This window comes from Pseudomonas sp. NFR09, assembly GCF_900111535.1.
Classification (GTDB): domain Bacteria; phylum Pseudomonadota; class Gammaproteobacteria; order Pseudomonadales; family Pseudomonadaceae; genus Aquipseudomonas; species Aquipseudomonas extremorientalis.
Genome location: NZ_FOIH01000017.1, coordinates 56,673 through 112,329, shown reverse-complemented (window position 1 = coordinate 112,329; position 55,657 = coordinate 56,673). Strand labels below are relative to the sequence as shown.

Annotated in this window: 55 protein-coding genes and 1 pseudogene (2 of these 56 only partly in view); 26 read left to right on the top strand and 30 right to left on the bottom strand. The window is 60.1% G+C overall.

All coding sequences use genetic code 11. The features are described 5' to 3' along the window. On the bottom strand, positions 1 to 572 hold the 5' portion of the coding sequence (locus tag BMX59_RS29070; protein ID WP_093128346.1) for a LysE family translocator. The gene continues 64 nt to the left of window position 1, outside the view; 572 of the gene's 636 nt are visible here — the first part of the coding sequence; the start codon lies at positions 570 to 572; its stop codon lies off the left edge, out of view. Positions 573 to 711: 139 nt separating this feature from the next. Here BMX59_RS29070 and BMX59_RS29065 point away from each other — a divergent pair, with 139 nt between their 5' ends. Continuing rightward, positions 712 to 1,080: a PH domain-containing protein gene (locus BMX59_RS29065; protein ID WP_071489223.1), complete on the top strand. Its 369-nt coding sequence runs from the start codon at positions 712 to 714 to the stop codon at positions 1,078 to 1,080. Between the two features lie 88 nt (positions 1,081 to 1,168). On the opposite strand, the gene BMX59_RS29060 is transcribed toward BMX59_RS29065, so the two are convergent. Both BMX59_RS29060 and BMX59_RS29055 read right to left on the bottom strand, forming a co-directional pair. Next, complete coding sequence (locus BMX59_RS29060) at positions 1,169 to 1,876, bottom strand: hypothetical protein (RefSeq protein ID WP_139212942.1); 708 nt, start codon at positions 1,874 to 1,876, stop codon at positions 1,169 to 1,171. Positions 1,877 to 1,907: 31 nt separating this feature from the next. Next, on the bottom strand, positions 1,908 to 2,924 hold the full coding sequence (locus tag BMX59_RS29055) for a hypothetical protein (RefSeq protein ID WP_093128342.1): 1,017 nt from the start codon (positions 2,922 to 2,924) through the stop codon (positions 1,908 to 1,910). Between the two features lie 432 nt (positions 2,925 to 3,356). Between BMX59_RS29055 and BMX59_RS29050 the strand changes: the two genes are divergently transcribed. The 3 genes from BMX59_RS29050 to BMX59_RS29040 all read left to right on the top strand — a co-directional run bounded on the left by BMX59_RS29050 (position 3,357) and on the right by BMX59_RS29040 (position 5,310). Next, positions 3,357 to 4,520, top strand: coding sequence for an S-type pyocin domain-containing protein (locus tag BMX59_RS29050; RefSeq protein WP_093128339.1), 1,164 nt, complete (start codon positions 3,357 to 3,359; stop codon positions 4,518 to 4,520). A 15-nt stretch (positions 4,521 to 4,535) separates the two neighbouring features. Further along, positions 4,536 to 4,823, top strand: a complete 288-nt coding sequence (locus tag BMX59_RS29045) for a colicin E3-like toxin immunity protein (protein ID WP_071496423.1) — start codon at positions 4,536 to 4,538, stop codon at positions 4,821 to 4,823. A gap of 145 nt (positions 4,824 to 4,968) precedes the next feature. After that, positions 4,969 to 5,310 carry a hypothetical protein gene (locus BMX59_RS29040; RefSeq protein WP_306459258.1) on the top strand — a complete coding sequence of 114 codons (342 nt, stop codon included), beginning with the start codon at positions 4,969 to 4,971 and terminating at the stop codon, positions 5,308 to 5,310. A gap of 3 nt (positions 5,311 to 5,313) precedes the next feature. Here BMX59_RS29040 and BMX59_RS29035 read toward each other — a convergent pair whose 3' ends face one another. From BMX59_RS29035 to BMX59_RS29025, 3 genes are all read right to left on the bottom strand, one after another. Then, complete coding sequence (locus BMX59_RS29035) at positions 5,314 to 5,880, bottom strand: hypothetical protein (protein WP_092249296.1); 567 nt, start codon at positions 5,878 to 5,880, stop codon at positions 5,314 to 5,316. Between the two features lie 67 nt (positions 5,881 to 5,947). Further along, complete coding sequence (locus BMX59_RS29030) at positions 5,948 to 8,047, bottom strand: hypothetical protein (protein ID WP_256573011.1); 2,100 nt, start codon at positions 8,045 to 8,047, stop codon at positions 5,948 to 5,950. A gap of 3 nt (positions 8,048 to 8,050) precedes the next feature. Beyond that, a complete protein-coding gene (locus tag BMX59_RS29025; protein ID WP_092249302.1) occupies positions 8,051 to 8,425 on the bottom strand; it encodes a c-type cytochrome in 375 nt (124 codons plus the stop codon). Between the two features lie 183 nt (positions 8,426 to 8,608). On the opposite strand from BMX59_RS29025, the gene BMX59_RS29020 reads away from it, so the two are divergent. From BMX59_RS29020 to BMX59_RS29010, 3 genes are all read left to right on the top strand, one after another. Next, a complete protein-coding gene (locus tag BMX59_RS29020; protein WP_092249305.1) occupies positions 8,609 to 8,989 on the top strand; it encodes a response regulator in 381 nt (126 codons plus the stop codon). 194 nt (positions 8,990 to 9,183) lie between these two features. After that, positions 9,184 to 9,798, top strand: a complete 615-nt coding sequence (locus BMX59_RS29015; RefSeq protein WP_092249308.1) for a biliverdin-producing heme oxygenase — start codon at positions 9,184 to 9,186, stop codon at positions 9,796 to 9,798. Continuing rightward, a complete protein-coding gene (locus tag BMX59_RS29010; protein ID WP_093128329.1) occupies positions 9,795 to 12,038 on the top strand; it encodes an ATP-binding protein in 2,244 nt (747 codons plus the stop codon). Before BMX59_RS29015 ends, BMX59_RS29010 begins: the two co-directional genes overlap by 4 nt. A gap of 62 nt (positions 12,039 to 12,100) precedes the next feature. Here BMX59_RS29010 and BMX59_RS29005 read toward each other — a convergent pair whose 3' ends face one another. Both BMX59_RS29005 and BMX59_RS29000 read right to left on the bottom strand, forming a co-directional pair. Beyond that, entirely contained in the window at positions 12,101 to 13,420 is a 1,320-nt protein-coding gene (locus BMX59_RS29005) for an ATP-binding protein (RefSeq protein ID WP_093128326.1), read from the bottom strand. Further along, complete coding sequence (locus BMX59_RS29000) at positions 13,417 to 14,127, bottom strand: response regulator (protein WP_093128324.1); 711 nt, start codon at positions 14,125 to 14,127, stop codon at positions 13,417 to 13,419. The genes BMX59_RS29005 and BMX59_RS29000 overlap by 4 nt, the downstream gene beginning before the upstream one ends. A 166-nt stretch (positions 14,128 to 14,293) precedes the next feature. Here BMX59_RS29000 and BMX59_RS28995 point away from each other — a divergent pair, with 166 nt between their 5' ends. The 3 genes from BMX59_RS28995 to BMX59_RS28980 all read left to right on the top strand — a co-directional run bounded on the left by BMX59_RS28995 (position 14,294) and on the right by BMX59_RS28980 (position 18,567). Then, the gene (locus tag BMX59_RS28995) at positions 14,294 to 15,091 is read left to right on the top strand and encodes an MlaA family lipoprotein (RefSeq protein WP_093128321.1); all 798 of its coding nucleotides are present in this window, start codon (positions 14,294 to 14,296) and stop codon (positions 15,089 to 15,091) included. A gap of 433 nt (positions 15,092 to 15,524) precedes the next feature. Further along, positions 15,525 to 17,417, top strand: a complete 1,893-nt coding sequence (locus BMX59_RS28985) for an alkaline phosphatase D family protein (protein WP_093128317.1) — start codon at positions 15,525 to 15,527, stop codon at positions 17,415 to 17,417. 136 nt (positions 17,418 to 17,553) lie between these two features. Then, positions 17,554 to 18,567, top strand: a complete 1,014-nt coding sequence (locus BMX59_RS28980; protein ID WP_092249328.1) for a diguanylate cyclase domain-containing protein — start codon at positions 17,554 to 17,556, stop codon at positions 18,565 to 18,567. An 11-nt stretch (positions 18,568 to 18,578) separates the two neighbouring features. Here the strand turns inward: BMX59_RS28980 and BMX59_RS28975 are convergent, their stop codons facing one another. Further along, positions 18,579 to 19,607: an amino acid ABC transporter substrate-binding protein gene (locus tag BMX59_RS28975; protein WP_093128313.1), complete on the bottom strand. Its 1,029-nt coding sequence runs from the start codon at positions 19,605 to 19,607 to the stop codon at positions 18,579 to 18,581. Between the two features lie 144 nt (positions 19,608 to 19,751). Between BMX59_RS28975 and BMX59_RS28970 the strand changes: the two genes are divergently transcribed. Continuing rightward, positions 19,752 to 20,651: a LysR substrate-binding domain-containing protein gene (locus BMX59_RS28970; RefSeq protein WP_093128311.1), complete on the top strand. Its 900-nt coding sequence runs from the start codon at positions 19,752 to 19,754 to the stop codon at positions 20,649 to 20,651. 83 nt (positions 20,652 to 20,734) lie between these two features. Continuing rightward, the gene (locus tag BMX59_RS28965) at positions 20,735 to 21,982 is read left to right on the top strand and encodes a 2-aminoadipate transaminase (protein ID WP_093128308.1); all 1,248 of its coding nucleotides are present in this window, start codon (positions 20,735 to 20,737) and stop codon (positions 21,980 to 21,982) included. On the opposite strand, the pseudogene BMX59_RS31265 reads toward BMX59_RS28965, so the two are convergent. Then, positions 21,979 to 22,062 (bottom strand): annotated as a pseudogene (locus BMX59_RS31265) (hypothetical protein); the annotation flags it as partial. The gene BMX59_RS28965 and the pseudogene BMX59_RS31265 sit on opposite strands and share 4 nt — an antisense overlap. 253 nt (positions 22,063 to 22,315) lie before the next feature. Between BMX59_RS31265 and BMX59_RS28960 the strand changes: the two are divergent. Further along, positions 22,316 to 23,035: a hypothetical protein gene (locus BMX59_RS28960; RefSeq protein WP_093128306.1), complete on the top strand. Its 720-nt coding sequence runs from the start codon at positions 22,316 to 22,318 to the stop codon at positions 23,033 to 23,035. Positions 23,036 to 23,345: 310 nt separating this feature from the next. Here the strand turns inward: BMX59_RS28960 and BMX59_RS28955 are convergent, their stop codons facing one another. From BMX59_RS28955 to hmpA, 8 genes are all read right to left on the bottom strand, one after another. Next, positions 23,346 to 24,431, bottom strand: a complete 1,086-nt coding sequence (locus BMX59_RS28955) for a pyoverdine biosynthesis transaminase PtaA (protein ID WP_093128303.1) — start codon at positions 24,429 to 24,431, stop codon at positions 23,346 to 23,348. A 144-nt stretch (positions 24,432 to 24,575) separates the two neighbouring features. Then, complete coding sequence (gene cyoE / locus BMX59_RS28950; RefSeq protein ID WP_003194050.1) at positions 24,576 to 25,463, bottom strand: heme o synthase; 888 nt, start codon at positions 25,461 to 25,463, stop codon at positions 24,576 to 24,578. Between the two features lie 11 nt (positions 25,464 to 25,474). Beyond that, positions 25,475 to 25,816, bottom strand: a complete 342-nt coding sequence (gene cyoD / locus BMX59_RS28945; protein ID WP_016979640.1) for a cytochrome o ubiquinol oxidase subunit IV — start codon at positions 25,814 to 25,816, stop codon at positions 25,475 to 25,477. Next, positions 25,816 to 26,442: a cytochrome o ubiquinol oxidase subunit III gene (locus BMX59_RS28940; protein ID WP_058426759.1), complete on the bottom strand. Its 627-nt coding sequence runs from the start codon at positions 26,440 to 26,442 to the stop codon at positions 25,816 to 25,818. The genes cyoD and BMX59_RS28940 overlap by 1 nt, the downstream gene beginning before the upstream one ends. A 3-nt stretch (positions 26,443 to 26,445) precedes the next feature. Beyond that, positions 26,446 to 28,464 (bottom strand): cytochrome o ubiquinol oxidase subunit I, encoded by a 2,019-nt coding sequence (gene cyoB / locus BMX59_RS28935; protein ID WP_093128300.1) that lies wholly within the window; start codon positions 28,462 to 28,464, stop codon positions 26,446 to 26,448. A 3-nt stretch (positions 28,465 to 28,467) separates the two neighbouring features. After that, positions 28,468 to 29,409 (bottom strand): ubiquinol oxidase subunit II, encoded by a 942-nt coding sequence (gene cyoA / locus BMX59_RS28930; protein WP_071489203.1) that lies wholly within the window; start codon positions 29,407 to 29,409, stop codon positions 28,468 to 28,470. 791 nt (positions 29,410 to 30,200) lie between these two features. Then, positions 30,201 to 30,707 carry a disulfide bond formation protein B gene (locus BMX59_RS28920; RefSeq protein ID WP_058426762.1) on the bottom strand — a complete coding sequence of 169 codons (507 nt, stop codon included), beginning with the start codon at positions 30,705 to 30,707 and terminating at the stop codon, positions 30,201 to 30,203. A gap of 213 nt (positions 30,708 to 30,920) precedes the next feature. Beyond that, entirely contained in the window at positions 30,921 to 32,102 is a 1,182-nt protein-coding gene (hmpA, locus tag BMX59_RS28915) for an NO-inducible flavohemoprotein (RefSeq protein WP_092249340.1), read from the bottom strand. Positions 32,103 to 32,249: 147 nt separating this feature from the next. Here hmpA and norR point away from each other — a divergent pair, with 147 nt between their 5' ends. Continuing rightward, positions 32,250 to 33,773 carry a nitric oxide reductase transcriptional regulator NorR gene (gene norR, locus BMX59_RS28910; protein WP_093128297.1) on the top strand — a complete coding sequence of 508 codons (1,524 nt, stop codon included), beginning with the start codon at positions 32,250 to 32,252 and terminating at the stop codon, positions 33,771 to 33,773. Between the two features lie 20 nt (positions 33,774 to 33,793). On the opposite strand, the gene BMX59_RS28905 is transcribed toward norR, so the two are convergent. Then, positions 33,794 to 34,696, bottom strand: a complete 903-nt coding sequence (locus tag BMX59_RS28905; protein ID WP_093128295.1) for a DMT family transporter — start codon at positions 34,694 to 34,696, stop codon at positions 33,794 to 33,796. Between the two features lie 138 nt (positions 34,697 to 34,834). Between BMX59_RS28905 and BMX59_RS28900 the strand changes: the two genes are divergently transcribed. Then, a complete protein-coding gene (locus BMX59_RS28900; protein WP_093128292.1) occupies positions 34,835 to 35,710 on the top strand; it encodes a helix-turn-helix domain-containing protein in 876 nt (291 codons plus the stop codon). On the opposite strand, the gene BMX59_RS28895 is transcribed toward BMX59_RS28900, so the two are convergent. From BMX59_RS28895 to BMX59_RS28860, 8 genes are all read right to left on the bottom strand, one after another. Continuing rightward, on the bottom strand, positions 35,707 to 38,202 hold the full coding sequence (locus tag BMX59_RS28895; RefSeq protein ID WP_093128289.1) for a LuxR C-terminal-related transcriptional regulator: 2,496 nt from the start codon (positions 38,200 to 38,202) through the stop codon (positions 35,707 to 35,709). The genes BMX59_RS28900 and BMX59_RS28895 overlap by 4 nt on opposite strands. A 160-nt stretch (positions 38,203 to 38,362) precedes the next feature. Further along, complete coding sequence (locus BMX59_RS28890) at positions 38,363 to 39,721, bottom strand: DUF1329 domain-containing protein (RefSeq protein ID WP_071489197.1); 1,359 nt, start codon at positions 39,719 to 39,721, stop codon at positions 38,363 to 38,365. A 26-nt stretch (positions 39,722 to 39,747) separates the two neighbouring features. Next, positions 39,748 to 41,538, bottom strand: coding sequence for a DUF1302 domain-containing protein (locus BMX59_RS28885; protein WP_093128287.1), 1,791 nt, complete (start codon positions 41,536 to 41,538; stop codon positions 39,748 to 39,750). Positions 41,539 to 42,020: 482 nt separating this feature from the next. Next, positions 42,021 to 42,932 carry an SDR family oxidoreductase gene (locus BMX59_RS28880; RefSeq protein WP_071489196.1) on the bottom strand — a complete coding sequence of 304 codons (912 nt, stop codon included), beginning with the start codon at positions 42,930 to 42,932 and terminating at the stop codon, positions 42,021 to 42,023. Between the two features lie 117 nt (positions 42,933 to 43,049). Continuing rightward, the gene (locus tag BMX59_RS28875) at positions 43,050 to 43,952 is read right to left on the bottom strand and encodes an alpha/beta fold hydrolase (RefSeq protein WP_092249352.1); all 903 of its coding nucleotides are present in this window, start codon (positions 43,950 to 43,952) and stop codon (positions 43,050 to 43,052) included. After that, positions 43,952 to 44,734, bottom strand: a complete 783-nt coding sequence (locus BMX59_RS28870; RefSeq protein ID WP_093128283.1) for a class II aldolase/adducin family protein — start codon at positions 44,732 to 44,734, stop codon at positions 43,952 to 43,954. The genes BMX59_RS28875 and BMX59_RS28870 overlap by 1 nt, the downstream gene beginning before the upstream one ends. 149 nt (positions 44,735 to 44,883) lie before the next feature. Further along, positions 44,884 to 45,570, bottom strand: coding sequence for an LrgB family protein (locus tag BMX59_RS28865; protein ID WP_071489193.1), 687 nt, complete (start codon positions 45,568 to 45,570; stop codon positions 44,884 to 44,886). Then, positions 45,560 to 45,931 (bottom strand): CidA/LrgA family protein, encoded by a 372-nt coding sequence (locus BMX59_RS28860; RefSeq protein ID WP_071489192.1) that lies wholly within the window; start codon positions 45,929 to 45,931, stop codon positions 45,560 to 45,562. The genes BMX59_RS28865 and BMX59_RS28860 overlap by 11 nt, the downstream gene beginning before the upstream one ends. A gap of 98 nt (positions 45,932 to 46,029) precedes the next feature. Between BMX59_RS28860 and BMX59_RS28855 the strand changes: the two genes are divergently transcribed. Then, positions 46,030 to 46,926 carry a LysR family transcriptional regulator gene (locus tag BMX59_RS28855; protein WP_093128280.1) on the top strand — a complete coding sequence of 299 codons (897 nt, stop codon included), beginning with the start codon at positions 46,030 to 46,032 and terminating at the stop codon, positions 46,924 to 46,926. On the opposite strand, the gene BMX59_RS28850 is transcribed toward BMX59_RS28855, so the two are convergent. After that, the gene (locus BMX59_RS28850) at positions 46,907 to 47,362 is read right to left on the bottom strand and encodes a flavodoxin (protein ID WP_092249360.1); all 456 of its coding nucleotides are present in this window, start codon (positions 47,360 to 47,362) and stop codon (positions 46,907 to 46,909) included. The genes BMX59_RS28855 and BMX59_RS28850 overlap by 20 nt on opposite strands. Positions 47,363 to 47,495: 133 nt before the next feature. On the opposite strand from BMX59_RS28850, the gene BMX59_RS28845 reads away from it, so the two are divergent. Further along, the gene (locus tag BMX59_RS28845; protein WP_071489189.1) at positions 47,496 to 47,963 is read left to right on the top strand and encodes a PAS domain-containing protein; all 468 of its coding nucleotides are present in this window, start codon (positions 47,496 to 47,498) and stop codon (positions 47,961 to 47,963) included. A gap of 63 nt (positions 47,964 to 48,026) precedes the next feature. After that, positions 48,027 to 48,632 carry a hypothetical protein gene (locus BMX59_RS28840; protein ID WP_071489188.1) on the top strand — a complete coding sequence of 202 codons (606 nt, stop codon included), beginning with the start codon at positions 48,027 to 48,029 and terminating at the stop codon, positions 48,630 to 48,632. Between the two features lie 4 nt (positions 48,633 to 48,636). Here BMX59_RS28840 and BMX59_RS28835 read toward each other — a convergent pair whose 3' ends face one another. Next, entirely contained in the window at positions 48,637 to 49,587 is a 951-nt protein-coding gene (locus BMX59_RS28835; RefSeq protein ID WP_071489187.1) for a MerR family transcriptional regulator, read from the bottom strand. A 217-nt stretch (positions 49,588 to 49,804) separates the two neighbouring features. Here BMX59_RS28835 and BMX59_RS28830 point away from each other — a divergent pair, with 217 nt between their 5' ends. From BMX59_RS28830 to BMX59_RS28805, 6 genes are read left to right on the top strand one after another with little or no spacing between them, the layout of a single operon-like run. Then, positions 49,805 to 50,365: an antibiotic biosynthesis monooxygenase gene (locus tag BMX59_RS28830; RefSeq protein WP_092249363.1), complete on the top strand. Its 561-nt coding sequence runs from the start codon at positions 49,805 to 49,807 to the stop codon at positions 50,363 to 50,365. Between the two features lie 57 nt (positions 50,366 to 50,422). Then, positions 50,423 to 51,133, top strand: a complete 711-nt coding sequence (folM, locus tag BMX59_RS28825; RefSeq protein WP_093128277.1) for a dihydromonapterin reductase — start codon at positions 50,423 to 50,425, stop codon at positions 51,131 to 51,133. A gap of 20 nt (positions 51,134 to 51,153) precedes the next feature. Further along, a complete protein-coding gene (gene folE, locus BMX59_RS28820; RefSeq protein ID WP_024077360.1) occupies positions 51,154 to 51,714 on the top strand; it encodes a GTP cyclohydrolase I FolE in 561 nt (186 codons plus the stop codon). Positions 51,715 to 51,716: 2 nt separating this feature from the next. After that, positions 51,717 to 52,088: a dihydroneopterin triphosphate 2'-epimerase gene (gene folX, locus BMX59_RS28815; RefSeq protein WP_003194073.1), complete on the top strand. Its 372-nt coding sequence runs from the start codon at positions 51,717 to 51,719 to the stop codon at positions 52,086 to 52,088. A gap of 23 nt (positions 52,089 to 52,111) precedes the next feature. Next, on the top strand, positions 52,112 to 52,408 hold the full coding sequence (locus BMX59_RS28810; protein WP_092249369.1) for a DUF1244 domain-containing protein: 297 nt from the start codon (positions 52,112 to 52,114) through the stop codon (positions 52,406 to 52,408). Then, the gene (locus tag BMX59_RS28805) at positions 52,401 to 52,742 is read left to right on the top strand and encodes a HopJ type III effector protein (RefSeq protein ID WP_093128274.1); all 342 of its coding nucleotides are present in this window, start codon (positions 52,401 to 52,403) and stop codon (positions 52,740 to 52,742) included. The genes BMX59_RS28810 and BMX59_RS28805 overlap by 8 nt, the downstream gene beginning before the upstream one ends. Before the next feature lie 63 nt (positions 52,743 to 52,805). Here BMX59_RS28805 and trxB read toward each other — a convergent pair whose 3' ends face one another. Further along, positions 52,806 to 53,768, bottom strand: a complete 963-nt coding sequence (gene trxB / locus BMX59_RS28800) for a thioredoxin-disulfide reductase (RefSeq protein ID WP_016976180.1) — start codon at positions 53,766 to 53,768, stop codon at positions 52,806 to 52,808. A 282-nt stretch (positions 53,769 to 54,050) separates the two neighbouring features. Between trxB and cysZ the strand changes: the two genes are divergently transcribed. Further along, complete coding sequence (cysZ, locus tag BMX59_RS28790) at positions 54,051 to 54,818, top strand: sulfate transporter CysZ (protein ID WP_093128272.1); 768 nt, start codon at positions 54,051 to 54,053, stop codon at positions 54,816 to 54,818. Between the two features lie 54 nt (positions 54,819 to 54,872). After that, positions 54,873 to 55,657: the 5' portion of a glycosyltransferase family 4 protein gene (locus BMX59_RS28785; RefSeq protein WP_071489180.1), read on the top strand. The gene runs 394 nt beyond the window's last position; only the first 785 of its 1,179 coding nucleotides appear in the window; the start codon lies at positions 54,873 to 54,875; its stop codon lies off the right edge, out of view.

The following is a 55,657-nucleotide window of genomic DNA, read 5'->3' as shown; positions in this document are numbered from 1 at the left end:
CGCTGCGCCACCTGCCAACCCGGCCGGGTGACGAAAAACACCGCGATGGACCCCGCCATGGTGGCAATCATCGCGTTGACGCTCACGCTGATGAGAATCTGCGTAAAGCCCAGCACCAGGGATTGCGTCAACACGCTGCCATGACCGTTCGGGTCGATGAACTGCGGCAGCAACGACAAATACATCACTGCCACCTTGGGGTTGAGCAGGTTGGTCACCAGGCCCATGGTGAACAGCTTGCGCGGGCTGTCCTTGGGCAGATCCCGCACCTGGAACGGCGAACGCCCACCCGGCCGGATCGCCTGCCAGGCCATGTACGCCAGGTACAGCGCACCGCCGAAACGCAGCGCGTCATAGGCAAACGGCACCGCCATGACCAGGGCCGTGATCCCCAAAGCCGCGCACACCATATAAACCAGAAACCCCAACGCCACGCCGCCGAGGGAAATCAACCCGGCCGTGCGACCCTGGCAAATCGAACGGGAGATAAGATAAATCATGTTCGGACCGGGCGTGAGCACCATGCCGAGTGAAATCAGCGCATAGGCCAGCCAACTGGACAGTTCGGGCATTGTTGGGCTCCTGGGGTGTTAGGTTGTCGGCGAAACATTTGGCCAAGGTTGTCAGCTTGGCCGCCATGGTAGGGCGTTCAAAATGCGCGCGTTAGATACAGATCCGCGAGTAAAACGGCATACACCCAAGAGGCAGGACATGATCGACTTCAACAACAAAGGCTTCTTCAAGCTCAAGCAAAACAACGAATACGCCGAACGCGTCGCTGCCCTGCTGCTGGACGGCGAAGAAGTGGTCGACGCCTACAAGGCCATGCGCGACGGCGTTGTGTTCACCACCAAGCGCATCATCGCGGTGAACGTGCAGGGGATAACCGGCAGCAAGAAAGACTTCACGTCGCTGCCATATAAAAACATCGTGGCGTATTCGGTGGAGACATCCGGGACGTTTGACCTGGATTCGGAGCTGGAGATTTACTTTTCGTCGCTGGGCAAAGTGAAATTCGAATTTACCGGCAAGACTTCGATTGTGGAAATCTCGCGGTTGATTTCCAAACATCTGCTCTGACTCCTGGCCTTGAAAAGTCTACAGTGTGAAAGCCTGCACCGCTTAAACGATCGATGCAGTTTTCTCACTGTGACCGGCGAGCGTGATTTCACAGCAGCTTGCAGATGACCTTCAAGTCATCAAAAAGAAAGTGCGCGTTAGCTCGACAATAGACATCATAGTGCTCAGCCATCTGCCTGCCGCTCTGGGTATGATTGAAGTAAGCATCGACCATCTCCTGTGGCCGGTGCAACCGTGGTTTATTCAGAACTCGCTCCTCCGTAAGGTCTCGATTTTTGCGAACCTGCACGCGCCCGTTTCGCAGTAAATTACGGAGCAAATTCCACTCATAAAAGAAAAACCCGTCCAACTCATAAAAATTCAAAAATGGGATATTGTGCAATAACACGAAATAACTATTATGCTCATAAGCCCCGCCCACACCATGCCGACTTAACTTTTTGCGGATACTCTCATCACTCAGACTATCTCTAAGCACTGCTAACTGGCGAACAAAACCGGCGCGGAAATTATCATTAAGAAACAACTGACATTGTTCCGCGAGGTAGGTCGGCATGTCCGACAACTGATACTTAACCTGAACAAAGTAATAAATATCATCCTCTACATCCTGAAGAATAAAATCTATATCATACCCCTTAACCTTCGAATTATTGCTCGGCTTAAACTCATCATAGACCTTGAAGCGCGGATCATTAAGATCCCGAATGTAGTTGAAGATATAATTTTTTTCGAACCCCACCCCTAGCAAGTGACCAAAATTTTGGCCTTTCTCACTTCCTTTTGCCTCACCCAATAAAAACCTGACAAACTTTCTCAACCCATACTTAAAGTTCAGCGCCCCCCCTGATATATACGCCGCCTTTGTATTCAATAAAGCTGCTAGCTGAGTCCAACGTGGGTGAACGTCCAATCAGCGCACTGTTGATCATATCCACTGTTGCGGAGCTGACAATACTTCTCAAGTAGGCTTCGTCGGTCGTGACTTGACCTGAAATCACACGCAGCTCAAGGTGAACTGCAAAATCGACGATTTCTCGCAGGTACTGATATTTCGGATGCCGGACCATATCTTCTGACAAATAGTCGGCGTGTATGGAAAAACATTTATCCAAGGTCTGATCAACCAAAAGTTTTCGGAGCGCCTCTGGCAATCGCCCATATCTTTGAAGTAAAGGTATAGCGTCATGCCGAGAAATCAAGTCACTGATCTTTGAATTAGCCTCGGTAATTTCCGCTAGCCAAAAACCCTTAACCCGTCGTTGTAGCTTCACAGTAGGCGTAATATGAAGAGTGTCTCCCGCCAGCCTAGCCGTCAGCAGACCTTGCGCCATCAGAAAATAAACTTCACTTAGGTAGTAACTCGTCCATAAATTAGCATTCATGAGGATGGCCAAATTATGAACTGCACGCAGCTTCAAGCTTTCGGCAACCCTATTACAAGTATATTCGAGCGCTGCCCACGTATAAGACGCATTAAACCCAGCGATCATTTCGCGTCGAGACGCTGACTTAATGTCCTCTCCCGACAATAAAACTCCAACCTTGAAATACAGACCTAACTGATCAGTAAAACGATGCATGGTTTCCTGATTAAGGGGTGTGTAGTCTTCAAATAAATAATCAGGCAGGGTGTCGCGGGCATGCCGCAAGTTAACGCTAAGCTTTTCCCAGAGTAACGATTGGATCTGCTCGGAGCGAATCAGGCTACGCAGTAACGGGATACGGTAAAGCACTCGAGTGTGCCACTTGAGACGTTCCCCTACTGGAGGCTCCGTGGTCATTACCGCCATAGGATTATGCAAAAAGGCAAGCAGCGCTGGATCAACGTTGTCATAAATCATAAATAGTTTCCTGTTCGCTCTTTATTACCTTTACCCCCGGCGTTTCATACGGCCAGTTTCCGAGGCTATCAAACCGCAGGCGCGATGCGAAGGATGTCTATATGCGGGCGCAGTTTTATCTTCTTTATCAAAGATATAAATGTCAGTTTTCAATTGGCTCCGCAACCAAGGTTCCCATTTCGGCTGGCGTTGCGCGGCAACTTTTACCTCCTTTTCTCACGGACGGATCGTTTGAGAGATACAACTCCGGTATTACGCAACCTGATTGAGTCCAATGCTAAACGAAAAAAACAGAAAACGAGATAATCGAAACGTGCCTTTCCAACCAGATCTCAGTCCACTTTTCCCACACGTACAATCGAATTAAGCCGACATAAGCTTCTGCTCGCGCGCTCGTAGGCTCACCTCCTCGCACAAGGACGTGAGCCCGTCATGCCAGAACGCTCTTACCCACCCACCGAAGAAGAGTTACGCAAACAACGCATCCTGACGCCGCAGCCATCGCGTGCGCCGTATTCGCCATCGGTTGATTTTTTCGAGCCATCCCCTGCCCCAGCCCCTACGCGAGCCAAACCTCCCGGCTGCGTCTTCATGAAGCCTTGCCAACTGCCTGACGGCATCACTCATTACTTCGACCAGGCCGGGTATGTCCCGCTGGAGCTGATCAAGGAGTACGGCCACTTAAGCCTGCTGGGTGGGCGTGAGGTGGATAGCAGGGGCGCGGTTGCCTTGCGCAAGATCGGCGGCAGCACATTGCCTGCAGGTTTGGGCCAGTTGGCGTTGCGGTCGGCCGTTTGGGAGTCGGCGGCAACTGCCGTTGGATCGGTCGCCGGGGGCCTGCTGACGGGCTTGGTGGCGCTGGCCTGGCCGTCAGAGCTGGGTGATAGCGCGCTCTACAGCGAGGAGCAGTTGCGTTCGATGCAACGGGCGCGGTCGCAGATGCGGTTGCATATCGAGCAACGCGAGGACGGCACGCTCAAGGGGTATGGGTTCTACACGGGCAACCATGCCGATTGGCAGATGATTGATGTGGTGCAGTTCCAAAACCGTAGCGATCAGTTTGTAGCGGATTTGGGTGAGGGTGTGGAGTTGATCTGGACACCCGCCGTTGATCCCAGCGACACGCTGGGGATTCCGCCATTGGAGGCTGCGCCGCAAGCGCCGATGATCTGGATTTATCCGCCGACGGAGAAAGCGGCGCAGATTCTGGTGAACCCGGTTTATCCGCCGGAGTATCGGGATTTTATTCTGGTGTTCCCGGTGGAGTCGGGGGTACGGCCGCTGTATGTGGTGGTCAACAAGCCAAGGAAAGGGCTCAGAAACCCAGACCATGACTACTTCCCAGCCCCCAAAGCCGAAGATATAACAGGCTTCCCTGGTCTGATTCCGCAAAGGCCTGTGACGCCAAGAAGAGGGGGCGTTGGCTTACGCGAACGTTGGATAGACGCAAAAGGAAAAAGAATATTTGAATGGGATTCCAAGAAAGCCGAGCTGGAAGTCTATCGAAAAAGTGACTTGGAACACCTCGGTGCATTTGATCCTTATACCGCCGAGCGTCGAGGACCGGCGGACCCGAAACGTCGAATTTATAGATAAAGAGGAATTCTGAAAATGGTGATGAAAATCAGACTGCGATGGTACGAAAAGCACAGCAATGACTTGAAAGCGGATGAATACTCAGCGGATATCGCAGACCCAGACAGTATTTTTGAAGCATTGGGCTTAAGCGAAGAGACCGCGATATATGCCGACGTATTCAACGTCCAACCCAATTGGATAACGCTAATTCAGCCGTACTTCCAGCACGTGATCCAACCCAACCGCCTCGACTACCAAATCTCCTTCCGCTACCAAGGCGCCTGGCCACCGCCTCCAAAACAATCCAAAAAGGCGTCGTGATGCAATGAAACCCACATCGCAAAAGCCCCTCCTCTACCGCTCAGTCAACACCCGAACCCATGGCGTGCGCCACGGCAGTTGTCGCGCCTACCGGTATGAGCGGCACACCAAAAGCGAAAAAGACAAACAATCAAACCGCGGTTCGATGCATAGCCATCAACGGCATGGCTTTGATTACACCCCGCTATTCCGCTTTCTACTTTCCAAAGTCGGTCACCCATGGGATCAGGTGTTCAGCGAAGCCAACGCCCGCCTGGATCGTCCGGAGCCGATGTTCTGGATGGTCGCGCAACATGAAAGCGACAAGCAGGATTACGTGAGAACGGATGAAAACAGCTACTACAGCGGCTTGTGGGTCGACGAAGGCGGCCTGCTGCAAAAGGTCAACCCACAGCTGACGCCCGAGCAGATGAAACCCTTCTGCAACTGCTGCACCCACACTTTCAACGGTGTGGTATTCCCGCAGGGTCTACCACACCACGGCTAACCCTCAACCCGACTTACCCCCACTCCCCGCCTCAGCCACCGGTACCCGATTTGCCGGGTCCGTCACGTCATACACATGCTGCTCACACCCCGACCCCTTGAATTGGAATTCCACCAGATACACTTTTGCCTTCTCCGGGCTAAACGTATTCATCTCCGGCCCGCAGGTGTAGTAGTAACCAGTACGGGTGTCGTTCGCGTAACCCGATACAGTGAGTTTCTTGCCGGGGTCGGCCTGGATTTCCAGTTGTGGGAAACGCTTGAAGCCCGCACTGGCCACGGTCTGGTTGAGCTTGGCGATCCAGTTGAAGACCTTACCTTCGCCGGTGTCCATCACCGTGCCGAGGGCTTCCATGCGTGAGTCAGGATCGCCTTCGCGACTGATCGAGAAGTCGACGGCGGGGGTGCCGCCACTGGACTTCATAATGACTTTGGCGTGTTCCGCATCCACAGCCACGGTTTTCTGGCGAAACTGAATGCCGTCCTTGAACAGGCTGGATGATGAGTCGCGTTGGTTGGATTGGCAGGCGCCCAGGGCCAGAGCGAGGGAGAGCAATGCGATTCGCTTCACGGAGGATATCCTTATCGAATGAGGGTGATGAAGAGACCAGGGCTCACAGGGAATGTTCCAAACCTTATCACCTGTCAATTTTGCGCAGTTTGCCGCCTGAAACCGACTGTGCCACGGCCAATTGCTCCTCGAAGCTGAAACCCGAAAGCTCGTAGAACAGACTCCGCACTGGCTGAGCCTGTTCGCCCCGCAGGGGGTACCTGTGCAGCCGGGGCTGGGCCATGGTTCGGTAGACCCTGATCAGAGCCGGGTTCGCGGCATAACCTGCGAACTCACGCTGCGCACTTTCCACATCGCTATATAAGGCATAGCCGTAGTCGTGAGCGGTATCGGAGTCCGCGCGTCCTCCAAACCGGACTTCGCCATCCTTGAGAAAATGCCTGAGCAAGTGAGGATCCAGAATGGGCACGTCGTCATATGCAAAACCGGCGTGATAAGGACCACTGACGATCACCAACGGCAGCACGGTGACTTCGGACGCGTCGCTGAGGTGAGGAAAATACTGGCTGCAAAATGCCCCCAGCCCTTGCTGAATATGTTGGGTTTTTCGCCGCGCCTGGCGGGCTTTATGGATGATGCCATTGTTGTCGGAAAAATCGTTGTGGTAATCCAGCGGAGTTATCGGTGCTCGACGACTGCGCAGTTCACACACCACCAGCAGACTGCCAAACGAGAACACAAGGTCGATCTCCTCGACAACCTTGGACGGTCCTCTGAACTTCACCGCCCCCAACCATGTCAAGCCCGCCATGATCGGGTTGGTTTTGCGACAATCTTCCAACACCGCGAGCAGGTAACGTTCAAACAGTCGTCCGCGTTGCTTCCCTTTGGGGTCGATGATGCTGAGCCAGATATCAAAATTCCTGGAGATGCTGGCCGTCAACGGCGCACTGATCGGAATCAGTACGTCTTCATCCACCTTCACCAACGGTCGCGACCACAGGTCGTGCTGCAGGCTCTTGGCCTCGTAAAGGAGCAGATCAATGGCCGCGTTTACCTGTTCAACTGCAAGCCCCGTGGACTCTGCAAGCCGTTCGACAAGAGTGTTGCGGGAAAACCGCGGACACAGCTTGAGCAGGTCTTCCCACTGCCGAGGCGCAGGCATCTGCCCATAGCGCTCTTTGAGTTGCGCCGCGATCACCGCAAGGTGCAGCCAGATATGCAGCAGGTTTTGGCACTCGGTACTTTTTACAGCCGGGTCGAGAGAGGCATCGAACAACGGATGCAGGTACTCGTCGATCATGTAATACGGCGACAGATACGCATAAAGCGCGGCTGTCTGGACGCTGTCGCTTAATTCAGACCAGTTGCCGATCGACAACACGTCGGTGCCGACGCAGTGGATATAGCGCTGCCACCCGAGCCGGGGCACATAGGTTTGGCGCCCCTGATGAAGGTCGTTGGAAATTCTCAGACCGTTGGTACCGTTGTGGTGATCACGGCGGTATTCATAAATCACTTTGACCAGATCCAGATGCTCCGACGCAGAGGAGAGCAGTACGCCTTTGGAGTCGGCAAAAAACTCCATGCCGCCGTACAACAACTCTTGCCAGATTTTTTTGAAACTATGGGTCAGTTGAACCAGGTCGCTTTCATAGGCAAAAAAGTTGATAGCGCTGAGCATATGCGGGCAATTGTCGGGGAACAGCACACGCAGGTCATGGCGGTTTTGATAAAGATCCCAGATCGGCCCGCAGAGCGAATCCAGCCGCAGCATGTTGAGGTGATCCGGTGGCAGGCCGGACTCACCGTTGGTCAATGAAGAACGGAATGAAAGGTGCTCTTCAAGGGATGCTGTCGGGTTGGCCTCGACGGCGTGCAGGGCCTCGACGGACATTGCGCAGAAGAAGTGATTGGCCGACCCGATATGTGCGCTGATCAGCGCGTCATACGTCAGCGGCTCATCTGTACTGAACGAATAGTGCAGACGGCTGCTCTTTACCCGTTTAAATTGGGTGTTCAGCCAGCGTGCACCTTCCAGGAAGCCTCTTTCGATGCTGTGCCCAGGATAAAGCGCCTGGTATTTCACAATCCAATCGTTGATGTCGAACTCGTCGAGCATCGCGGGGTGTGCCAGTTGTTTGTTGCGGGCGAGCTTGAGCAGTTGCCGGTCCATCAGCGTGCCTCTGGTTTTTTTAAGGTAAAGCCCGCAGGCTTCGATCGACACCAATCACTTGGGCTGGAAGGTTTCCAGATACGCCAGGATGTTTTCAATTTTCTCCTGGTCGCTGATACCCCAGAAGATCATCCGCGTACCACTCACCACCTTCTTCGGCGCCTCGATATAGGCCGCGAGCTTGTCACGGGTCCAGACCACACCGGAGTTTTTCATCGCGTCGGAATACTGATAGTCCGTGGTCGTACCGGCGGGCCGGCCGATGATGCCGTTGAGTTGCGGGCCGAAACCGCCGCGCGCGCCTTCGCCGATGCTGTGGCAGCCGCCGCAGGTCTTGGTGAAGAGCTTGCCGCCCGCCTCGGCGTCGCCGGCCGCCAGAGCGGGGCTTGCGTTAAGGATCAGGGCGAGGGTGAAAAAGGCGTATTTCATCAAAGGCTCCACAGCCGGCAACGGTAGGCCGATTATGCCTGTATCAATTTCCCTCCGCCGCTTCTGGTAACAGCCCGGGAAGCGCTCTGAAACGACCATCCATCGCCCGGTACACATCCAATCGAACCTATTCCAACCCATCCCACTCCACCTTACTGAATCCCTGATGGTGGAGTAAGGATCATGGCTCAGCCATCGATTTTGGTGCTGGAAGACGACGAAATCATTCGGGCGTTAATGGTGGATGTACTGGAGGATTTCGGCGCGCTGGTGACGTCGTTTCCTTCGGCGGATGAGGGGATGATTTATCTTGAGCGGGCCGATGATCCGGTCGACCTGATTGTCAGCGATATCCAGATGCCGGGCCTGCTCAATGGCTATGACCTGAGCAAGGTGGTGGCCCATCGTTGGCCGACGGTGCCGGTGGTGTTGACCTCGGGGAATACCAAGTTGGCGGCGCAGTTGGGCGGCTCGGTGCGTTTTTTGCCCAAACCGTGGAGCACTGAGCATTTGATTGAGTGCGTACAAACGGCGTTGACCCAACAAGGCTTGTCAATGCACTGATAGCGTCACGATATCACTCAGATCGAACTTCATGGCGCCGTCCAGGGTCATTATGCAAGCAAGGAGCGACTTTTCTGATCCGCTGGTCAGCCTCTTCGCCTTGCGCGTACAGCTGACCGCCATGAGTTGTGTAGAATTGTCGCCCGTTTAACGCGTCATTCATGGCCGAGAGGCCCACAGTTCGAGCTCACTGAATGCATTCACAGGCCCATGACGTTGGTGCGCCCTCTTTGCTGGAAACGTTGCGCACAGGCACGGCCCTGCTGCATGTGGCGCTGGAGAAGCGCCTGCCGTTTTTCTCTGAGCATCTGGATGCCGATTGGTATCAGCGCTTGCTTGAGGCTTACTACGGTTTTTATGGACCGATGGAAGCGGCGCTGTACGAATGTGAGTTGATCCCTGAGGGCTTTGATCAGGGGGCGCGTACGAAAACCCCGACGCTACTGCACGATCTGGATGCACTGGGCCTGAATGAACAGGCTATCGGCGCCCTGCCCCGCTGCGCCGAACTCCCGACCCTCGACACCCCCGCCGCCTGCCTCGGAGCCCTGTACGTGCTGGAAGGCGCGACCCTCGGCGGCCAAGTGCTGCGCCGGGAAATGGCCCAGCGCCTGGACGTCAACGCCGACAACGGTGGGGCGTTTCTCAATGTATACGGCGCCGAGACCGGTCGACGCTGGAAAGACTTTCTCGATTACCTGGGCCGCCTGCCGCTGGATGCCCCCGCCAAACAACGCGCGGTAGAGGCAGCCCGTTCAACATTCCGCTGCTTTGAGCAATGGCTCGACAGCCAGGAGGTACTGCTATGAAACCCGAAGATTTTGAAGAGCTGCTTGCCAACTGTGCCGACGAGCCGATTCGCTTCCCGGGGGCAATCCAGCCCCATGGCGTGCTGCTGACATTGTCCGAGCCCGAGCTGACTATCATCCAGGTCAGTGCCAACGTGGGCAGCCTGTTCGGCCATGCGCCCGAGGCGCTGCTGGGCCAGCCACTGCACACGCTGATGGGCGCCGAGCCCGCCCAGGCGGTTGCCGCCATGGCCGAAAACAACACGTTTTTTGACGCGCCACCGCTGCACGTTTCCTTTAACGGCGCAGAGTTCGAAGGCCTGCTGCACCGCCATCAGAATGTGCTGGTGCTGGAATTCGAGCCACGTCTCAAAGACTTCCGCCCACGGGCACTGAACGGGCGCACCAGTGACCTGGGCAAGATGCTGCAACGTTTGCAGTCGGCGAAAACCCTGCAAGCGCTGTACGAAATCAGCGTGACTGAAATCCAGGCCATGACCGGCTACGACCGCGTGCTGATCTACCGCTTCGAAGATGAAGGCCACGGCCAGGTGATCGCCGAAGCATCGGCGCCGTCCATGGAGCTGTTCAACGGGTTGTTCTTCCCCGCGTCCGACATCCCGGAGCAAGCCCGCGAGCTGTATCGCACCAACTGGCTACGCATCATCCCGAACGCGGCCTACGAGCCGGTTCCACTGTTGCCCAAGCTGCGCCCGGACACCGGCCAGCCGCTGGACCTGAGCTTTGCCACGCTGCGCAGCGTGTCGCCGATTCACTGCCAGTACATGCAGAACATGGGCGTGTTGTCGTCCATGAGCATTTCGCTGATGAAAGGCGACAAACTCTGGGGGCTGATCAGTTGCGGCAACCGCGAGCCGCTGCTGGTGCCGAACGAGCTGCGCACCACCTGCCAGACCATAGGCCAGGTGCTGTCGTTGCAGATCAGCGCCATGGAGGCCCTGGACCTGAGCCGTCAGCGCGAGGAAAAAGTCGAGGCCCTGGCGTTGCTCGACCAGGCGATGAAACGCTCGGAAGATAACGTATTCGACGGCCTGGCCCAGCAACCGCAGGTACTGATGGACCTGACCCTGTCCGGCGGCGTGGCGATCATCGAAGACAAGCAGTTGCACCGCTACGGCAACTGCCCGGAGCCGGCGCAGATCCGCGCCTTGCACAAGTGGCTGCAAGGGCGCAGCGAGCCGGTGTTTTCCAGCCATAACCTGGTGTCGGTGTACCCGCCGGCCGCCGAATTCCAGCAGGTGGCCAGTGGCGTGTTGGCCATGAGCCTGCCCAAGCCGGTGGATAACGCTGTGCTGTGGTTCCGTCCGGAAGTGAAAGAGAACATCAATTGGAGTGGCGACCCGAAAAAACCGCTGGACCTGGAAAACTCCGACGCTGGCCTGCGCCTTCGCCCACGTACCTCGTTTGAAATCTGGAAAGTGGAGATGGCCGGTATCTCCACCAAGTGGAGCCATGGCGACCACTTTGCCGCCAACGACCTGCGCCGCTCGGCCCTGGAAAACGACCTGGCGCGCCAGGTGCTGCGTGAGCAACAAGCGGTGCGTGCGCGTGATGAACTGGTGGCGGTGGTGTCCCACGACCTGCGTAACCCGATGACAGTGATCTCGATGCTGTGCGGCATGATGCAAAAGGCCTTCAGCTCCGATGGCCCACACACCTCGCGACGAATTTCCTCGGCCATCGACACCATGCAACAGGCGGCCGGGCGCATGAACGTACTGCTGGAGGATTTGCTCGACACCTCGAAAATCGAGGCCGGGCGGTATGTGGTCAAGCCGGTGGCACTCGACGTGACCCAGATCTTCGAGGAAGCCTATTCCCTGCTGGCACCGCTGGCGATGGATAAGGGCATCGACCTGTCTTTCAACGCCGAGCCGGGCCTGCAGATCAATGCCGACCCGGAGCGTCTGTTCCAGGTGCTGTCGAACCTGATCGGCAACGCGATCAAGTTCACTCCGCGCCAGGGCAACATCGGCATCAGCGCCATGAGCAATGGCGAAGAGATTGTGTTCTCTGTGCGCGACTCCGGCGAAGGCATTGCGCCGGAACAACTGCCGTACGTGTTCGATCGCTACTGGACCCAGACGGAAAACAACCCGACCGGCAGCGGGTTGGGGCTGTACATCACCCAAGGCATCGTCCAGGCCCATGGCGGCAAGATCGTTGCCGAAAGTGAAGTGGGTCGGGGAAGTGAGTTCCGGTTTACGGTGCCGAAGGTGATCGACGACTCGCATACCTGACTGAACGTCCCGACTGTGAAGGTCGAGACTTTTGTGGTGAGCGGGCTTGCCACAAGCCATGTTTAAACGGGCAACACCACCACCGCTTCCAGCCCTCCGCCCTGGCGCTCAGCCAGGGTCACGGTGCCGCCATGTTCCAGCACAATCGCCCGAGCGGTCGAGAGTCCCAAGCCGACACCGCCCGTGCTTTTGTTGCGTGAGCCTTCCAGGCGATAGAACGGCAGGAACACCTCCTCCCGATATTCGGCCGCAATGCCCGGCCCGCGATCCAGCACGCGAATCACTACCTCGTCCTGTGTGTGCTGCAACTCGATCTCCGGCGCGATGCCATAGTGGATCGCGTTGTCCACGAGGTTGGTGATCACCCGCTTGAGGCCCAGGGGCCGGCCGAAGTACACCAGGCGTGGCGGGCCGCGAAAGGTGATGTCGATCGCCTGGTCGCGGTAGTCGTCGATCAGGGTTTGCAGCAACTCGGCCAGGTCCAGTTGCGTAGCCTGCTCCAGCCGGGCGTCATCGCGGAAGAATTCCAGGGCGGTGTTGATCATGGCCTGCATTTCATCGACGTCGCGAAACAGCCGCTGCTGCTGGTCGGCATCTTCGATGAATTCCCCGCGCAGGCGCAGGCGCGTCAGCGGTGCGCGCAGGTCGTGGGAGATGGCCGCGAGCATTTGCGTGCGGTCCTGGATGAAGTGGCGTAATTGCGCCTGCATGCTGTTGAACGCAAGGATCGCCTGGCGGATTTCATGGGGCCCCACCGGCTCGATGGGCGGTGCGCGAAAGTCTGCACCAAAGCGCCGCACGCCCTGGGCAAAGTCCTGCAGCGGCCGCGCCAGTCGCCGAGTGGCCACCAGGGTGACCAGTGCGGTGGAGATCAGCACCATTAACACCACGATCACACTGCGTGCGCCCTCGTCCAGGCCCCAACTGCGGGCAGGCGCGGTAAACATCAGCCAGGACTGATCGGCCAGTTGCATCAGCAGCAGGTAGTGGCCATTGCCGTCGGGCCAGTCAGACGGTTCATAGGCTTCCATGGGACGGATCGGGCCGTCCAGCAGGTGCTCGAAGGCCTGTTCTCCCGATTGGAAATCCGGGTCATTCAGCACGGGTAGATCAAAGGCGGTTCGCTGCGCCGACCACCTCACGCTGAACGCGTCATCAGCCATGACCTCGGCCAGACGCGGTCGTTGCGCCGGCTCCGACGCTTCGATCACACGCACCACCACGGCGATCTTTTCCAGCAGCCCGGTCTCGGTGAGCGGCGGCCGTGCCCAAACCCCCGCCAGTTGCACGAACAGGGCGTTGAACGCCAATGCGGTGAACATCGCGACCAGCACCGTCAGGGCGATCCAGCGCGCCACGGTGTCGCGTGGGCGGCGACTCATGAACGGGTCACGCTGACGGTGAATTGGTAGCCGCCATTGCGCACCGTGCGGATCATCGCCGGGCGTTTGGTATCGAATTCCAGCTTGCGACGCAGGCGGCTCACTTGCACGTCGATGCTGCGGTCAAAAGCGTCGTGGCTGTGGCCTCGCGCCAGGTTCAACAACTGCTCACGGGTCAGCACGCGCTGGGGGTGTTCGGTGAACACCAGCAGCAGGTCGAACTCGCCGGACGACAACGGGATCATCACCTGGTCGGGCGAACGCAATTCGCGGCGTGTGAGGTCCAACTGCCAGCCGGCAAAGTGGATCCGGGGGCGTGCCACCTCCCCCATAGGCAGTCGCGTTTCGCCCGCCCGACGCAAGACCGCGCGCACCCGCGCCAGCAATTCGCGAGCATCGAATGGTTTGCTCAAGTAGTCGTCTGCGCCCATTTCCAGGCCTACCACACGGTCGCTGAGTTCGCCCATGGCAGTGAGCATGATCACCGGCGTCGCATATTGCTGGCGCAGGCGCTGGCACAGCAGCAGGCCGTTATCACCGGGCAGCATCAGGTCGAGGATGATCAGGTCAGCCGGCTGGCGCTCCATGGCCGCCCACAACTCGGCGCCACTGGCAGCCGTCTCGATCCCATAGCCGTGTTGCAGGAAAAATTTCTTCAGCAGGGCGAGGACTTCAAGGTCATCGTCCACAATCAACAAGTTGCTCACCGACGGTCTTCACTGGGTGGGTTCGAGGCGCTATCTAAAACCATTCGGCGCGGTCCGTCATATATTTCAATCGTGCAATAAAGCGTCAACGCCGCAATAAACCAGACATCTTTGCGCAAGGTTGCACTGCCAGGATCGGCCTCCCTTTTTTGCGGAGGCTGTGCCCATGCGCTCGTTGACCTACCCCCGGCATCTGGCCCGCCAGGCCGTGCTGTTGCTGACAGTGTCTTACCTGACGGGCTGCGCAAGCCCAACCCAGGTGGCGCCACCTGCTCGCTGTGCGCAGGTGAATTACCCGGTGTATGACCCGGCCGAGCCAGTCAACCGTGGCGTGTTTGCGTTCAACCGTATTGTGGATAACTACGCCCTGGCGCCGATAGCACGTGGTTACCGTGACCTGCCGGATTTTTTCCAGCAGGGTGTGCATAACTTTGCGAGCAACTTCGGCGAGCCGGCGGTGTTTATCAACGACCTCATGCAAGGCAACCCGCGACGCTCGGTCAATACCCTGGGGCGTTTCGCCGTGAACACGACGGTGGGCGTGGTGGGGCTGTTCGATGTGTCGGACCGCCTGGGCATCTCGCGCCATACAGCCGACTTCGGCCAGACGTTCGGCGTGTGGGGAATCGGCAATGGGCCGATTGTCGAACTGCCGTTGCTGGGCACCAGCAATAGCCGGGATGCGGCGGGCAAGGTCTTGAGCTTCCTGGTTTCGCCACTGGGCGACAGCGATACCGTGCAAACCCTGGGCACCATCAGCCTGGTGGGCGGCACGGTCGATACCCGTGCATCATTGTTACCGCTCACCGACAGCCTGCAGAAACTGCCGGATTACTACAGCGCGTTGCGTAATGTAGTGGCGGAAAATCGGGCGGCTTTTGTGCGCGAGGGCCAGGCAGGCGCGACATCTCCTGCGCTGGACAGTTGTGCGAACAGCGCTTCGGATGACTTCAGAGCGCGGTAGCCAACCACGTAATCTCTTGCAGCAGTGGGTTTATAGCCTACTCGCTATGCCGTCATTATGTTTGGCCTCACTTCGCTGCAACAGGCGAAGTCATCCTCTAAACGCTATAAGGAAACATCCATGCCAAGCGCAATCAATCACACACTGGGCAGCTTTTACCCCCCACTGCAGCAGGATGATGCAGAGCCCCAGCGCAGGAAGCGCAGCATTGACGTCACACACTCGCAACTGAACGCCGCCGATCCTGGGAGCACGGCCGCCAACGACCGTCGCAAAAGCGGAGGTGGGCTAGACACACTGGGTCAAGGCAGGTTGCTCTAACCCGCCTTGATACGAAGGGCAGTGCACGGCCCTTCGTACTCCTGCTTAACAAAACCATGACATTCACTGGGCTAACCTTGCCGGTTAAACCCAGCGTGGAACCATTACCTGCATGCCGCACCTCGATAAACTGCCCGCCGTATTGGCCGGCCCACTGCTGCGCCGCCTCGAACCCCGGCGCCTGGTACTGTGGCTGGTGGGCAGTCGAGCCTTGCAACTGACCCTGCAGTTGCATCTGCCCGCCCAAACCCTGGAGATCAACCTGGATCATTGCCAGGTCGTTCCGGTGGGGCGCCATGCTTTTATCCACTTGATCGATGTACCGCTGGACGATGCCCTGCCCCAGGACATAACGATCCGTTACGACCTGCTGTTCGACAACACCGGCATCGCCGACTGGGCGCCACACCTGCTGTACGCCAACGCCCAATACCCAAGCTTCGTTTTGCACAGCCGCATCCACCAGTTGGTACACGGCTCATGCCGCAAACCCCACCACAGCGCCGATGAAGGCCTGCTGTGTGTCGACCGCCTGCTGGCCGATGCCACCACTGCCGCCGAGCGTCCGGCCCTGCTGATGATGAGCGGTGACCAGGTGTACGCCGACGATGTGGCCGGGCCGATGTTGCGCGCCATACATGCATTGATCGCACGCCTGGGCCTGTTCGATGAATACCTGGAGGGCGCCGTGATCGATGACAGCGCCAGCCTCTACAGGCATCGTGCCAGCTACTACCATCGCGCCGACCTGCTGCCGGCACTGGACAGCAACGAAACCCTGCGTGAACGCTTCTTTGGCGGTGTGAAAAAGCCGATCTTCACCAGCAGCACTGCCGACAATCACTTGGTGACCTTCGCTGAAGTCATCGCGATGTACCTGCTGGTATGGTCGCCGACGCCGTGGGAACTGATCGCGCCTGAAGCGCCGCAACTGAGCACAGAAGAACAGCCGCGCTACCTCCGCGAACACGTGCAACTCGAGCGATTCCGCAATGGCCTGCCAGGCGTCGCCCGGGTGTTCGCGCACCTGTCCACCTTGATGATCTTTGACGATCACGACATCACCGACGACTGGAACCTCAGCGCCCAATGGGAAGCCACCGCCTACGGCCACCCGTTCTCCAAACGCATCATCGGTAACGCTCTGCTGGCCTACCTGCTCTGCCAGGGCTGGGGCAACCAGCCGGATGCGTTCAACGAACTGGTCAGCCAAACCCAGTCGCTCACCTGCCAGCCCCAGGCCAACCACCTGCAAGCCGCCGCCCAGGATGATTTGATCCAAGCGCTGCTCAACTTCCAGCAATGGCACTACGTGCTACCCACTACCCCGGCCCTGGTGGTGCTCGACACCCGCACACGTCGGTGGCGCAGCGAGTTCACCCTCAAGCAACCGTCCGGCCTGCTGGACTGGGAGGCGCTGAGTGAGCTGCAACAGGAACTGCTCGACCATCCTTCGGCCATCATTGTTTCCCCCGCCCCCATCTTTGGCGTGAAGTTGATCGAGACGGTCCAGAAGATTTTCAGCTGGTGCGGCCACCCGTTGCTGGTGGATGCGGAAAACTGGATGGCCCACCGTGGCGCTGCCCAGGTGATCCTCAATATCTTTCGCCACTCGCGTACACCGGGTAACTACGTGATCCTTTCAGGTGACGTTCACTATTCATTCGTCTACGAAGTGCTGATCCGCCATCGCAACGCGGGCCCCAGGATCTGGCAGATCACCAGCAGTGGCATCAAGAATGAATTCCCCCCACGCCTGCTGGAATGGTTTGACCGGCTCAACCGTTGGCTCTACTCACCCCGCTCGCCCCTCAACGGGTTCACGCGCCGTCGCAGTATGCAGGTGGTGCCGCATATTCCCGAGCACGCCGAAGCCGGCGAGCGGTTGTGGAATTCGGCGGGGATCGGCCAGGTGTTTTTCAACGAGCAAGGCCAGCCTGAAACGATCTACCAGCACAACGCTGATGGGAAGGGGCGGACGGAGATGATGGCACCTGATCAATAGCCATTAGCCATCAACCTTTAGCCGTACATCTGCCCTATTCAAAGCACCCAGGCCCCGTTGTACAGTAGCGCCAGCCACGGAGTATCGGCGTCAACAACGGCAGGCCTTGAGGCCTGCTCAGGCAAGGAATGCGCACATGGTCGATAACTCCGACAACAACCCGTTGGAACAGGACTTCTCTCACTTCAACGCCGACATGCTGCACACCGTGCTGGAGTTGGTCAGCGACGGGATCTGGGACTGGAACGCCAACACCGGGTTCGTCTACCGCAACCCAGGCTGGTACGAAATGCTGGGTTATCCCCGCCACGCGCTGGAGAACAGTGTATTCACCTGGGAAAGCGTAATTCACCCGGACGACTATGCCCAAGTGATGAAGTTGTTTGACGATTACATCCACCGGCGTGCCCCTTACTACCAGGCCGAGTACCGCTGTCGCAAAAAAGACGGCAGCTACTTGTGGATCGAAGACCGTGGCTACGTGATTGCGCGTAACGCCGACGGCTCGGTCGCAAGGATGGTGGGCGCCCATCGCAACATTCATCTGCGAAAATGCTCCGTCGAACAGTTGGAAAGACGCAATCAATCCCTTGAGGCGCTGGTGGCCGAGCGCACACGCGAGCTGTCGCGGGTCAACCAGCAGTTGCAGCTACAGCTGGATGAAAACCGCTCGCTGGCCGAACGGGATGCCCTGACCCTGGTCGCCAACCGCTACCGCCTGGAGAAAGTGCTGCTGGAAGAATGCGAGCGCGCCCAACGCTTTCGCCTGCCGCTGACGCTGATCGCGATGGATATCGATGACTTCAAGCCGATCAATGACCGTTTCGGTCATGGCGTGGGCGATCAGACGCTGGTGCAGGTAGTGGAATGCCTGCAACGCTGTATTCGCCGTGGGGATCTGTTGGCCCGATGGGGCGGCGACGAGTTTGTGCTGGTCCTGCCCAAGACCTCGCTGGACAGTGCGAAGGCACTGGCAAAGAGCATCCGCCAGCAATTGAAACACAGCTCGCACGGCGGCGACTTCAGAGTCACCTTGAGCCTGGGTGTAGCCGAGCGCGAACAGGATGAGTCCCCCGCCGCGCTGATGGCGCGTGCCGACCAGGCGTTGTACCGCGCCAAAGCGGCGGGAAAAGATGGAGTATCTGAATAACAGCCCCCGTGCTATCGAACCGGCGGTGCGTACTGGATGCCGCCGTTGTTCCATAGCGCATTGAGCCCGCGCTTGATCTTCAGCACGCTGCCCTGGCCGATGTTGCGCTCGAACACCTCGCCGTAATTACCCACCTGCTTGACGATCTGCACCACCCAATCCTTGCGCAGCTTGAGGTCCTTGCCGTACTCGCCATCAGCTCCCAGCAACCGGGCAACATCCGGGTTCTTGCTGCTCTTGGCCTGCTCCTCGACGTTCTGCGAGGTGATGCCCATTTCCTCGGCATTGAGCATGGCGAACAAGGTCCACTTGACGATGCTGAACCACTCATCATCGCCTTTACGCACCAACGGCCCCAAAGGTTCCTTGGAGATCACTTCCGGCAACACCACGAACTCGTCCGGGTGGGCCATCTTGATGCGCTGGGCGTACAGACCCGACTGGTCGGTGGTCAGCACGTCGCAGCGCCCGGCTTCCAGGCCCTTGGCGCTTTCGTCGGCGGTGTCGAAGGTGATCGGCGTGTACTTCATGCCGTGGGTGCGGAAGTAATCCGAGACGTTCAGCTCGGTGGTGGTGCCGGCCTGGATACACACGGTCGCGCCGTCCAACTGCCTGGCGCCGGTAACGCCAAGTTTGTTGTTCACCAGAAAGCCGATGCCGTCGTAGTAGGTCACGCCGGTGAACACCAGGCCCATGCCCGAATCGCGGGAGCTGGTCCAGGTGGTGTTGCGCGAGATCAGGTCAATTTCTCCGGATTGCAGTGCGGTGAAGCGCTCCTTGGCGGTCAACTGGGTGAACTTCACTTTCGATGCGTCGCCGAAGACCGCCGCCGCCACCGCATGGCACACGTCCACATCGATACCGGTCATCTTGCCCGTGCTGTCCGGTACGCCAAAACCCGGCAGGCCGTCGCTGACACCGCACTGGATGAAGCCTTTCTTCTGGATGGCGTCCAGGGTCACGCCCGCCTGCGCGCTGCTCGCCAGGCCCAATGTAGCGGTGGCGCCGATCACGGCCAAGGTGGTTTTGAATGGGTTCATGCAAGGCTCTCCCTGTCATTCCTTATTATTCGGCGTCGTGCAGCCCGCGCCGGTTTATAGTGCTGCCGGGCAGTATCAACGGCTTTGCGCCGCTGCCACAAACGACCTTTAGGCAAAGGCTCCTTCCGATTTGGAATGAAGTGCATGATTTCAAAACGCTTGACCCCTTCGATGACTGCCCTGCAATGCTTCGAGGCAGCCGCCCGCCACTTGAGCTTTACCCGTGCCGCCGAAGAGCTGCACCTGACCCAGAGTGCGGTGAGCAAACAGGTCGCGCAGTTGGAAGAGATGCTATGCCACAACCTGTTCGACCGGGTGCGCCAGCGTTTGTACCTGTCGCCGGCCGGGTCGCTGTACCTGGCCGAAGTGCACAAAATCCTCACACAGGTGGACATCTCCAGCCGCTACATCCTCACCTACGGCGGCGAGACCGAAGTGCTGCGCATCGCCACCCAGCCGACCTTCGGCGACCGCTGGCTGGTGCCCAAGCTCAAGGATTTTGCAGCGAAGCATCCGAACATCCACCTGGACGTGCGCAACGAGCTGGAGCCGTTCGATGTGTTGCAGGCCAAGGCAGATATCGCGTTTTTCTTCGGCCAGGGTTCATGGCCGGGAGCGACCTGCATCGAGCTGTTCCGTGAGGCGGTGGTGCCGGTGTGTGCGCCGGGTTTTGTCGCCGAAGGCAGTGATGCTTCGTCACGTCACACCCTGCTGCAATGCACCTCGCGCCCGGAGGCCTGGCATGAGTGGTTCCTGGAGCAGGGCCTGCACTCGCAGAACAGCTACCACGGGCCGCGCTTCGACACGTTCTACATGTGCATTCGTGCGGCGCAATCGGGCTACGGCGTCGCGTTGGTGCCGCAGTACCTGGTGGCCGAAGAACTGGCCCAGGGCAGCCTGATGATTCCATGGGACTATGCGATGCCCAGCAGCGGCGCGCACTTTATTGCCCATGCCGAACATGCCGGCGAGATTCCCAAGGTGAAGGCTTTCCTGAACTGGATGGTCGACTATGTAGGCGCACATCGCGATTTTCAGTCATGACCCGGCGACTTTATTTCGTTTGCGACGAGGGTAGGTGCCCGGCTTAGATAAAAAGACGCCCGTCACTGCCGAGTCTGCGATTCATGAGCCACGAAACCATCAGCCAGTCGATTTCCATCGTTCACCCCATCAGCCTCAGCCACGGTAAGAACGCCGAAGTCTGGGACACCACTGGCAAACGCTACATCGATTTTGTCGGCGGCATCGGTGTGCTCAACCTCGGTCATTGCCACCCGGGCGTGGTCGAGGCGATTCGTGACCAAGCCACCCGGTTGACGCACTACGCGTTCAACGCCGCCCCGCACACACCCTACATCGAACTGATGGCGCGGCTGACCACATTCATCCCGGTGACCTACCCAGTCAGCGGCATGCTCACCAACAGCGGTGCGGAAGCCGCGGAAAACGCCCTGAAGATCGTACGCGGCGCCACTGGCCGCACGGCGGTGATCGCCTTCGACGGCGCCTTCCACGGCCGCACGCTGGCCACGCTCAACCTCAACGGCAAGGTAGCGCCCTACAAACAGAAGGTCGGTGTGCTGCCGGGTCCGGTGTATCACCTGCCCTACCCGAGTGCCGACAACGGCGTGAGCTGCGCCGAGGCGTTGAAGGCCATGGAGCGCCTGTTCAGCGTGGAAATCGATGTCAACGATGTGGCCTGTTTCATCATCGAGCCGGTGCAGGGCGAAGGCGGTTTTCTTGCGCTGGACGTTGAGTTTGCCCAGGCGCTGCGACGCTTTTGCGATGAACACAACATCCTGCTGATTGCCGATGAAATCCAGTCAGGCTTTGGCCGTACCGGCCAGCGCTTTGCCTTTTCGCGGCTGAGTATCGAACCGGACTTGATCCTGCTCGGCAAAAGCATCGCCGGTGGAGTGCCGCTGGGCGCCGTGGTCGGGCGCAAGGCGCTGATGGACAACCTGCCCAAAGGCGGTTTGGGTGGGACCTATTCCGGCAACCCCATCGCGTGTGCGGCGGCCTTGGCCACGCTGGATGCGATGACCGACGAACACCTGCACGCCTGGGGCGCACAGCAGCAACACGCCATCGTCAGCCGCTATGAGAGCTGGCGCGCGCAAGGCTTGCCATACCTGGGCCGCCTGACCGGTGTCGGTGCTATGCGCGGCATCGAGTTGGCCAACGCCGACGGCACACCCGCACCGCAACAGCTCGCTCAACTATTGGGCCTGGCGCGGGGCGCCGGGTTGTTGCTGATGCCCAGCGGCAAGTCGCGGCACATCATCCGTTTGCTTGCGCCGCTGACCATCGAACCCGTAGTACTGGAGGAAGGCCTGGATATCCTTGAGGCCTGCCTCAAGCAGTTGGACTAGTAGCGCGCATCCACGGGCCTGCCGCCGTTCGGCCAGTCCTTGACCGTGTCGGGGAAGTCCGGGCGCGGTTGACCCGAGAACATCGCAATATTTCTTTAAAACCTGACCTGGAGTGGTCTCCTCGGTTCAGGTGTGCAATTGTTTTTATGCGTCATCAGGCAGATCACCAGGGCCAGCCAAGCCCCAGGCTTGTTGTCGCGAAATTCCCCAAGCAGCCACTTGATATGGATCAGCGCAACCTCAAAGGCAGTGTGCTGCCTTGACCTGACCTCCCTCCCCCCTGAAAATGCCCGACGCTTTTTTGTCCTCGTTTACTGAAGTAGTGAAATTTCAATGTCCGATTCTTACACCGAACAATCCGCCACCGAAGAATCCGTCGTCGCCTTGCACGCCAAAGCCGAATACGAAAACGCCATCAATCTTTCACAGCATCTGCCCGCCGCCAAGATCATCAGCGAGATGGTGCTGGACGCGTTCCACACCTCCAAGGAAAGCGACCAGATCCGCGAACTGCGCGTGGCCATCCGTCAGGCCCACGATGCCTTCGACGACGACAAGGCCTACGACCTGATGGGTCAGCTCAAACAGCTCAAGGACGCCGAGGCCGCCGACAATGCCGCCCTGGAAAACTTGAGCAGCCAGTTCTCCATCAGCCGCATCCTGTCCTGCTTCAAGGACGACCCCGAGTTCCAGGAGCTGGTCTACGGCCTGGCGTTGAAAGTGCTGAACCAGAGCCACCAGGCCATCAGCAACCCGAGCGCCGGCAAGAGCAAGGCATCCCGCCCGAAGAAAGAAGCCGAAGTGTTTGTGATCAGCAAGGATGGCATCAGCGTCACCCTGCCGCTGCGCACGCCGCGCTCGAAGCTGAACATTGACCGTGAGGCGTTCGAGTTCCTGGGCTTCAGCTTTGTGGGTGAAGGGGATGAAGCGGAGCTGGAAGTCGAGAGCTTTGTGGATAACGCCGGCGCCGAACAGCCTTTGAACCGCAAGAGCGTGATTACTGCGTTGCAGCAGCAGACGGCGTTTGATGGGTACAGCATCGCGCAGCAGTAACCCTTAATCCCAACCCTTTCAAGGTCTTTAGGTAGAACAGGCGATAAGTACTCTGTGGCGAGCGGGCTTGTCCCGCGTTGGGCTGCGAAGCAGCCCTGAAACCCGCGGCCGAAGAATGCCTGACTCACCGCATTCCTCCTTCAAGGGTCGCTTCGCAACCCAACGCGGGGCAAGCCCGCTCGCCACAGTTGCAGTGATCGCCCTTAATGGAGTGGTATCAGCCAGATAGGGTCGGTTTTTCAAAGACCTTGAATGGGATGCCAAGTTATGGTCATCAAGACAGTTGCTCCCACATGTGTTCGGCGTCGCGTCAACTGACCTGCTGCGCAAACACCTCGCGAAACCGCGCCATATCCTGCTTGTCCCCCACCGTCACCCGTACCCACTGCGGCCAGCTTTTAAACACCCGGCCGATCATCACACCTTGCGCCGCCAGCTTTTCGATCACCTGCTCCGCCGGTTGCTTCACGTCGATCATGAAGCAGTTGGCCTGTGACGCGGTGCAGGTGAAACCCCGGCCTTTCAACCACGCCACGGTCTCATCACGCAGTTGATTGTTGAGGGCTTTGCGTTGCGGCAACAGCTTCACGTCCTCCAGGCTGGCGAGGCCGCCCAGCAACGTGCTGCCCGCCGGGACGTTGTCACCGCCAAACACGGCCAGGCGTTCCAGCAGCGCCGGATGACCGACCGCCAGGCCCAGGCGGGCGCCGGCCATGCCGTAGATTTTCGAGAAGGTGCGCAGCACCAGCAGGTCATCGTGGTCCTTGACCCAACTGACCACGCTGGGCGTATCGGCGAAGTCGATATAGGCCTCATCCACCACCAACACGCTGCCTTCGGGTTTGTGTGCCAAGGCCTGGCGGATGGCGTCGGTGGGCGTCACGGTGCCGGTCGGGTTGTTGGGGTTGCACAGGTAAAGCATGCCGGCCTGGGGGTCAGCGGCGAGCATGGCCGGGATGTCATGGCCGTGGTCGGCGTTGAGGCTGACTTCCTTGACCGAGGCCTTGTTCGCCTGCGCCGCCTGGCGTGGCACTTCGTAGGATGGCGTAGCCATCACCAGACCGCGGGTCTCGCTGGTGAATGCCAGCACTGCATAGCGCAGTGCAGCCATGGAGCCGGCAAATACCGCCACCTGTTCTTCGGCAATCCCCTGCTGCTGGGCAAACAGCCCGGCCAGGGCGTACATGTGTTTGTAGGGATAACGCCCGGCTGTGGCGATTCCCTTCTGCATGGCTTCGCGGGCGACCTGAGAGGGCCCATAGGGGCTTTCGTTGTAGTTGAGCAGCACCTTGTCAGTCTTGGTCGGCGGCGGGCTGGCAACCGCCCAATCGAGGCGCCCCAGCAGAGGCAGGGCGGCGCCCAGGGCGAGAAGGGACCGACGACTTACGCTGACCATAGGGCTACTCCTTGTAGGCGGGTGATGGATTCGCACAGCACGTACTGAGGGGTATGACGATAAACGCAGCCGGGGATTTAAACCCCGTCCAAGAAAAAGCCCCGCGCTTCTCTCGAAGGCGGGGCTTTTTCACTGCAGGACCACTCAGTGAGCGTAGGTCAGCAGCAGCTCTTTCGGCACTTGGAAATCCAGGGACATCATCACGCTCAGCGCGGTGATGGTGAAGATCGAGAACACGAACAGCTTGCGCGCCCAGACGGTGTCATCCACCGCCTTGTAGCCGGTCCAGGCCATGTACAACCAGTACATGCCCATGGCGGCGGCAACGGCAAGGTAGCTCATGCCGGCGTAGCCACTGAAGGTCAACATCAAGGTCGCCACGAGGAAGGCCAGGATGTACAGCAGGATGTGTTTCTTGGCGACCTGGATACCCCGTTTTACCGGCAATACCGGAATCGAAGCAGCCAGGTAGTCGTTGAAGCGGAAAATCGCGATGGCGTAGGAATGCGGCATCTGCCACAGGCTGAACATCACCAGTAGCGTCAGCGCGGCCATGTCGAAGCTATTGGTCACAGCCACATAACCAATCACCGGCGGCATCGCCCCCGACAGACTGCCCACCAGCGTGCCGTGAACCGACTTGCGCTTGAGGTACAGGCTGTAGAGGCCAACGTAGATGACAAAACCGATCACGGCAAACAGCGCCGCCAGCGGGTTGGCCACCTTGTACAACAACGCCACACCGGCAACACCCAGGACGGTCGCGTAGATCAGTGCCAGTTTCAGGGAGATGAGGCCCTGGACCAGCACACGATTCTTGGTGCGCTCCATCTTGATATCGATGTCACGGTCGATGCAGTTGTTGAACACACATCCGGAAGCTACCACCAGGGACGTGCCGATCATTGCAGCCAGGAAGATGGCCAGATCGACATGTCCCTTGGAGGCCAGGAAGAAACCGCCCGCCACAGAAAGCACGTTACCGAAAATGATCCCCGGTTTGGTGATTTGGATAAAGTGCTTAAGCGACATCGGGTCTTACCTCACTTCGCCATCATGAACGTATGGATGCTGAACATGATCCATATCGACAGGCCAACCAGCAGTACGATTACGATCCCTGCGAACACGAACGCAACCACGTTGTCGCGCTGCTCCTTGGAACGGTCCAGGTGCAGGAAGTACACCAGGTGCACCAGAACCTGAATCACCGCGAATGCCAGCACGATCATCAAGGTGATCGACTTCGGCAGGGTCGGGTACATCACCAGACCGAACGGGATGAGCGTCAGGATTACCGACAGGATGAAGCCGATGGCGTACGACTTGACGCTGCCGTGGCTTGCATCATGGCTGTCATGGTCATGGGAGTGTGCATTAGCCATTACAGAGTCCCCATCAGGTAAACAACGGTGAAGACGCAGATCCAGACCACGTCCAGGAAGTGCCAGAACAGGCTCAGGCAGGTCAGGCGAGTCTTGTTGGTGTTGGTCAGGCCGTGCTTATTGACCTGATACATCATCACCGCCATCCACAGCAGGCCGGCAGACACGTGCAGACCGTGGGTGCCTACCAGCGTGAAGAACGCGGACAGGAAGCCGGAACGGTGCGGGCCGTAGCCTTCGGAGATCAGCAGGTGGAACTCGTTGATCTCCATGCCGATGAAGCCCAGGCCGAACAGGAAGGTCAGGGCCAACCAGCTCAGTACGCCTTTCTTGTTGCCCTTGTAGAAGGCCAACATGGCGAAGCCGTAGGTGATCGAACTGAACAACAGCAAGGCGGTTTCGCCGAGCACGTAAGGCAGTTCGAAGATGTCGTGGCCCGACGGGCCACCCGCTACGTTGTTTACCAGTACCGCGTACACCGCGAAGATCGACGCAAACAAGATGCAGTCGGTCATCAGGTAGAGCCAGAAACCGAAAACGGTCATCGGCCCCGAGTCGTGGTGATGGTCATCGTGCCCATGGTCATCGACATGGGCGTGTCCAGCATTGGTCACTAAGTTCGACATGGTTTAAGCCTGTTCCAACGAGGTTTCAACACGGCTGGCCGGGATCTTCTTCTCGGCTACCAGGCGAGCGTGCTGCTCGGCTTCGATGCGCTCGATCGTCTCGACCGGCACCATGTAGCCTTGATCATCACGGGCAGCGTGAATGATGAAGTAACCGATAGTGCCCACCAGGCTCACGATTGCCAGCCACCAGATGTGCCAGATCATCGCGAAACCGAACACGGTCAACAACGCGCCCATCACCACGCCAGTGGCGGTGTTGTTTGGCATGTGGATCGGTTCGTAGTGCTTCGGACGCTGGTACGCAGTACCGTCTTCCTTGGCTTCGGTGAACGCATCAATGGTGTTCGCGGTAGGGATCACGGCGAAGTTGTAGAACGGCGGTGGCGACGAAGTCGACCATTCCAGGGTGTGGCCATTCCATGGGTCGCCGGATTCGCAAGCGTTCTGCTTACGGTCACGGATACTCACGTACAGCTGGATCAGCTGGCAGGCGATACCCACGGCGATCATCACCGCACCGAACATGGCGACGTACAGGTACGGCACCCACTCAGGGTTGGTAGTGGCGTTCAGACGACGGGTCATGCCCATGAAGCCCAAGGCGTAGAGCGGCATGAACGCGACGAAGAAGCCCGAGATCCAGAACCAGAATGCAGCCTTGCCCCAACCTTCGTGCAGCTTGAAGCCGAACGCTTTCGGGAAGTAGAAGCTGAAACCAGCGATGTAACCGAATACCGCACCGCCGATGATCACGTTGTGGAAGTGAGCGATCACGAACAGGCTGTTGTGCAGGACGAAGTCAGCACCCGGGATGGCCAGCAGTACGCCGGTCATGCCGCCGATGGCGAAAGTCACCATGAAGCCCAGGGTCCACAGAACCTGGCTGGTGATACGCAGACGGCCGTGGTAGATGGTGAACAGCCAGTTGAATAGCTTCACCCCCGTCGGGATGGAAATCAGCATCGTCGCCAGGCCGAAGAAGGCGTTGACGCTGGCGCCCGAACCCATGGTGAAGAAGTGGTGCAGCCACACCATGAAGCCCAGTACGGAGATCGCGCCCGATGCGTAGACCATCGAGTGGTGACCGAACAGGCGCTTGCCGGTAAAGGTCGAGATCACTTCGGAGAAGATACCGAACGCTGGCAGGATCAGGATGTACACCTCAGGGTGACCCCATGCCCAGAACAGGTTCACGTACATCATTGGATTGCCACCAAGTTCGTTGGTGAAAATGTGGAAATCCAGGTAACGGTCAAGCGACAGCAGCGCCATGGTAGCGGCCAGGATCGGGAACGAAGCCACGATCAGGACGTTGGCCCAGGTGCAGGTCCAGGTGAAGATCGGCATGTCCATCAGTTTCATGCCAGGGGCGCGCATTTTCAGGACGGTGGCCAGGAAGTTGACCCCCGTCAATGTCGTCCCGAGCCCTGATAACTGTAGCGCCCAGATGTAGTAGTCCACACCCACGCCCGGGCTGTACTGGATACCCGACAATGGCGGATACGCAACCCAACCGGTCTTGGCGAATTCGCCGACGCCCAGGGACACGTTGATCAGCACAACACCGGAAACCAGCAGCCAGAAGCTCAGGGAGTTCAGGAACGGGTAGGCAACGTCACGGGCACCGATCTGCAGCGGCAAGGCAAGGTTCATCAGGCCGGTGAAGAATGGCATTGCCATGAAGATGATCATGATCACACCGTGGGCGGTGAAGATCTGGTCATAGTGTTCAGGTGGCAGGTAGCCAGGCGAACCCTCGGTGGCCATGGCCAACTGGGTACGCATCATGATGGCGTCGGCAAAACCACGCAGCAGCATGACCATGGCAACGATGACGTACATGACGCCGATTTTCTTGTGGTCGACGGACGTCAGCCACTCGGTCCACAGGTAGGTCCACTTCTTGAAATAAGTGATTGCTGCAAACAGTGCCAGACCACCCAGCGCGATCATGGCGATGGTCACCATCACGATCGGCTCGTGGAACGGGACCGCATCCCAACTTAATTTACCAAACATCGTTTACTCCTCTGCCCCAGCAGTTGAATGCGAGCCCGTGTCAGAACCTTCAACCACGGCCACTTCTTTCTTCTCGTGCTTGACCGGCTTGCCTGGCTTCATACCTTCGTACTTGTCGACGATTTTCTGAAACAGGTTCGGCTCATACGCGGAGTACAGGGCGACTGGGTTGTTCTGGCTCGGTTTGGTCAGGGCATCGTATTCAGCTTGATCAAGCTGTTTAGGTGCGGCCTTGACTTCGGCTACCCAGGCGTTGAAATCTTCCTGGCTCGTCGAGATCGCTTTGAATTTCATGCCGGTGAAGCCAGCGCCGCTGTAGTTCGCGGAGATGCCTTCCATTTCAGCTTTTTCGTTGGCGATCAGGTGCAGGCGGGTCTGCATGCCTGCCATCGCGTAGATCTGGCCACCCAGGGCAGGGATGAAGAACGAGTTCATCACGGCGTCGGAGGTGATCCGGAAGTTGAGCGGGGTGTGCTCGGGGAACTTGATCTCGTTGACCGTGGCGATACCCAGGTCTGGGTAGATGAACAGCCACTTCCAGTCCAGCGCGACCACTTCGATGTTGATCGGCTTGACGTCGGACTCCAGCGGACGGTACGGGTCCAGCTCGTGGGTCGACTTATAGGTGATGTAACCCAGGGCGATGATGATGAGGATCGGGACCAGCCACACCGCGATTTCGATCTTGGTGGAGTGCGACCACTTCGGCGCGTAGGTCGCGCTGGTGTTCGACGCGCGGTATTTCCAGGCGAAGGCGAAGGTCATGATGATCACAGGAACCACGACCAGCAGCATCAGCAGGGTGGCGGTGATGATCAGGTTTCGTTGATCCAGACCGATCTGTCCTTTCGGGTCCATCAAGGTCCACTTGCAGCCTCCCAGCATTAACATCATGCCAAGCAGCGGCAAAAAGCCTAGTAATCGGGGGTACCTGTTTTTACTCATCTCACGACCTCTAAAGCAGCTTGCGCAATGCAGTTGGGTTTTGATCGCCAACACTTCACCCTGCCAAGGGTTGGCATTTCTCTTCGATTGAATAAGAGCCTGCCCATCACGTCATAAGGGAACGTTTCACGGACCTGCGGTGAGTTCTTATTCGATTTCGTGGTTAAAGGCCTTGTTACAGACCAATTCCATTTGGTGCGGATAGTTGAAAGGCTGCCGGAACCTTGGGGTCGCACAGAGCCGTCCATCTGCCCTTCGACCGCTCCAGTGCTCAAATATTGAACAGCACCGGACATTCAGTGCGGGCGATTGTAGTTAGCTAGCGATGTATAAACCATGTCTTATAAAGAAATAATTTTTATCGATTACAGCAATAATCCTTCACCATTATTGCAACGGTTCGCGATCTTATCGTGTTCGATTCTCAACAAAAACCACAAAAATTGCCGTGTTATAGGGCAGCCTGCCGCCCCCCTTACCGCGTGTAAGGGGCTGCCAAACCGATGCAACCCCCCATAAAACAAGGCATTCGGACATCACCAAATCCCTGGCGCGGCGCGAGGTGCGCGGCCCTCCCAGCACCACGAACTGACAGCACATCTTGGCGGTTTTATGCAAATTTAAGCGGGTGTTCGGCGGGTCAGAATCGTCCTGCGGCGGCTTCCGTGTGACAACATGTCGCACACTGCGCGCACCCAAAATTGTCCGGCGTCACGTTCCGTTCACAAATTCCCACACGCAAAAACGCCCCGGCCTTCATGAAGAAGCGCCGGGGCGTTTGAGTGAATGATTCAGGCTTTGCGCTGGCGATTGCGATAGATGCCCAGCGGTACCAGGATCACGGTCAGCACGAAGGCCACCAATGCCCATTGCGCCAGGGAAAGCCCCAGTACGGGCGGGTACGGTGTGCTGCAGAAGCCATCGACCTGGAAGCCCAGGGGGAACACCTTGGCCAGCGGCAGGTCATCGACGATCGGTTGCAGTACATCGATGCCGCAACTGACCTGGGGGAAGAACTGGGTGTACACGTGATGACCGGCGGCGGCGACACCGCCAAGGGCGCTGAGCACTACCAGGCCTTCGAACAGCGTGATCGCACCTTTTTTACGCATGGCCGCGCCGATGAACGCGAAGATCGCGATCAACAGCAAGGCATAGCGTTGCAGGATGCACAGCGGGCATGGCGCCTCGCCGAGTACCACCTGCATGTACAACGCACCGCCGATCAACGCCAGGCAGATGATGCCCAGCAACACCAGAAAGCGCCGCTCCCTGCCTAAACGCAATTCGTCACTCATCCCCGTATCCCTTTGTTTGGTTGTGCCAATGGGCGCAAGTTTACACACAGGCCACCGTTTAAACAGAGGGGGGTTAACAGCGGATTAATCCAGAGAAATGTTGTGACGGGGCGGACGCCATCGCGGGCAAGCCCGGCTCCCACAGAGGAATGCGATCCCCTGTGGGAGCCGGGCTTGCCCGCGATGATGCCGACCCGGTGTATCGGCTAAACCCTATTCCAGCGCCGCAGCCGGGCCAAAGAATTCGTAGCGGCTTTGCTGCTCAGGCACGCCCAGGGCCTTGAGGTGGCGCTTGATCGCGACCATGAAGCCTTTAGGGCCGAGGAAGTAGGCGTCCAGGTCGCGCTGCTCGGGCAGCCAGGCGGCCAGTTGTTCCTGGCTGAGCAAACCCACCTTGTCCGCCGCAGGGCTCACCCCATCGTCTTCGGTGTAGCAGTAGAAGCGCTTGAGTTGCGGATGCTTCGCCGCCAGGGCGTCCACCCAGTCACGAAACGCATGTACGCCGCCGTTACGTGCACAGTGGATAAAGTGCACCGGGCGCTCGGTGGCCAGGGCGGCTTCGAGCATTGGCAGGGTGGGTGTGATCCCTACCCCGCCGCTGATCAGTACCAGCGGCTTATCGCTGGCCGCCAGGGTGAACTCGCCCGACGGCGTGAACAGGTCGATGGTCGCACCGACATGCACTTGGTCGTGCAGGTAGTTGGACACCCGACCACCCGCTTCGCGCTTGACGCTGATGCGATACATCCCGCTATCGGTCAACGCCGACAGGGAGTAGTTGCGGCGCACTTCCTCACCGTCGAGCACCAGCTTCATGCCGATGTACTGGCCCGGCGCGGCCGCGAGGATCGGGCCATTGTCCACAGGGGCAAAGTAGAAGGAGATGATCTCGTCGCTCTCGACCACGCGCTTGACCACGATAAACGGCCGCGCCCCCCGCCAGCCACCGGGTGCCTGGGCTTTTTCGGCGTAGATCGCAGCTTCGGCGCCGATCAGGATATCCGCCAGTTGGCCGTAGGCCGCGCCCCAGGCACTCATGACTTCAGGGGTGGCAATCTCGCTGCCCAGCACTTCGCAAATCGCACGCAGCAGGCAGGCACCGACGATCGGGTAATGCTCCGGCAGGATCTGCAGGGCCACGTGCTTGTTGATGATCTTGGCCACCAGGTCGCCCAACTGGTCGAGCTGGTCGATATGTCGCGCGTACATCAACACGCCATTGGCCAGGGCACGGGGCTGGTCGCCGCTGGCCTGGTGAGCCTGGTTGAACAGCGGGCGGACTTCCGGGTACTCGGACAGCATCATGCGGTAGAAATGGGTGATCAGCGCTTCACCGCCGCTTTCCAGCAGGGGCACGGTGGATTTGACGATGGCACGGTCTTGGGCACTAAGCATGGGAGCCTCCTGGGCTTCTTTACTGATTGTCTTTATCTACTCAGTATTCGTGCCAACAAAGAATCCGTTTATTTTCAATGAGTTAATTAATATGTAGTCAGTATGACCTCCTACAGCTTATAGTCATTAGGACTACAAGGAGTCATTATGACTGCGCAATCGCTGCTCACCACCCTGCTGCCCCTGGTCGCCGACCTGTCCCGCGAACTGCCCGAGGGCGAACGTTACCGCCGCCTGCTGCAAGCCATGCGCGCCCTGTTGCCCTGCGACGCCGCCGCGCTGTTGCGCCTGGACGGCGAGTGGCTGGTGCCGCTGGCGGTGGACGGGCTCAGCGCCGACACCTTGGGTCGGCGCTTCAAGGTCAGCGAGCATCCGCGCTTTGCCGTGCTGCTCGGCAGCCCCGGCCCCACGCGTTTTGACAGCGACAGCGAATTACCCGACCCCTACGACGGTCTGGTCGATGGTTTGCACGGGCACCTGGAAGTACACGATTGCATGGGTTGCCCGCTGTTCGTCGACGACCAGCCCTGGGGCCTGCTGACGCTGGACGCCCTCGATACCGAGCGTTTCGAACGCGTGGAACTGGACGCCCTGCAGGCGTTCGCCAGTCTCGCTGCCGCCACCGTGAACGTCGCCGAACGTATCGAACACTTGGTCCTGCGCGCCGAAATCTACCGCGAGGCCAGCGGCCAACAGCACAAGGAAATGATCGGCCAGAGCAAACCCCACAAGCGCCTGGTCGAGGAAATCAAGCTGGTGGGCGGCAGCGACCTCACCGTGCTGATCACCGGTGAAACCGGCGTGGGCAAGGAGCTGGTGGCCCAGGCCATCCACGCCGCCTCAACCCGCGCCGACAAACCGCTGATCAGCCTCAACTGCGCCGCCCTGCCGGAAACCCTGGTGGAGAGCGAGTTGTTCGGCCACGTACGCGGCGCCTTTACCGGCGCGTTGAACGAACGTCGTGGCAAGTTCGAACTGGCCAACGGCGGCACGCTGTTCCTGGATGAAGTGGGCGAACTATCACTGACCGTACAGGCCAAGCTGCTGCGCGTTTTGCAAAGCGGCCAGCTGCAACGCCTGGGCTCGGACAAGGAACACCAGGTCGATGTGCGCCTGATCGCCGCCACCAACCGCGACCTGGCCGACGAGGTACGCAACGGTCGCTACCGCGCCGACTTCTACCACCGCCTCAGTGTGTACCCGCTGCAGGTCCCGGCGCTGCGTGAGCGCGGACGCGATGTGTTGCTGCTGGCCGGTTTCTTCCTGGAGCAGAACCGCTCGCGCATGGGCCTGGGCAGCCTGCGCCTGACCAGCGATGCCCAGGCGGCACTGTTGGCCTATAACTGGCCGGGCAATGTGCGGGAGCTGGAACACTTGATCGGACGCAGCGCACTCAAGGCGCTGGGTAACTGTCGCGAGCGTCCGAAGATTCTCAGCCTGAACGCCCAGGACCTGGACCTGCCCGATGTCAGCGCACCGCTGGTTGAAGAATCCTCCGAGGCGGTCGCCCCGGTGACCGGCGACCTGCGCCAGGCCACCGAACACTTTCAGCGCCAGATCATCAGCGCCTGCCTGGAACGCCACCAGCACAACTGGGCCAGTGCCGCCCGCGAACTGGGCCTGGACCGTGCCAACCTCGGGCGGATGGCCAAGCGCCTGGGCCTCAAATAACCCAGGCACCTCCCACATTTTTAGATGGCTTTTGCCTTGAAGGCCGGGCTCGCTGGCTTGGGCTTACGAAACACCAGCACATTGCCCAGCATCACCAGCACCAACCCCGCCAACGCCGGTGCGGTCCACTGATACCCCTCGGCAAACGCCGACACATTCAGCGCCACCACCGGGAACAGCACGGTGCAATAGGCCGCACGTTCCGGCCCCATGCGCCCGACCAGCGTCAGGTACGCGGTAAAGCCGATCACCGAACCTGGAATCACCAGGTACCCCAGCGCACCGATGTAGCGCGCACTCCAGTCCATCTCGAAGGGAATCCCGCGCACCGCGCAGTAAGCCGCCAGCATCGCCGATCCATAGGCCATCCCCCAGGCATTGGTAGTCAGCGGCTTGAGCCCGGCCTTCTGCTGCAGGCTGGACAGCATATTGCCGGCCGAGAAGCACATCGTCCCCAGCAACGCCAAGCCCAGGCCAAGCAAGGTCTGCGGGCTGGCGGTGTGCCCCACCAGCTCCGGCCAGAACAGCAGGCCCAACCCCGCCAGACCGAGGCCGCCGCCCATCAACACATTGCGCGCCACCCGCTGGCCAAAAAACACCCGGGCGTTCAGCGCGTTCCACAGCGTGGCCGTGGAAAACACCACCGCCACCAACCCGCTGGGGATCCATTGGCTGGCCGTGAGGAAGCACATGAAGTTCACGCAAAACAGGCACAGCCCCTGGGCCAGACAGATCAGGTGCCCGCGTCGGTTCATCACCTGCAACCTGCGGCTCACCAGCAACAGCGCAAACAGCACCAACGCCGCCAGGGCGAAGCGATAGACGATGGACACAGGAATCGCCACCACGCCCAACTGCCATTTGAGGGCGATCCAGGTGGTGCCCCAGATCAGCACGGTGAGTAAATACAGAGAAAGGTTCATAGCGGGCTCCATCGGTTGAGCCACAGTGTGGCCCCCGGCCTGGGATGCGCTCTTGCACAATCTTGCGCTTTTGTCGGCCAATGGGATCACAGCAACAACCGCGCGGAGTAGGATGCAAGGCGTCGGAGAGTACGAACCATGCCAGATCTGGAATCCCTGCAAGTCTTCCAAGCGCTTAACCGTTCGCCCAACGCACGCCTCGAAGCCTGCGCCGAGCTCGGTGACGGCTTGTCTGCGGCGCTGTGGAGCAACCATCACGACTCGCAGGACTACCAGGCCCCCAGCCATCACACGTTATCCTGCTACATCGGCGGCGGCACCGGCACGTTTCGGCGCGACCAACCCGGCACCAAGGGCGGCCCCGACAAACTGTGCATCCTGCCCGCCGAACACCAGTCAGCCTGGGTGATCAACGGCGAGATCCGCCTGGCCCACGTGTATTTCAGCCCGGAGCAATTCGCTCTCGGTTGCGTCACCCTGCTCGACCGCGAACCGCGCGCCCTGCAATTGCGCGAAAGCACCTTTCTGGAAGATGCCGGCCAGGCGCGACGCTTTCACCAGCTGATTGCGCTGAACTGGCAAGAACCCGCCGAGCGCCTGCTGACCAGCAGCCTGGCCCATGAAATGCTCAGCCACACGCTGCTCAGCCAAGTGGGCGCACGCGACGGGCTGCGCCTTAAAGGCGGGCTGGCGGCGTACCAGCGGCGGCTGTTGGTGGAGTACATCGACCAGCACCTGGAAGACCCGATCAGCCTGGGCCAACTGGCCGGCCTGTGCGCACTCTCGGAATACCATTTCGCGCGGATGTTCCGCCAGAGCTTCGGCCTGCCGCCCCATCAGTACCTGCTGGCGCGTCGCCTGACCCGCGCCCAGGCGCTGCTGCGCAGCGGCGCCCTGCCCTTGAGTGAAGTCGCGTTGATCTGTGGTTTCTCCAGCGCCAGCCACTTCACCCATCGCTTCCGCCAGGCCATGGGTGCCACCCCCGGCGAATATCGCCAGGCCTTCAGCGCCTAGGTCATCAACCCCAGGGTCTTGGCCTTGGCCACCGCTTGCGTACGCCGCTCCACCCCCAGCTTGCTGTGGATGCGCCGCGCATGGGTCTTGACGGTGTGCAGGGAGATAAACAGGCGGTCGGCGATTTCCAGGTTGGAGTTGCCCAGGGCGATCAACTGCAGCACTTCCAGCTCGCGTTGGCTCAGGGGATTCTCCGCCGTGCCCGACACGGCGGCCTGGGGCTCCATGCCCAACTCACTGAGCAACCCCGGCGAGCGCAACCGCAGTTCGCGAATCGCCTGCTGCACCTGGCAGCGCGCCGCCAGCTCAAGCCCGGTTTGCAGCGAGCGGCGCGCCTGACCTGGGTCGCCGACTTGCCAGGCGACCTCACCCAGTACCAGGTGCAATTCGGTTTCCAGGCAGAGCATGCCGCGTTGATGGGCCGCCTCCAGCAAAGCCGTCATACGCGCCACCGGTTGCTCGGCGCAGCCCAGCTTCACTTCCGCCAGCACCAGCAAGTATTCCAGGCGCGGGATCAGCTCCAGGGTGGCCGGCGGCGCCTGTTTGGCCTGGGGACCACGAAAGTGGCGAAGCACACGACGCACCGCTTCCACCGTCAACTCGGCGCGCCCCTGCTGCAACCAGAAATGCCCGCTGACCAACAGCAGCACCGCGCGGTACACCGTGTCGGGGACCTGGCGCTGTTGCATCAAGCGTTCGGCCTCGCGCAGTTGCACAAAGGCCCCGGCGTAGTCACCACGGTTGGCGGCCAGCAGGGCCTGGCCGAGAAACCCGTAGAGCACGCGCTTGTCCTGGCTGTGCAGGCACATCTTCATGCCGCTCTCGAAGCACTCGGCAGCCAGGCTGTCCTGGCCCTGACGCAGCGCCAGGTGCCCGCGTCGCAGGGCGATACGCCCCACCAGCGGCCCGGCTTTCAGGCGTTGCTTGAGCAACATCGCCTGCACATTCTCCAGCAGGCTCTGCGCGCGATACGGGGCGCCGCGCTGCTCCAGCAACTGCGCGTGATCCAGCTCAAGCAAGGCCTCGAGCAGCAACGATCCATGGGCGCGGGCCAGGCATAACGCTTCGCGGCTCAGCGCCTGGGCCACGTCCAGTTCGCCGCGCAGCAACGCTTGCTGGGTGAGGCCCGACAGGCACATCAGCCGCGACGTCCAGGCGCTGTCGGGCAAGGCTTGCAGCGCTTCGAGGAAATGTTCGCGGGAGCGCTCGGCATCGCCGCCCAAGTGCAGCAGCCAACCCCACTGCGCCTGCCAGCGCGCCAGCAGGTAGCGTTGTTGCACCGCCGTCGGTTGCGGCGCAAACCGTGCCAACTGGTCGATGCATTGCGCGGCCTGGTCGAAGCGCCCGGCGAACAGCAACGCCGCCGTCACCAGCCCCACCAGTTGCGCCGAGCCGAGCATCAACTCTTCACCATGCTCTTCATGCAAGCGCAGCATCAATACGGCGTTCTGCTGGCGGAACAGGTCTTCGAAACTGAAGTGCTGTAGCAGGCTGACCGCCACCTCGTATTCTTCGGCCAGCAGCGCGTGCTCGAACGCGGCCTGCCAGTCCTGTTCGGCGGTGAACCACTGGCAGGCACGCCGATGCCAGGAACGCTTGGCCGGCCAGGGGTCATCGCGTATCAGCCGGGCAAGCGGCGGGAAAACCTGCAACCACTCGGTATCTTCCCAAGGCTGGATAAAGGCGCCGAGGGCCTGCAGCTCGCGCAGGTAGTGGTCACCGTCGCCAAAGCCGAACAAGTGCTCGCACAATCCCGGATTAAAGCGTGGCATGTGTGCCAGCACGCGCCAGGCTTCCGTCAGTTCGGGCGGCAAAGTGCTGAACAGTTCGTGCTGCAAATAATCGAGCAAGGTTTTCTGCGGATGGCCGTCCCCCAGCAACGCAATGCGCACGCCGGCACACCAGCCGGCGCTGAACTGCAACACGCTGTCCGGTGACTGCCCCAGCGGGAGCAGTTGCTGAATTTCTTCAAGGGTGAACGCCAACTCAGTGCCGCCCTCCAGCAACTCATCGTCGAGCAGCAGGCGCGGCCAGTTGCAGGCTGGACGGCGCCGCGCCCCCAGCCACCAGGTCAACGAGGGGCTGCTTGCCGTGAGCAGGCGGTCGAGCAAGGCATCGGTTTGGGGGGTGGGCAAGCGGCAGAAATCATCGAGGAACACCCATGCCGATGTTGGCCAGCGGCCAAGATCCGACAGCAGCGTGGCTTCGTCAGTGAACGCCAAGCCGAGGTTTTGCGCCAGGCGCCGGCAAAGGTCGAGGGGGCTCAGGGCGACGCCATTGAGCGGCAACCAGTACACCTGGCATTCCGCGGGCGCCTGTAACGCGCATTCGGCCAGCAACGCACTCTTGCCACTGCCGCCGGGGGCGCACAGCAACTTGACCCTGACCGGCGCGGCGAGCAAAGGCTCGGCCAGGCGTGGGCGCAACAGATGGTGGGCGGACAGCCGAGGCATGAATCCAGGACGGTCCAGGCAGCGTGTCATGGCGGTCATTGCTGCATCCTGCGTTCTTATTGTTATGCAACGTGACGCCTACCCTAGTCCTGTGGTTGGTGGTTGTTGAAGAAGTATTCAGCGGGGTGATTTCCAGCCATGCATAAAACCCAATGTGGGAGAGGCTTTCCCCCTCCCACATTTTGATTTCACATCGGGATCAGCGAACGCCTTCGGCCCTCAGCGCAGCCGGGGTGTAATCCGCCGCCTTGGCATTGAACCCGAACACGAAGCTGCTCTTCTCCTCGTTCTTCATGCCCAGCGCGATGTAGCGCCCGGCGATGATGTCGTACAGGGTTTCCACGGTGTAGGCCGGGGTCTGGTGGTCGTAGTAGAACTGCGCATGGCCTTCGGCGACCCGCCACAGTTGGCCACGGCCGTCGTAGTGATCCACCAGCGCCACCTGCCAGCTGTCTTCGTCGATGTACATGTGGCGCTTGGCGTAGATGTGCCGCTCACTCGGCTTGACCGTGCCGACCACTTCCCACACGCGGTGCAGCTCATAACGGGTCAGGTCCTGGTTGATGTGGCCGGCCTTGATGATGTCGTCGTACTTGAGCGTCGGCTGGTCCAGCTTGTAACTGTTGTAGGGGATGTACATCTCCTTCTTGCCCACCAGCTTCCAGTCGTAGCGGTCCGGCGCGCCGGAGAACATGTCGAAGTTGTCCGAGGTGCGCAGGCCGTCGGAGGCGGTGCCCGGCCCGTCGTACGCCACTTGCGGCGCCCGGCGCACGCGACGCTGGCCGGCATTGTAGATCCACGCCAGGCGTGGCTCCTTCACCTGGTCGAGGGTTTCATGCACCAGCAGTACGTTGCCCGCCAGGCGCGCCGGCGCCGTCACCGACTGCTTGAAGAAGGTCAGTACGTTGGCCGCCTTCGCCGGGTCCATGTCGGGGATCAGTTGCGGCACCGCCACCTCTTCCTCGAAGCGGATCGGCGTGTAGCTGCCGTTGGTCTGCGGGGTGGCCTGGGTGATGATGCGGCGCAGGTTGCCGCCGTGGTAACGGGTGATGTGGTTCCACAACACCTCCACGCCGTTCTTCGGAATCGGGAACGCGTAGTAGCGGTTGCCGGTGAACCCTTCGAGGCCATTGCCATCGTTGATCGGCTTGACGTTCAACGCGCTGCGCTTGATCGACTCGTAGATCTCCGGCGGCAGGTTGACCGTGCGGTGAGTCGGGTACACCGGGATCTTGTAGGTCTCGGGGTAGCGCTTGAACATCGCCACCTGGCCGTCGGAAAGCTTGTCCTTGTATTTGTCGACGGTGGCTGCGGTGATCACGAACAACGGTTTTTCACTGGCGAACGGATCGGCCAGGAAGCCCTTGCTGTCCACTGCGCCGGCGTTTTTCGGGATGCCGCCGGTCCAGGCCGGGATCGAGCCATCGGCATTGCCGGCTTTTTCGGCGCCCACCGGGGTCAGGGTGGTGCCGAGCTTGGCCGCCTCTTCCGGCGACACCGCCGCCATGACGTGGGCCGCCAACAGGCTGAGGGCCATTACCGCAATTATCTTACGCATAGAGTCTTGTCCTTCCTTAAGCCAGATCAGAAGTTCGCGCCGAAGCTGAGGGCGATGAAGTCGCGGTCGGTGAGGGTGTTGTAGTCGCCGCCGAAGAAGTCGGTGTAGCTGAGGCTGGCGGTGTAGGTGCTGCGGTAATCCGCATCCACGCCGACGCTGATGGCCTTGGCGCCTTTGTTGAACAAGCCGTTGGGGCCGTAGCCCGCCACGTCATGGGACCAGGACAGGTTGGGCTTGAGGTTCACCCCGGCAATGGCGTTGTTGTAGTCAAGGATCGCCCGGGCGCGGTAACCCCAGGAGTTGGCCGTGACAAAACCGTCGGTGTCACCCTGGAAGCCATAGGCGCCGTACACCGAGTCGCGGCCATAACGCAGCTTGGATTTGTCTTCCAGCCCACCAACGTGCACGTAGGCCGCTTCGCCTACCAGCGTCAGGCGTTCGGCGCCCAGCACCTGGTCGAAGAACTGGGTCATGGTGCTTTGGATCTGGGTGATTTCCTTGCGCCGGTAGCCTTTGTTGTCGTCACCGAAGTTGCTGCGGATCGGCGAGGCCAGTTGCCCGGCGACCGGGTTGATCAGGGCCAGGGTCAGGTCGGTGGTGTTGAGTTGCACCGGGGCATTGGGGCGATAGCTGATCTCGCCGGTCCACGCCGTGCCGGTGGGCAAGGTGGTGGAGAAGCTCGCACCGAACAGGCGGATATCTTCCGGGTAGTCCAGGTAGTACTGGCCACGACCGAGCATCAGGCTCTGGACCAGGCCTGCGCCGGAGCCGGGCGCGATGCCATTGGCTGCACCGGCGATCGCACCGAGCCGGGCCAGGCTCGTATTGTTGGTGATGGTGCCCACGGTCGGTGTGCGGCTGTGGTAGTTCATGAAGTACAGGCCGTATTCGGTGTCATCCCCCAACCAACGCAACGCCGTACCGAATTGGCCACTGTCACGGGCGTCACGATCCTGTGCACGCTGCACGATCACCCCTTCACGGGTCACTTGAAAGCCTTGCCCGAACGCGGCGGCGACGGGCTGCAATGGCGCAATCGCCGGGTTGCCCACCGTGTAGTTGTCATTACAGCCATGGGCCGCCACATCCCCACCAAAGAAGGTGCCGCAGTTATCCAGCACGGTGTTTTCCCAGTTGAGCTGGTAGAAGCCTTCCACTGTCAGTTGGTTGGTCAGGCTTTGGGAGGCGAACAGCATGTTCACCGGGATCAGCCCTTCCTTGATCTCTGCACCAGGGCGACGGAAAGCCGAAACGTCGATGGGGTTGATGCTGTTGATAGAGTTACCGATAAAGGTGCTCTCACCCCAGCTGACCACTTGCTTGCCGAGGCGCACGTTGCCCGGTTGATCGCCGATGGAGTAGTTGTGATAAACGAAGGCATCGAGCAATTCATAGCCCGAAGAACGCGCGCCCTCGTCACGATGGTGATTGCTGATCTGCTTGAACTCGCGGTCTTCGTCCTGCAACTCGAAGTCGTACCAGTACTTGCCGCGCACGAAGACGCCGCTGTCACCGTACTTGAGCTCCAGGTCGTGAATACCCTTGAAGATCTTGGAGAAGGTCTCGCCCTTCTTGAAGTTCAGGCGTCCGTCATCGCCGGTGGACGCCTGGCCAGTACCGCCGTTGACGGTGCCCACCAGCTTCTTGTCGGCGTCGCGCATGCCCCAGCTCGCGCCCACCGACAGCGAAGAATCGAATTGCCCTTCGATCTCGCCAATGTTGAACGAAACAGCCTGTGCCTGGGCACAGCCCCCCAACGCAACCGCAGCGGCCAGCGCCTGTGGCCTGAAGATGGCGCGCATTGTTGTTCTTGTCATGCGTCTTCCCCGGTGAGTGACAGAAGGCCCCACCCTACTGCCGCGTCTCAGGAGCGATAAGCGCACCAAGGAGGGATTCGTGTTGTCGCTCGAAAGGATGACAAGGCGCTCTGGCCGGGGTTTGGGCGCGGGCATGCAGCGGGTGGATAAGGGGTTATCAGGAGAATGGATGACGCGCAGCCCAACTATTGCTGTTTTGGTAACAGTCCTTGTCACGAACCGGCATTACTCATCCTGTTACAAACGACTATTCTTACCGGGCTTTCAGGGCAGACGGCCCGCTTCCCCGACCGGAAGAAAAGCCAGATTCAAATGGATTGAGGCCTGCTTTCAATCTGTTACCGGTGTTCACTGACGTTGATTTGTCGCTCCTTGATCCAACGTCTGACTTCAGCCGCTGCGTTTGCAGCGGCATTTTTTTGCCCTGAATAAAATGGGGCGCCATCAGCGCCCCGCAGGATTAAAGCTTTTTCAAGCAACGATCACAGGCTGTATTTCTGCAAGTTGGCCATCATTTCCTTCAACGCCTCGATGTTGTCCTTGGGGTGAACGGCGCCTTCGAAGTCACAGATCTGCTGCCAGTGCGCAGCCACGTCTTCGGGCGAAAACCCCGCCTCCGGATCAAAGCCAACGCCCAGGCTGCGTTCCCAGCGGGTCTTGCCGATCCAACCGCCGCCCACTTCAAACAACCCCGAGGTTTCCTGGCATGCCTCGCTGCCCAGGTACACCACCAGCGGGCTGACCAGCTCCGGCTTGAGGCGCTCGAACACTTGCGGCGGGATCAGGCCTTCGGTCATGCGGGTGCCGCCGGTGGGGGCGATGGCATTGACCAGGATGTTGTTCTTGCGCCCTTCCAGCGCCAGGGTGCGGGTCAGCCCATACAGGCCGAGCTTGGCCATGCCGTAGTTGGACTGGCCGAAGTTGCCGTAGATACCCGAGGTGGACGCGGTGAAGATCACCCGGCCATACCCTTGCTCACGCAGATGGGGCCAGGCAGCGCGGGTGACTTTGTAGGCGCCTTCGACATGCACCCGATAAACCAGGTCCCAGTCGCTGTCCTCCATTTTGTGGAACGTCTTGTCGCGCAGGATCCCGGCGTTGTTGACCACCACATCGATACGCCCGAACGCATCGAGGGCGTTCTGCACGATCTTGTCACCGTCGGTGACAGAGTCGTGGTTGGCCTCGGCGATACCGCCCGCTTCGCGAATCTCGGCCACCACCCGATCGGCCGCCGACGCATTGGCGCCCTCACCTTGGGTGGAACCGCCGAGATCGTTGACCAGTACTTTGGCACCGTGCCTGGCGAACAGCAGCGCATGGGCCCGGCCCAATCCGCCGCCGGCGCCGGTGACGATCACGACCTTATCCTGGAACTGCACTGACTCACTCATACCGAACTCCAATGGCGACGATGGGAATGGGTCGAGTGTCAGGCACGGGGGCGCAGGTCACAATAAAGCCGGCCAGGGCTGAATGGTGCTCGATAAGGCGCAGGGATAGTCGTCAGCTCAGGAATAGGCGATTCGCGAAGTCGGTCGCCCGATCCGCTCACGAAACGCCAGGTAATGCTTGAGCACCTGCACCGGCGCCTCGATCTGCGGGTAATGGCCGATATTGGCCAGCAGCACTGTGTCGGCGTGGGGCACCAGCTCGCGGTAACGCGCCACCATGTGGGCGCCAGAGATCGGGTCGATTTCGCCATCGATCACCCGCAGCGGCACTTCAGCCTGTTGCATCGCATCGACCCAGCGATCGCGCAGACGCCGTCGCTGGGGGATGTAGGCAATGAGTTTGTGCAGGATGCGCGTGCCTTCATGAGAGTCGATCAGGCTCCAGAAATCATCCAGGGCACTCTCGCTGGGGCGAGTGTCGGGCCCGAAGATCTGGTTGAAACTGTCCGCCAGGGCATTGCGCCCAAAGGCACGACCGATCATCCAGCCCAGTGGGCTGAGCAGCAGCTTTTGCACCAGCGCCGGACGGTGGGTTTCCGGGAACAACCCGCCGTTGAGAAACACACAGCTGGCCATGTGAAAGCGACCTTCGTAGTGCCGGGCCAGCAGTTCCTGCGCGACGCTGTCGCCGTAGTCGTGGGCGAGCACGTGCACCGGCTGGTCCACGCGCAGGTGCTCGAGCAACGCCTGTTGCAGATCCGCCTGTTCCAGCAGGCAATAACCGTGGTCGAGGGGTTTGGCCGAATCGCCGAAACCGAGCATGTCGCAGGCGATCACCAGGTTGCGTTGGGCCAGGGGCTGCCACAGGTAATGCCAGTCCCAACTGGCAGTGGGAAAGCCATGGATCAACAGCAACGGCTCACCCTGCCCCGCCACCCAGTAGCGGATAGTGCGGCCGTTGAAGTCGAACGTCTGGCTGCGTTTGCGCCAGACACTCAGCGGGATCTCGGCAAGAGGCATCAGGTTTTATACCCGGGATCGAGGCTGTCCAATTTACGCAGCAACGCCGGCCACGCCAGCGCGCCCCCCATACCTTGAGCACTCTTTGTGACAGCTGCCACCATCGCCTTGGCACCGGCGAGGATCTGTGGCCCGATGGGGATCAATTGCGCGCCGCCACTTTGCGCCAACACCTGGATATCGCAGGCGCGCTGGAAGGTAAACATCATCAGAAACGTATCGGCGATGGTGCTGCCGCAGGTCAGCAGACCGTGGTTGTGCAGCATCAGGAAACTATTTTGGCCAAGATCGGCCTGCAACCGGGCCTTCTCTTCGTGGTTCAGCGCCACCCCTTCGTAGGCGTGATAAGCCAGGCTCGACAGCACGAAGATCGATTGCTGGCTGATCGGCAAGACACCCTGCTTCTGCGCCGCCACCGCCACACCGGCGGCAGTGTGGGTGTGCAGGACGCACGTCACGTCGTGGCGCACTTCATGGATGGCGCTGTGGATGGTGTAGCCCGCCGGGTTGATCTCGTAGGGGCTGTCCATCAGCTTGTTGCCGGCCTGGTCGACCTTGACCAGGCTCGACGCGGTGATCTCGTGAAACATCAGCCCGTAGGGGTTGATCAGGAAGTCGTCGGTGCCCGGCACCTTGGCCGAGATATGGGTGAAGATCAGGTCATCCCAGCCGTGCATCGCCACCAGGCGGTAGCAGGCTGCCAGGTCGACGCGAGTGTGCCATTCGGCGGCGCTGACCTGATCTTTGACATTCTGTGGCGATGGAACGGGGGCTAGGCTCACGGCAACGACCTCCTTGGCGCACTTTCTTATTATTTTTTGAGTGATGGGCCAGTCTAGTCAGACGCCCTGGCCGCCGTAGTTGCCTTGGCAGCCAGCTTGATGACCGTACGGGTCAGCTTTGAGAATAGTTTAAATCCGCGCAACCGACGTCAGAGAAGTGCCGCCAATAAAGGCGCGGCAAACAGGTTGAGCAGGCCGGTCAGGACCATCACCAGGCCTGCCACCGAGCCCTCTTCGCCGCCCACTTCATGGGCCCGGCTCACGCCCGCACCGTGGGCGCCCACGCCAAACAGCGCACCGCGCGCCAGCGGCGTACGCAGGGGCAACCACTTGAGCAGCACGCCGCCGAGCATCGCACCGAATACGCCGGTGAACATTACGAACACCGCCGTCAATTCCGGCACGCCACCCAGGTCAGAGGACACCGGCATGGCGAACGGCGTGGTGATGGAGCGTGGCACCAGGGACATCGTCACCGAGCTGTCCAGGGCCAACGCTTTGGCCAGGCCGAATGAGGTGGCGATGGACGCCACGCTGCCGGCCACCATCCCCAGCAACAATGCCGACCAGTAACGCGCCAGCAACCGCCGCTGCTGCCAGATCGGCACGGCGAACGCCACGGTGACGGGGCCGAGTACCAGCATCAGCCAGTGGGTGTCGGCAGAGTATTCGGCGTAGGCCGTGTTCATCGGTACGGCCACCGCCAGCAACAGCACGGGCACCAGGATCAGCGGCGACAACAGGTAACGCCCGGTGCGACGGTAGATCCAGCGACTGAAAATATAGGTGCCCAAGGTCAAGGCGAGCCAGAACACCGGCATCAGTTCAAGCTTCATGGCGCAGCCTCCAGCGGCACACCAGTTCCACCGTGAATGCGGTCACCAGCATCACGGCCAACGTGCTCAAGCCGATGACCAGCAGGATGCGCCATCCCTCATTGCGCAGCAGGCCGCCGTAGTCGAGCAGGCTCATCAGCGCCGGAATGAAGAACAGCAGCATCTCGGCCATCAGCACGCCGGCACCCAATTGCAGGGCCGCCGGTTTGACCAGGCCGCTGGCGAAGGCCATCAACAACAGGCCCAGGCCCACCACACCGCCGGGAATCGGCCAGGCCAACCACATCGCCAGTTGGCAGCCGAACAGGTAAATGGCCAGTAGCACGACCAGTTCAATCAACAGACGGGTGAAACGTTTCATGGGCTTTGGGTCCTCGCAGGCCTTCATTTTAAAGAGGCATGCCCCATCCCCACAGCGAATTGTTAGACTGCCAGTTATTCCAAACTGGAATTTCGCACATGGAATTCAAACAGCTGCGCAGCTTCGTCGAAGTGGTTCACCGGGGTGGCTTTACCCAGGCCGGCAAAACCCTGCATATCAGCCAGTCCGCCGTCAGCAAACAGATTGCGCAATTGGAGCAGAGCCTGGGCACGCCACTGCTCGACCGAATCGGCTCGCAGATCCGCCTGACCGCCGCCGGCCGAGTCGTCCTGCAACGCGCCGAAGCCATGCTGCGCCTGCAAAACGAGTTGCTCAGCGAGCTGGACGATATGCACCAGTTGACCCGAGGCGAACTGCGCCTGGGCCTGCCGTTGTTGGCTGGGGATACGTTGTTTGCCGGACTGTTCGCCGAATACCGCCGGCGTTACCCGAACGTGACCATCCAATTGCTGGAGGGCGGCAGTCGCAATATCGAGCAAGCCATCCTGAGCGGTGAACTGGAAGTGGGGGGCAGCCTCAGACCCAGCGACCCGGCGTTTGCCTGGCAAGCGTTCTGCGATGAGCCCCTGGACGCGCTGTTGCCGATTGATCATCCCCTGGCGGAAAACGCCCAGGTACGCCTGGAGGAACTCGCCGACACGCCGTTCCTGATGTACCAGCGCAGCTTCGTGCTCAACGACCGCCTGCTGCAGGCGTGTGAACAGTTGGGTTTTACGCCGAAGGAAATCGGTCGCAGCGGCCAGGCGGACTTCCTCGCCGCATTGGTCGCCGCCGGCCAGGGTGTGGTGCTGCTGCCCAGCGTGGTCGCCCGTGGGCTGGTGCGACCCGGGGTGGTGCGCCTGACGCTCAAGGCGCCCGACTACCTGCGCTGGGACATTGCCTTTATCTGGCGTGAGGGCACCTACCTGTCGAAAGCCACCCAGGCCTGGCTGGCGTTGCTGCGTGAGTTTCCGGTCAAGCGCGCAGTGCAGTGACCAGTTCAGCCAGCCACGGCTCGGCGTCGGCTTCCGGGGTCACACTTTCGCTGGCATCCAGGCGCAGCATCGGCAGCACTTCACGCACGCCCAGTTCGCCAAACAGCTCGCGCATCTGCTCGCCACCGCCGCAGAAGGTGTCGCCATAGCTGGCGTCGCCCAGACCGATCACCGCGCCGGGCAGCCCGCGCCAGGCGGCGGGCAGTTGGTCGCGAATCGTCGAGTACAGGGGTTGGAGATTGTCGGGCAATTCGCCCATGCCGGTGGTGGACGTCACCGCCAGAAATGCGTCCGGCGCAAACGCCTGCACGTCGGCCAGGCTGGCGCGAGGGTTGTGCCAGGCCTCGAAACCGGCCGCGTTGAGGATATCGGCAGCGTGACGAGCGACTTCTTCAGCGGTGCCGTAGACCGAGCCGGAAAGGATGGCGACTTTCATCAATCTGATCCTGTAGTTGAGCGAAAGCGTGGGATATTAACAGCTTGAACGCCGCTACAAAAATCGCCATACCGGGTGGAAAATGGAGCGCGGTGCCTTAGACTTGCAGCACCCAAATGGATGGATCCCCCGCATGATTAATGCTCACTTGATGCAAATGGTCATCGACGCCTCGAATGACGGTATCGTCATCGCTGAACGGGAAGGCAAGGACTTGCCACTGATCTACGTCAATCCCGCCTTCGAGCGCCTGACCGGCTACACCCGCGACGAAATCCTCTACCAGGATTGCCGCTTCCTGCAATCCGGTGACCGCGACCAACCCGCCCTGATCGCCATTCGCGAAGCCCTCGCCGCGGGCACCCACTGCCGTGAAGTCCTGCGCAACTACCGCAAGAACGGCACGCATTTCTGGAATGAGCTGTCGCTGTCGACGGTCTACAACCCGGCGGATAAACAGACTTATTGCGTCGGCGTGCAAAAAGATGTGAGCGTCCAGGTCAAAGCCCAGCAGCGCGTGGCTCAACTGGAGGCGCAAGTGGCCGAACTCAAGGCCGAACTGGCGGCACTCAAGGCGACCAGTGGATCTAACAAAGATTAGAAATAACGGTCATTAAGAGGATAATGGCGTTTTAATGCCTTCCCACATTCGTTGAGCAAGCCCATGCAACGCGATGCACTCCTGACCCAGGACGAGCTGGATTTTATCCAGACTATGCAGCACAACCCGCAATTGAACCTGCGGGATGCGTCATCGAGCCTGACAGTCAACGGCGGTGCGCAGATTCGCGATCTTCTCACGCGCCTGGCGGCCCACGATCACGTCACCATCCAGGCACAGTTCGACAATCAGCAACTCACCTTCCCGCTGCACCTGGTGGAAGATGAGTTTCATGCCGTGCACCTGCGCCTGGGCGTGCCGAGTATTTTCGAGGATGGGCCGATGATCCGGCCGTGGCGCCTGGCGCTCGAAACGCCGGTGGCCCTGGAGAATATCAAGGGCGGCACGGGCGCGTTGTGGGTGCATGAAGTGTCGTTCAAAGGGGTGCTGGTGGAGATCCGTGGCCGGCTCAAGCCACCGAAAACCTTTTCGCTGTGGTTCAGCCCTTCCGGCTATGAGCGCATTGCGCTGCGCGGAACGTTCGAACGGGAAACCGCACGCGGCCTGTTCGCTTACCGGCTCAGCCAGGACGACGTCGATGAAACCGAGCGCCTGCGCCAGTTCATCCTGCACCAGCACCGCCTGGTCCATCCCGAAGTGCACGCCTGAAACATCAGGTATCCAGGCTACCGCTCAGGAATTGCAGCAAGCGGCGCTGCATCAACCGTGCTTCGTTGCCCAGGCAGCCAATTGACGAGCCTTGCAGGCTTTCCTGGGCGAAGTCCGCGGCGTCACCGGCCAGCAGCAGCGGGCAATCCAGGGTCAGCGCCAGGCGTTTGAGCCGCAGTGGCAGTTCGCTGCCGGGGGCGCGGTTGGAAAACAGCACCAGCGCTTGCGGTTGGGTCTTTTCACAGACCAGGGTCAACTCATCGAGTGGCTGGCCTACTCCCAGTAGCTTCACGGCGAATTTCTCCCCCGTCAGCAGCAGGCCTGCGACCAACAATTCCAGCTCGCGACATTCTCCGGCTATGGCCGCCAGCAGCACCCGTGGCAGCGGCGAAGCGGCTATCACCTGCAGACGTTGCGCCGTGCGCGAACGCAGGAAATTATCGAAGAACAGCCATTCGCTGGCCTCGCCGAAGCGGCCTTGATGACGCAACAGTTCCTGCCAGAGCGGCATGAGAATATCCTGGAACGCCACGGCGAGCGGGTAGGCGGAAAATATCTGGCCGTACAGCCGATCCAGCTGGCGATCATCGAACGCGCTGATTGCACTGCGCAGTTGCCCGTGCCATTGGGCCCGCTCCACGCTGTCCCCGCCAGCCAGGCCGGGTTCGCCGATGCGCTCATCGCGCGCAAGCAGCCTGCCCACTTTGCTCACGGCGACGCCACGTTCGATCCAGTCGAGAATACGGTGCACGGTGTCGATATCGGTGCGCGAATACAACCGGTGCCCACTTTCGGTGCGGACCGGCTGGATGAGGCCATAGCGTCTTTCCCAGGCACGCAGGGTGACCGGGTTGACGCCCGTCAGCCGAGCGACTTCTCGAATCGGCAATAGATCATCGGAAACGGCGACGCGGTCAAGGGTCGTTTCGCGCTGCGGAGCAATAGTTTCGGGCATCAGAGGTCAAGAACATCCGTGTCGATTTGGATCCTATTTAACGCTTATTCGGTTGAACGATTCAAGCCACGGGGCGAACCGACAGAAGTGTCTGGCGTATTTCAGCAAAACAGGAATAATCCTTGCCTGCTTTTTCAAGGCGCAGCCGCATCACCCCGCAGCTGCACCTGGTGTCGTACCTACCCGGTCACGAGCGCCCACTATTTGGAGATACACAATGTCTACCTCTCCCGTCACCCTGATGGTTGCGCGTCGCGTGGCCAAGGGTCGCTATGAAGAACTGATGGCCTGGCTGCGCGAAGGCGAGCAATTGGCCACGGACTTTCCCGGCTACCTGGGCTCAGGCGTCCTGGCACCGCCGCCCAACGATGATGAATTCCAGATCATTTTCCGCTTTGCCGATGAGAAGACCCTGCATGCCTGGGAGTTTTCCGCGTCGCGCAGTGCGTGGCTGAGCCGTGGCAGCGACTTGTTTGCCGACCCGTCGGAGCATCGCGTACGTGGCATCGATGGCTGGTTCGGCGCCGTGGGCGCGCGCCCACCTCGCTGGAAGCAGGCTGTGGCGATCTGGCTGGCGTTTTTCCCGGTGTCGCTGCTGTTCAACTTTGTCCTGAACCCACTGCTGAGCGAACTGGACCTGGCACCGCGCGTGCTGGTCAGTACCATGGCGCTGACGCCACTGATGGTCTACTGGTTCATCCCACTGTCGACCCACCTGTTGGCAAACTGGCTGCATCCTGCCCCTACACCGCGCAAGGCTACCGAAGCCGCGGCGTGAATACAGGGGTGCTCGGTCGCTGGTATAGTTTCAACCTGCCAGCGACTCGAGCCTCCCATGACTGCAACGAACGCCCCGATCCTGATCACCGGCGCCGGCCAGCGTGTCGGCCTGCATTGCGCCCAGCGTTTGCTGGACGACGGCCACCCGGTGATTTTCAGCTACCGCAGCGAACGGCCCGGCGTGCAGGCCTTGCGCGAGCGTGGGGCGATCGCAGTGTTTGCCGACTTCTCCAGCGAGGCCGGTATCCTGGCGTTTATCGCTGAGCTGAACACCCATACCCAGAGCCTGCGTGCGGTTATCCATAACGCCTCGGCCTGGATAGCGGAATCCCCCGACGACGAAAGTCGCGCGTTTACCGACATGTTCAGCGTGCACATGCTTGCGCCGTACCTGATCAACCTGCATTGTTCACCCTTGCTGCAACGCTCGACACCGGCCGACATCGTGCACATCAGCGACGACGTGGTGCGCAAGGGCAGCCGCCAGCACATCGCCTATTGCGCCACCAAGGCCGGGCTCGACAGCCTGACGTTGTCGTTTGCCGCGCAATTGGCGCCGTTGATCAAGGTCAACGGCATCGCCCCGGCGATGGTGATGTTCAACGACGGCGACGACGACGCCTACCGCGCCAAGGTACTGGCCAAGTCCGCACTGGGCATCGAGCCCGGGCCCGAGGTGATCTACCAGAGCGTGCGTTACCTGCTGGATAACCCTTATGTCACCGGTACCACCCTGACCGTCAACGGCGGGCGGCATATCAAGTAAGCCGCTTTTGAGGATGTTGTATGACCTTATCCCTGCCCCACCATTACCGCGAGATCCTCAAGGGCTTGGGCGAAGACCCCGAGCGCGAAGGCCTGCTCGATACCCCCAAGCGTGCCGCCAAGGCCATGCAATACCTGTGTCATGGCTACGAGCAGAACCTGGAAGAAATCGTCAACGGCGCGCTGTTTGCCTCTGACAATGACGAGATGGTGATCCTCAAGGACATCGAGTTGTACTCGCTATGCGAGCACCACCTGCTGCCCTTTATCGGCAAGGCCCACGTCGCCTATATCCCGACCGGCAAGGTGCTGGGCCTGTCGAAGCTGGCGCGCATCGTCGACATGTTCGCCCGCCGCCTGCAGATCCAGGAAAACCTCACACGGCAAATCGCCGACGCCATCCAGGAAGTGACCCAGGCCGCCGGCGTGGCCGTGGTCATCGAAGCCAAGCACATGTGCATGATGATGCGCGGTGTGGAAAAACAGAATTCAACCATGAACACCTCGGTGATGCTCGGCGCGTTCCGCGAGTCGAACACCACGCGCATGGAGTTCCTGCAACTGATCGGACGGAGCAAGTAGCAATGCCACAACTTCAACCAGGCATGGCGCGCATCCGGGTCAAGGACCTGTGCCTGCGCACCTTCATCGGCATCAACGAGGACGAAATCCTCAACAAGCAGGATGTGCTGATCAACCTGACCATCCTGTACGCCGCCCAGGAAGCCGTGCGCGACAACGACATCGACCACGCGCTGAACTACCGCACCATCACCAAGGCGATCATCGCCCATGTCGAAGGCAATCGTTTTGCCCTGCTGGAGCGTCTGACCCAGGAGTTGCTGGACCTGGTGATGAGCAATGAGTCGGTGCTGTACGCCGAAGTGGAAGTGGACAAGCCCCATGCGTTGCGTTTTGCCGAGTCGGTTTCGATTACCCTGGCGGCCAGCCGTTAACCCCTGAGATTTGCGTGAACCTTATGAACGACCAACAACGCCTCGAACTCGAAGCCGCCGCCTTCCGCCGGCTGGTGGCGCATCTGGACAGCCGCAAGGATGTGCAGAACATCGACCTGATGAACCTCGCCGGTTTCTGCCGCAATTGCTTGTCGAAGTGGTACAAGGCCGAGGCCGACACGCGCCAGATCGAGCTGAGCCTGGATGCCGCCCGTGAAGTGGTGTACGGCATGCCGTACGCCGAGTGGAAAACCCAATACCAGAAAGAAGCCAGCGCCGATCAACAGGCGGCGTTCGCCAAAGGAAAACCCCATGAATGATTTGAATACCCTGCGCGCCAGCCTCAACAGCGGCGAACACGTTTTTGCCGATACCCTGGCGTTTGTCGCTGCCGGTTACGAGTACCAGCCACAGGCGTTCACCAATGGCGCGGTAGAGAATGCCGCCGGGCAGAACGAAGGGTCGTGCAAGACGCTGGGCCTGGCAGTGCTGGAAGGGCTGAGCGACCAGGAAGCGCTGCTGGCGTTTGGTGAGCATTACCGTTCGGTGGTGGCGACGCCTGAGGGGAGTGACCACGGCAATATCCGTGCATTGATCGCAAACGGCTTGGCCGGTGTGAAGTTCACCGCCCAACCTCTGACTCGAAAATCCTGAGCCAGACCTGAAACAAAATGTGGGAGGGGCTTGCCCCCTCCCACATTTGTTGTGCGGCGTTGGTTAGAACGAAGCGTTCTGCAGGCCGTCGAGGTAACGCTCGGCATCCAGTGCCGCCATGCAACCGGCGCCGGCGGAGGTGATGGCCTGGCGGTAGACGTGGTCGGCCACGTCACCGGCGGCGAAGATACCTTCAATGTTGGTCGCGGTGGCATTGCCTTCACGGCCGCCCTGCACCACCAGGTAGCCGTCTTTGGCTTCCAGCACACCTTCGAACAGCGAGGTGTTCGGGGTGTGGCCGATGGCGATGAACACGCCGTCGACTTTCAGCTCGTCGAAGCTGCCATCGTTGTTCTTCAGGCGGGCACCGGTCACGCCCATGTTGTCGCCCAGGACTTCGTCCAGAGTGGCGTTGAGCTTGAGGATGATCTTGCCTTCGGCGACACGGGCATGCAGCTTGTCGATCAGGATCTTCTCGGCGCGGAAGGTCTCGCGGCGGTGGACCAGGGTCACGGTGCTGGCGATGTTGGCCAGGTACAGCGCCTCTTCCACGGCGGTGTTGCCGCCACCGACCACGGCGACCGGTTTGTTGCGGTAGAAGAAACCGTCACAGGTCGCGCAGGCGGAAACGCCCTTGCCCATGAACGCTTCTTCCGACGGCAGGCCCAGGTAGCGAGCGCTGGCGCCAGTAGCGATGATCAGTGCGTCACAGGTGTATACGCCGCTGTCGCCGGTCAGGCTGTAAGGCTTCTTGGAGAAGTCGACCTGGTTGATGTGATCAAACACGATCTCGGTTTCAAAGCGTTCGGCGTGTTCTTTCATGCGCTCCATCAGCACCGGGCCAGTCAGGCCGTGGACGTCGCCCGGCCAGTTGTCGACTTCGGTGGTGGTGGTCAATTGACCGCCCGCCTGCATGCCGGTGATCAGCAGCGGCTTGAGGTTGGCCCGGGCAGCGTAGACGGCGGCGCTGTAACCGGCAGGGCCGGAACCGAGAATAATCACTCGCGAATGACGGGTATCAGACATGACTCACTCCTATCGACCGCCCGGACTACAAGGCGGCTGGAATAAAAAAGGGACCACGAAGCACTTGGGGAAGGCTTGAACTCGCAGGCCCTGAAAATAATGGGTGCAGCGTATCGAGGGGGGCAAGATTAAGGAAATACGGAATAACAATCCAGCTCATAGACGGTCACTATGTAGTTGGCCCGACTGATCGACAGGTTTGTTACGGCTGATGTCGCGGCTTTCGCCTGCGATGTAAAGCCGGTAAGGTCGGCGCGTTCGCCCTTTTGCTCGGAGTTCCCCATGCCCGCCCCTGCTCTTTCCGGCCCGCAATACCTGCGCGAAGGCCTCAAACTGGTGTTGAGCCCAGGCCTGCGTCTGTTTGTGCTGCTGCCACTGGCGATCAACCTGGTGCTGTTCGTCGGCTTGATCTATTTTGCCGGTCATCAGTTCAGCCTGTGGGTCGACCACCTGATGCCGACGCTGCCGAGCTGGCTGGGTTTCCTGAACTACCTGCTCTGGCCATTGTTCGTGGTGCTGGTGGTGTTGATGGTGTTTTTCACCTTCACCATGCTCGCCAACATCATCGCCGCCCCCTTCAACGGCTTTCTCTCGGAGAAGGTTGAAGTGGTGGTGCGCGGCACCGATGACTTCCCAGCCTTCAGTTGGGGCGAGCTGATCGCGATGGTACCGCGCACCCTCGCCCGGGAGATGCGCAAGCTGGGCTACTTCCTGCCACGGGCCATCGGCCTGTTTATCCTGTCTTTCATCCCGGTGGTCAATCTGGTCGCCGCACCGCTGTGGTTGCTGTTTGGCGTGTGGATGATGGCGATCCAGTACATCGACTACCCGGCCGACAACCACAAGCTGGGCTGGAACGAAATGCTCGCCTGGCTGCGCCAGAAACGCTGGCAGAGCATGAGCTTCGGCGGGATTGTTTACCTGGTGTTGCTGGTGCCGGTGGTCAACCTGCTGATGATGCCGGCGGCAGTAGCCGGGGCGACGCTGTTCTGGGTACGCGAACAAGGGGCCGAGGCGATGGCGGCGCAGCAAAAAGTGACCCTGTCATAAATCCATCATCTCGATGACACAATGACGACATGCCCCACGGAGACACTGTGGGTCATGACGACAGCTTCGCTTCACATCACCCTCATCACCGAAACCTTCCCGCCAGAGATCAACGGGGTGGCCAATACCCTTGGTCGCCTGTGCGAGGGTTTGCGGGCGCGTGGCCATCAAGTCGAACTGGTACGACCGCGCCAGGGCGTCGACCAGAGCCGCCCCAGCGACGACGCGTTATTGCTATGCCGTGGCTGGCCGCTGCCGGGATATCCGGGCCTGCAGTGGGGGCAGTCGTCGATGCACAAGTTGCTGCGGCGCTGGACCCGTCAGCGTCCGGACGTGCTCTACATCGCCACGGAAGGGCCCCTGGGCTTGTCTGCCCTGCGTGCCGCGCGTCGCCTGGGGATCAGTGTGGTCAGCGGCTTTCACACCAACTTCCAGCAGTACTCGAACCAGTACGGCTTGAGCATGCTGAGCCGGATGGTCACGCACTATCTGCGCTGGTTTCATAACCGCTCGACCCTGACCCTGGTACCCAGCGCCAGCCAGCGCCTGGAGCTGGAGCGCCGGCATTTCGAACGTCTGGGGATGTTGTCGCGCGGAGTGGACAGCCAACTGTTCCATCCCGCCAAACGCGACAATGCGCTGCGGGAAAGTTGGGCATTGAACAGTGAGCAAACCGCCGTGCTCTATGTGGGCAGACTGGCGCAGGAGAAAAACCTGGGGTTGCTCAAGCGCTGCTTCGAGACCTTGCAGGACACCTATCCACTGCGCCAGATGAAACTCATCATCGTGGGTGATGGCCCGCAGCGGGCGACGCTGGAGAAGGAATTGCCGGAGGCGAT

What these genes read in the sequence shown, in the direction of transcription:
- BMX59_RS29065 (WP_071489223.1), top strand. Translation starts at nt 712, where the DNA reads ATGATCGACTTCAACAACAAAGGCTTCTTCAAGCTCAAGCAAAACAAC.
- BMX59_RS29055 (WP_093128342.1), bottom strand. Translation starts at nt 2,924, where the DNA reads ATGATTTATGACAACGTTGATCCAGCGCTGCTTGCCTTTTTGCATAAT.
- BMX59_RS29050 (WP_093128339.1), top strand. Translation starts at nt 3,357, where the DNA reads ATGCCAGAACGCTCTTACCCACCCACCGAAGAAGAGTTACGCAAACAA.
- BMX59_RS29045 (WP_071496423.1), top strand. Translation starts at nt 4,536, where the DNA reads ATGGTGATGAAAATCAGACTGCGATGGTACGAAAAGCACAGCAATGAC.
- BMX59_RS29040 (WP_306459258.1), top strand. Translation starts at nt 4,969, where the DNA reads ATGCATAGCCATCAACGGCATGGCTTTGATTACACCCCGCTATTCCGC.
- BMX59_RS29025 (WP_092249302.1), bottom strand. Translation starts at nt 8,425, where the DNA reads ATGAAATACGCCTTTTTCACCCTCGCCCTGATCCTTAACGCAAGCCCC.
- BMX59_RS29020 (WP_092249305.1), top strand. Translation starts at nt 8,609, where the DNA reads ATGGCTCAGCCATCGATTTTGGTGCTGGAAGACGACGAAATCATTCGG.
- BMX59_RS29015 (WP_092249308.1), top strand. Translation starts at nt 9,184, where the DNA reads ATGCATTCACAGGCCCATGACGTTGGTGCGCCCTCTTTGCTGGAAACG.
- BMX59_RS29010 (WP_093128329.1), top strand. Translation starts at nt 9,795, where the DNA reads ATGAAACCCGAAGATTTTGAAGAGCTGCTTGCCAACTGTGCCGACGAG.
- BMX59_RS29005 (WP_093128326.1), bottom strand. Translation starts at nt 13,420, where the DNA reads ATGAGTCGCCGCCCACGCGACACCGTGGCGCGCTGGATCGCCCTGACG.
- BMX59_RS28995 (WP_093128321.1), top strand. Translation starts at nt 14,294, where the DNA reads ATGCGCTCGTTGACCTACCCCCGGCATCTGGCCCGCCAGGCCGTGCTG.
- BMX59_RS28985 (WP_093128317.1), top strand. Translation starts at nt 15,525, where the DNA reads ATGCCGCACCTCGATAAACTGCCCGCCGTATTGGCCGGCCCACTGCTG.
- BMX59_RS28980 (WP_092249328.1), top strand. Translation starts at nt 17,554, where the DNA reads ATGGTCGATAACTCCGACAACAACCCGTTGGAACAGGACTTCTCTCAC.
- BMX59_RS28975 (WP_093128313.1), bottom strand. Translation starts at nt 19,607, where the DNA reads ATGAACCCATTCAAAACCACCTTGGCCGTGATCGGCGCCACCGCTACA.
- BMX59_RS28970 (WP_093128311.1), top strand. Translation starts at nt 19,752, where the DNA reads ATGATTTCAAAACGCTTGACCCCTTCGATGACTGCCCTGCAATGCTTC.
- BMX59_RS28965 (WP_093128308.1), top strand. Translation starts at nt 20,735, where the DNA reads ATGAGCCACGAAACCATCAGCCAGTCGATTTCCATCGTTCACCCCATC.
- BMX59_RS28960 (WP_093128306.1), top strand. Translation starts at nt 22,316, where the DNA reads ATGTCCGATTCTTACACCGAACAATCCGCCACCGAAGAATCCGTCGTC.
- BMX59_RS28955 (WP_093128303.1), bottom strand. Translation starts at nt 24,431, where the DNA reads ATGGTCAGCGTAAGTCGTCGGTCCCTTCTCGCCCTGGGCGCCGCCCTG.
- cyoE (WP_003194050.1), bottom strand. Translation starts at nt 25,463, where the DNA reads ATGTCGCTTAAGCACTTTATCCAAATCACCAAACCGGGGATCATTTTC.
- cyoD (WP_016979640.1), bottom strand. Translation starts at nt 25,816, where the DNA reads ATGGCTAATGCACACTCCCATGACCATGACAGCCATGATGCAAGCCAC.
- BMX59_RS28940 (WP_058426759.1), bottom strand. Translation starts at nt 26,442, where the DNA reads ATGTCGAACTTAGTGACCAATGCTGGACACGCCCATGTCGATGACCAT.
- cyoB (WP_093128300.1), bottom strand. Translation starts at nt 28,464, where the DNA reads ATGTTTGGTAAATTAAGTTGGGATGCGGTCCCGTTCCACGAGCCGATC.
- cyoA (WP_071489203.1), bottom strand. Translation starts at nt 29,409, where the DNA reads ATGAGTAAAAACAGGTACCCCCGATTACTAGGCTTTTTGCCGCTGCTT.
- BMX59_RS28920 (WP_058426762.1), bottom strand. Translation starts at nt 30,707, where the DNA reads ATGAGTGACGAATTGCGTTTAGGCAGGGAGCGGCGCTTTCTGGTGTTG.
- hmpA (WP_092249340.1), bottom strand. Translation starts at nt 32,102, where the DNA reads ATGCTTAGTGCCCAAGACCGTGCCATCGTCAAATCCACCGTGCCCCTG.
- norR (WP_093128297.1), top strand. Translation starts at nt 32,250, where the DNA reads ATGACTGCGCAATCGCTGCTCACCACCCTGCTGCCCCTGGTCGCCGAC.
- BMX59_RS28905 (WP_093128295.1), bottom strand. Translation starts at nt 34,696, where the DNA reads ATGAACCTTTCTCTGTATTTACTCACCGTGCTGATCTGGGGCACCACC.
- BMX59_RS28900 (WP_093128292.1), top strand. Translation starts at nt 34,835, where the DNA reads ATGCCAGATCTGGAATCCCTGCAAGTCTTCCAAGCGCTTAACCGTTCG.
- BMX59_RS28895 (WP_093128289.1), bottom strand. Translation starts at nt 38,202, where the DNA reads ATGACCGCCATGACACGCTGCCTGGACCGTCCTGGATTCATGCCTCGG.
- BMX59_RS28890 (WP_071489197.1), bottom strand. Translation starts at nt 39,721, where the DNA reads ATGCGTAAGATAATTGCGGTAATGGCCCTCAGCCTGTTGGCGGCCCAC.
- BMX59_RS28885 (WP_093128287.1), bottom strand. Translation starts at nt 41,538, where the DNA reads ATGACAAGAACAACAATGCGCGCCATCTTCAGGCCACAGGCGCTGGCC.
- BMX59_RS28880 (WP_071489196.1), bottom strand. Translation starts at nt 42,932, where the DNA reads ATGAGTGAGTCAGTGCAGTTCCAGGATAAGGTCGTGATCGTCACCGGC.
- BMX59_RS28875 (WP_092249352.1), bottom strand. Translation starts at nt 43,952, where the DNA reads ATGCCTCTTGCCGAGATCCCGCTGAGTGTCTGGCGCAAACGCAGCCAG.
- BMX59_RS28865 (WP_071489193.1), bottom strand. Translation starts at nt 45,570, where the DNA reads ATGAAGCTTGAACTGATGCCGGTGTTCTGGCTCGCCTTGACCTTGGGC.
- BMX59_RS28860 (WP_071489192.1), bottom strand. Translation starts at nt 45,931, where the DNA reads ATGAAACGTTTCACCCGTCTGTTGATTGAACTGGTCGTGCTACTGGCC.
- BMX59_RS28855 (WP_093128280.1), top strand. Translation starts at nt 46,030, where the DNA reads ATGGAATTCAAACAGCTGCGCAGCTTCGTCGAAGTGGTTCACCGGGGT.
- BMX59_RS28850 (WP_092249360.1), bottom strand. Translation starts at nt 47,362, where the DNA reads ATGAAAGTCGCCATCCTTTCCGGCTCGGTCTACGGCACCGCTGAAGAA.
- BMX59_RS28845 (WP_071489189.1), top strand. Translation starts at nt 47,496, where the DNA reads ATGATTAATGCTCACTTGATGCAAATGGTCATCGACGCCTCGAATGAC.
- BMX59_RS28840 (WP_071489188.1), top strand. Translation starts at nt 48,027, where the DNA reads ATGCAACGCGATGCACTCCTGACCCAGGACGAGCTGGATTTTATCCAG.
- BMX59_RS28835 (WP_071489187.1), bottom strand. Translation starts at nt 49,587, where the DNA reads ATGCCCGAAACTATTGCTCCGCAGCGCGAAACGACCCTTGACCGCGTC.
- BMX59_RS28830 (WP_092249363.1), top strand. Translation starts at nt 49,805, where the DNA reads ATGTCTACCTCTCCCGTCACCCTGATGGTTGCGCGTCGCGTGGCCAAG.
- folM (WP_093128277.1), top strand. Translation starts at nt 50,423, where the DNA reads ATGACTGCAACGAACGCCCCGATCCTGATCACCGGCGCCGGCCAGCGT.
- folE (WP_024077360.1), top strand. Translation starts at nt 51,154, where the DNA reads ATGACCTTATCCCTGCCCCACCATTACCGCGAGATCCTCAAGGGCTTG.
- folX (WP_003194073.1), top strand. Translation starts at nt 51,717, where the DNA reads ATGCCACAACTTCAACCAGGCATGGCGCGCATCCGGGTCAAGGACCTG.
- BMX59_RS28810 (WP_092249369.1), top strand. Translation starts at nt 52,112, where the DNA reads ATGAACGACCAACAACGCCTCGAACTCGAAGCCGCCGCCTTCCGCCGG.
- BMX59_RS28805 (WP_093128274.1), top strand. Translation starts at nt 52,401, where the DNA reads ATGAATGATTTGAATACCCTGCGCGCCAGCCTCAACAGCGGCGAACAC.
- trxB (WP_016976180.1), bottom strand. Translation starts at nt 53,768, where the DNA reads ATGTCTGATACCCGTCATTCGCGAGTGATTATTCTCGGTTCCGGCCCT.
- cysZ (WP_093128272.1), top strand. Translation starts at nt 54,051, where the DNA reads ATGCCCGCCCCTGCTCTTTCCGGCCCGCAATACCTGCGCGAAGGCCTC.